The 54,827-nt window shown below is 60.9% G+C and carries 60 protein-coding genes, 1 tRNA gene and 1 pseudogene (2 of these 62 only partly in view); 40 read left to right on the top strand and 22 right to left on the bottom strand.

The window, feature by feature from the left end:
• Both HX818_RS06940 and HX818_RS06935 read left to right on the top strand, forming a co-directional pair.
• Positions 1-242 carry the 3' portion of a hypothetical protein gene (locus HX818_RS06940; protein ID WP_003212026.1) on the top strand. The gene continues 115 nt to the left of window position 1, outside the view, so 242 of the gene's 357 nt are visible here — the last part of the coding sequence; its start codon lies off the left edge, out of view; its stop codon occupies positions 240-242.
• 160 nt (positions 243-402) lie between these two features.
• Positions 403-852 carry a DUF3757 domain-containing protein gene (locus HX818_RS06935; protein WP_177019699.1) on the top strand — a complete coding sequence of 150 codons (450 nt, stop codon included), beginning with the start codon at positions 403-405 and terminating at the stop codon, positions 850-852.
• Here the strand turns inward: HX818_RS06935 and HX818_RS06930 are convergent.
• Positions 846-1,958: an enoyl-CoA hydratase/isomerase family protein gene (locus HX818_RS06930; RefSeq protein ID WP_087692610.1), complete on the bottom strand. Its 1,113-nt coding sequence runs from the start codon at positions 1,956-1,958 to the stop codon at positions 846-848. The two genes, HX818_RS06935 and HX818_RS06930, sit on opposite strands and share 7 nt — an antisense overlap.
• Before the next feature lie 135 nt (positions 1,959-2,093).
• Between HX818_RS06930 and ung the strand changes: the two genes are divergently transcribed.
• Positions 2,094-2,786, top strand: coding sequence for a uracil-DNA glycosylase (gene ung / locus HX818_RS06925; RefSeq protein WP_003212020.1), 693 nt, complete (start codon positions 2,094-2,096; stop codon positions 2,784-2,786).
• Positions 2,787-2,854: 68 nt separating this feature from the next.
• Here ung and HX818_RS06920 read toward each other — a convergent pair whose 3' ends face one another.
• The 5 genes from HX818_RS06920 to HX818_RS06900 all read right to left on the bottom strand — a co-directional run bounded on the left by HX818_RS06920 (position 2,855) and on the right by HX818_RS06900 (position 8,285).
• The gene (locus tag HX818_RS06920; RefSeq protein WP_003212018.1) at positions 2,855-3,892 is read right to left on the bottom strand and encodes an AbrB family transcriptional regulator; all 1,038 of its coding nucleotides are present in this window, start codon (positions 3,890-3,892) and stop codon (positions 2,855-2,857) included.
• Positions 3,885-5,399: a tripartite tricarboxylate transporter permease gene (locus HX818_RS06915; protein WP_087692609.1), complete on the bottom strand. Its 1,515-nt coding sequence runs from the start codon at positions 5,397-5,399 to the stop codon at positions 3,885-3,887. Before HX818_RS06915 ends, HX818_RS06920 begins: the two co-directional genes overlap by 8 nt.
• Position 5,400: 1 nt before the next feature.
• On the bottom strand, positions 5,401-5,859 hold the full coding sequence (locus HX818_RS06910) for a tripartite tricarboxylate transporter TctB family protein (protein WP_008437838.1): 459 nt from the start codon (positions 5,857-5,859) through the stop codon (positions 5,401-5,403).
• 130 nt (positions 5,860-5,989) lie between these two features.
• The gene (locus HX818_RS06905) at positions 5,990-6,976 is read right to left on the bottom strand and encodes a tripartite tricarboxylate transporter substrate binding protein (RefSeq protein WP_161635736.1); all 987 of its coding nucleotides are present in this window, start codon (positions 6,974-6,976) and stop codon (positions 5,990-5,992) included.
• A gap of 28 nt (positions 6,977-7,004) precedes the next feature.
• The gene (locus HX818_RS06900; protein WP_008437839.1) at positions 7,005-8,285 is read right to left on the bottom strand and encodes an OprD family porin; all 1,281 of its coding nucleotides are present in this window, start codon (positions 8,283-8,285) and stop codon (positions 7,005-7,007) included.
• Between the two features lie 236 nt (positions 8,286-8,521).
• On the opposite strand from HX818_RS06900, the gene HX818_RS06895 reads away from it, so the two are divergent.
• Both HX818_RS06895 and HX818_RS06890 read left to right on the top strand, forming a co-directional pair.
• Complete coding sequence (locus HX818_RS06895; protein WP_003212008.1) at positions 8,522-9,193, top strand: response regulator; 672 nt, start codon at positions 8,522-8,524, stop codon at positions 9,191-9,193.
• Positions 9,186-10,571 carry a sensor histidine kinase gene (locus HX818_RS06890; RefSeq protein WP_003212006.1) on the top strand — a complete coding sequence of 462 codons (1,386 nt, stop codon included), beginning with the start codon at positions 9,186-9,188 and terminating at the stop codon, positions 10,569-10,571. Before HX818_RS06895 ends, HX818_RS06890 begins: the two co-directional genes overlap by 8 nt.
• Here the strand turns inward: HX818_RS06890 and HX818_RS06885 are convergent, their stop codons facing one another.
• The gene (locus HX818_RS06885) at positions 10,572-11,393 is read right to left on the bottom strand and encodes an HDOD domain-containing protein (RefSeq protein WP_177019698.1); all 822 of its coding nucleotides are present in this window, start codon (positions 11,391-11,393) and stop codon (positions 10,572-10,574) included.
• Positions 11,394-11,429: 36 nt separating this feature from the next.
• On the bottom strand, positions 11,430-12,371 hold the full coding sequence (locus HX818_RS06880; RefSeq protein WP_177019697.1) for a folate-binding protein YgfZ: 942 nt from the start codon (positions 12,369-12,371) through the stop codon (positions 11,430-11,432).
• A gap of 139 nt (positions 12,372-12,510) precedes the next feature.
• On the opposite strand from HX818_RS06880, the gene HX818_RS06875 reads away from it, so the two are divergent.
• On the top strand, positions 12,511-12,765 hold the full coding sequence (locus tag HX818_RS06875; protein ID WP_003212000.1) for a succinate dehydrogenase assembly factor 2: 255 nt from the start codon (positions 12,511-12,513) through the stop codon (positions 12,763-12,765).
• Entirely contained in the window at positions 12,749-13,201 is a 453-nt protein-coding gene (locus HX818_RS06870) for a protein YgfX (RefSeq protein ID WP_177008913.1), read from the top strand. Before HX818_RS06875 ends, HX818_RS06870 begins: the two co-directional genes overlap by 17 nt.
• On the opposite strand, the gene nadB is transcribed toward HX818_RS06870, so the two are convergent.
• Entirely contained in the window at positions 13,170-14,786 is a 1,617-nt protein-coding gene (gene nadB, locus HX818_RS06865; protein ID WP_003211997.1) for an L-aspartate oxidase, read from the bottom strand. The two genes, HX818_RS06870 and nadB, sit on opposite strands and share 32 nt — an antisense overlap.
• A 467-nt stretch (positions 14,787-15,253) precedes the next feature.
• On the opposite strand from nadB, the gene rpoE reads away from it, so the two are divergent.
• The 4 genes from rpoE (at position 15,254) to HX818_RS06845 (ending at position 19,111) form a co-directional block, all read left to right on the top strand.
• Entirely contained in the window at positions 15,254-15,835 is a 582-nt protein-coding gene (gene rpoE / locus HX818_RS06860; protein WP_003172477.1) for an RNA polymerase sigma factor RpoE, read from the top strand.
• A 31-nt stretch (positions 15,836-15,866) separates the two neighbouring features.
• Complete coding sequence (locus tag HX818_RS06855) at positions 15,867-16,454, top strand: sigma-E factor negative regulatory protein (RefSeq protein ID WP_003172479.1); 588 nt, start codon at positions 15,867-15,869, stop codon at positions 16,452-16,454.
• Between the two features lie 16 nt (positions 16,455-16,470).
• The gene (locus HX818_RS06850; RefSeq protein WP_003211995.1) at positions 16,471-17,427 is read left to right on the top strand and encodes a MucB/RseB C-terminal domain-containing protein; all 957 of its coding nucleotides are present in this window, start codon (positions 16,471-16,473) and stop codon (positions 17,425-17,427) included.
• A 244-nt stretch (positions 17,428-17,671) separates the two neighbouring features.
• A complete protein-coding gene (locus HX818_RS06845) occupies positions 17,672-19,111 on the top strand; it encodes a DegQ family serine endoprotease (RefSeq protein ID WP_003211993.1) in 1,440 nt (479 codons plus the stop codon).
• 67 nt (positions 19,112-19,178) lie between these two features.
• Here HX818_RS06845 and HX818_RS06840 read toward each other — a convergent pair whose 3' ends face one another.
• Positions 19,179-20,612 (bottom strand): M48 family metalloprotease, encoded by a 1,434-nt coding sequence (locus HX818_RS06840; RefSeq protein ID WP_003211991.1) that lies wholly within the window; start codon positions 20,610-20,612, stop codon positions 19,179-19,181.
• Between the two features lie 95 nt (positions 20,613-20,707).
• Between HX818_RS06840 and HX818_RS06835 the strand changes: the two genes are divergently transcribed.
• A complete protein-coding gene (locus HX818_RS06835) occupies positions 20,708-20,947 on the top strand; it encodes a sulfurtransferase TusA family protein (RefSeq protein ID WP_003211989.1) in 240 nt (79 codons plus the stop codon).
• Between the two features lie 40 nt (positions 20,948-20,987).
• Positions 20,988-22,058 carry an AI-2E family transporter gene (locus tag HX818_RS06830; RefSeq protein ID WP_003211986.1) on the top strand — a complete coding sequence of 357 codons (1,071 nt, stop codon included), beginning with the start codon at positions 20,988-20,990 and terminating at the stop codon, positions 22,056-22,058.
• Between the two features lie 132 nt (positions 22,059-22,190).
• Here HX818_RS06830 and HX818_RS06825 read toward each other — a convergent pair whose 3' ends face one another.
• Entirely contained in the window at positions 22,191-22,664 is a 474-nt protein-coding gene (locus tag HX818_RS06825; RefSeq protein WP_003211984.1) for a peroxiredoxin, read from the bottom strand.
• A 10-nt stretch (positions 22,665-22,674) separates the two neighbouring features.
• Entirely contained in the window at positions 22,675-23,235 is a 561-nt protein-coding gene (locus HX818_RS06820) for a glycine cleavage system protein R (RefSeq protein WP_003172487.1), read from the bottom strand.
• A 261-nt stretch (positions 23,236-23,496) separates the two neighbouring features.
• Here HX818_RS06820 and dapA point away from each other — a divergent pair, with 261 nt between their 5' ends.
• From dapA to HX818_RS06765, 11 genes are all read left to right on the top strand, one after another.
• Positions 23,497-24,375 carry a 4-hydroxy-tetrahydrodipicolinate synthase gene (dapA, locus tag HX818_RS06815; protein WP_003211981.1) on the top strand — a complete coding sequence of 293 codons (879 nt, stop codon included), beginning with the start codon at positions 23,497-23,499 and terminating at the stop codon, positions 24,373-24,375.
• Positions 24,376-24,392: 17 nt separating this feature from the next.
• On the top strand, positions 24,393-25,508 hold the full coding sequence (bamC, locus tag HX818_RS06810; protein ID WP_177019696.1) for an outer membrane protein assembly factor BamC: 1,116 nt from the start codon (positions 24,393-24,395) through the stop codon (positions 25,506-25,508).
• Between the two features lie 4 nt (positions 25,509-25,512).
• Complete coding sequence (locus tag HX818_RS06805; protein ID WP_003211977.1) at positions 25,513-26,271, top strand: MBL fold metallo-hydrolase; 759 nt, start codon at positions 25,513-25,515, stop codon at positions 26,269-26,271.
• A 28-nt stretch (positions 26,272-26,299) separates the two neighbouring features.
• Positions 26,300-27,013: a phosphoribosylaminoimidazolesuccinocarboxamide synthase gene (gene purC, locus HX818_RS06800; protein ID WP_003211975.1), complete on the top strand. Its 714-nt coding sequence runs from the start codon at positions 26,300-26,302 to the stop codon at positions 27,011-27,013.
• A gap of 83 nt (positions 27,014-27,096) precedes the next feature.
• Positions 27,097-27,186: transfer RNA gene (locus tag HX818_RS06795), tRNA-Ser, on the top strand.
• Between the two features lie 121 nt (positions 27,187-27,307).
• Positions 27,308-27,703, top strand: a complete 396-nt coding sequence (locus tag HX818_RS06790; RefSeq protein WP_087692601.1) for a nucleotidyltransferase domain-containing protein — start codon at positions 27,308-27,310, stop codon at positions 27,701-27,703.
• Positions 27,693-28,127, top strand: a complete 435-nt coding sequence (locus tag HX818_RS06785) for a DUF86 domain-containing protein (protein WP_177019695.1) — start codon at positions 27,693-27,695, stop codon at positions 28,125-28,127. The genes HX818_RS06790 and HX818_RS06785 overlap by 11 nt, the downstream gene beginning before the upstream one ends.
• A 75-nt stretch (positions 28,128-28,202) precedes the next feature.
• Entirely contained in the window at positions 28,203-28,760 is a 558-nt protein-coding gene (locus HX818_RS06780) for a cytochrome b (protein ID WP_177019694.1), read from the top strand.
• A 43-nt stretch (positions 28,761-28,803) separates the two neighbouring features.
• Entirely contained in the window at positions 28,804-29,355 is a 552-nt protein-coding gene (locus tag HX818_RS06775) for a tetratricopeptide repeat protein (RefSeq protein ID WP_256346288.1), read from the top strand.
• 59 nt (positions 29,356-29,414) lie between these two features.
• The gene (locus tag HX818_RS06770) at positions 29,415-29,912 is read left to right on the top strand and encodes an RNA polymerase sigma factor (RefSeq protein WP_177019715.1); all 498 of its coding nucleotides are present in this window, start codon (positions 29,415-29,417) and stop codon (positions 29,910-29,912) included.
• On the top strand, positions 29,909-30,676 hold the full coding sequence (locus tag HX818_RS06765) for an anti-sigma factor (RefSeq protein ID WP_177019693.1): 768 nt from the start codon (positions 29,909-29,911) through the stop codon (positions 30,674-30,676). Before HX818_RS06770 ends, HX818_RS06765 begins: the two co-directional genes overlap by 4 nt.
• Before the next feature lie 43 nt (positions 30,677-30,719).
• Here HX818_RS06765 and HX818_RS06760 read toward each other — a convergent pair whose 3' ends face one another.
• A complete protein-coding gene (locus HX818_RS06760) occupies positions 30,720-31,661 on the bottom strand; it encodes a LysR family transcriptional regulator (protein WP_177019692.1) in 942 nt (313 codons plus the stop codon).
• Between the two features lie 159 nt (positions 31,662-31,820).
• Here HX818_RS06760 and HX818_RS06755 point away from each other — a divergent pair, with 159 nt between their 5' ends.
• From HX818_RS06755 to HX818_RS31440, 5 genes and pseudogenes are all read left to right on the top strand, one after another.
• A complete protein-coding gene (locus HX818_RS06755; RefSeq protein WP_177019691.1) occupies positions 31,821-33,131 on the top strand; it encodes an MFS transporter in 1,311 nt (436 codons plus the stop codon).
• Positions 33,132-33,153: 22 nt separating this feature from the next.
• Complete coding sequence (locus tag HX818_RS06750; RefSeq protein WP_177019690.1) at positions 33,154-34,383, top strand: Zn-dependent hydrolase; 1,230 nt, start codon at positions 33,154-33,156, stop codon at positions 34,381-34,383.
• Between the two features lie 168 nt (positions 34,384-34,551).
• Positions 34,552-35,577, top strand: coding sequence for a histone deacetylase family protein (locus HX818_RS06745; RefSeq protein WP_177019689.1), 1,026 nt, complete (start codon positions 34,552-34,554; stop codon positions 35,575-35,577).
• 155 nt (positions 35,578-35,732) lie between these two features.
• Positions 35,733-36,524, top strand: a pseudogene (locus tag HX818_RS31445) (MCP four helix bundle domain-containing protein); the annotation flags it as partial.
• Entirely contained in the window at positions 36,519-37,382 is an 864-nt protein-coding gene (locus tag HX818_RS31440) for a methyl-accepting chemotaxis protein (RefSeq protein WP_371315699.1), read from the top strand. The pseudogene HX818_RS31445 and the gene HX818_RS31440, both read left to right, overlap by 6 nt.
• Here the strand turns inward: HX818_RS31440 and HX818_RS06735 are convergent.
• The 3 genes from HX818_RS06735 to HX818_RS06725 all read right to left on the bottom strand — a co-directional run bounded on the left by HX818_RS06735 (position 37,351) and on the right by HX818_RS06725 (position 38,928).
• The gene (locus HX818_RS06735; RefSeq protein WP_177019687.1) at positions 37,351-38,202 is read right to left on the bottom strand and encodes a hypothetical protein; all 852 of its coding nucleotides are present in this window, start codon (positions 38,200-38,202) and stop codon (positions 37,351-37,353) included. The two genes, HX818_RS31440 and HX818_RS06735, sit on opposite strands and share 32 nt — an antisense overlap.
• Before the next feature lie 127 nt (positions 38,203-38,329).
• Positions 38,330-38,650, bottom strand: a complete 321-nt coding sequence (locus HX818_RS06730; protein WP_177019686.1) for a type II toxin-antitoxin system RelE/ParE family toxin — start codon at positions 38,648-38,650, stop codon at positions 38,330-38,332.
• Positions 38,647-38,928: a type II toxin-antitoxin system ParD family antitoxin gene (locus tag HX818_RS06725; protein WP_063032594.1), complete on the bottom strand. Its 282-nt coding sequence runs from the start codon at positions 38,926-38,928 to the stop codon at positions 38,647-38,649. Before HX818_RS06725 ends, HX818_RS06730 begins: the two co-directional genes overlap by 4 nt.
• A 382-nt stretch (positions 38,929-39,310) precedes the next feature.
• Between HX818_RS06725 and HX818_RS06720 the strand changes: the two genes are divergently transcribed.
• Positions 39,311-40,213 (top strand): LysR family transcriptional regulator, encoded by a 903-nt coding sequence (locus HX818_RS06720; protein WP_008437881.1) that lies wholly within the window; start codon positions 39,311-39,313, stop codon positions 40,211-40,213.
• Here HX818_RS06720 and HX818_RS06715 read toward each other — a convergent pair.
• Positions 40,205-40,963 (bottom strand): substrate-binding domain-containing protein, encoded by a 759-nt coding sequence (locus HX818_RS06715; RefSeq protein WP_003211919.1) that lies wholly within the window; start codon positions 40,961-40,963, stop codon positions 40,205-40,207. The genes HX818_RS06720 and HX818_RS06715 overlap by 9 nt on opposite strands.
• A gap of 12 nt (positions 40,964-40,975) precedes the next feature.
• A complete protein-coding gene (locus tag HX818_RS06710) occupies positions 40,976-42,268 on the bottom strand; it encodes an MFS transporter (protein WP_003211917.1) in 1,293 nt (430 codons plus the stop codon).
• A gap of 198 nt (positions 42,269-42,466) precedes the next feature.
• On the opposite strand from HX818_RS06710, the gene HX818_RS06705 reads away from it, so the two are divergent.
• The 7 genes from HX818_RS06705 (at position 42,467) to HX818_RS06675 (ending at position 49,273) form a co-directional block, all read left to right on the top strand.
• Positions 42,467-42,613 (top strand): hypothetical protein, encoded by a 147-nt coding sequence (locus HX818_RS06705; protein ID WP_166742144.1) that lies wholly within the window; start codon positions 42,467-42,469, stop codon positions 42,611-42,613.
• 400 nt (positions 42,614-43,013) lie between these two features.
• Positions 43,014-43,736 (top strand): GntR family transcriptional regulator, encoded by a 723-nt coding sequence (locus HX818_RS06700; RefSeq protein WP_003211913.1) that lies wholly within the window; start codon positions 43,014-43,016, stop codon positions 43,734-43,736.
• Positions 43,733-44,521 (top strand): SDR family oxidoreductase, encoded by a 789-nt coding sequence (locus HX818_RS06695; RefSeq protein ID WP_177019685.1) that lies wholly within the window; start codon positions 43,733-43,735, stop codon positions 44,519-44,521. Before HX818_RS06700 ends, HX818_RS06695 begins: the two co-directional genes overlap by 4 nt.
• 82 nt (positions 44,522-44,603) lie before the next feature.
• A complete protein-coding gene (locus HX818_RS06690) occupies positions 44,604-45,536 on the top strand; it encodes a 3-keto-5-aminohexanoate cleavage protein (RefSeq protein WP_008437904.1) in 933 nt (310 codons plus the stop codon).
• 69 nt (positions 45,537-45,605) lie between these two features.
• Positions 45,606-46,484 carry an SMP-30/gluconolactonase/LRE family protein gene (locus tag HX818_RS06685; protein ID WP_177019684.1) on the top strand — a complete coding sequence of 293 codons (879 nt, stop codon included), beginning with the start codon at positions 45,606-45,608 and terminating at the stop codon, positions 46,482-46,484.
• A 75-nt stretch (positions 46,485-46,559) separates the two neighbouring features.
• Entirely contained in the window at positions 46,560-47,882 is a 1,323-nt protein-coding gene (locus HX818_RS06680) for an MFS transporter (RefSeq protein ID WP_003211904.1), read from the top strand.
• A 59-nt stretch (positions 47,883-47,941) separates the two neighbouring features.
• Positions 47,942-49,273 (top strand): MFS transporter, encoded by a 1,332-nt coding sequence (locus HX818_RS06675; RefSeq protein ID WP_087692587.1) that lies wholly within the window; start codon positions 47,942-47,944, stop codon positions 49,271-49,273.
• Here HX818_RS06675 and HX818_RS06670 read toward each other — a convergent pair.
• Positions 49,228-49,404 carry a hypothetical protein gene (locus HX818_RS06670; protein ID WP_162835185.1) on the bottom strand — a complete coding sequence of 59 codons (177 nt, stop codon included), beginning with the start codon at positions 49,402-49,404 and terminating at the stop codon, positions 49,228-49,230. The two genes, HX818_RS06675 and HX818_RS06670, sit on opposite strands and share 46 nt — an antisense overlap.
• Before the next feature lie 130 nt (positions 49,405-49,534).
• On the opposite strand from HX818_RS06670, the gene HX818_RS06665 reads away from it, so the two are divergent.
• The 3 genes from HX818_RS06665 to HX818_RS06655 all read left to right on the top strand — a co-directional run bounded on the left by HX818_RS06665 (position 49,535) and on the right by HX818_RS06655 (position 52,117).
• Positions 49,535-50,470: a LysR substrate-binding domain-containing protein gene (locus HX818_RS06665; RefSeq protein ID WP_003211897.1), complete on the top strand. Its 936-nt coding sequence runs from the start codon at positions 49,535-49,537 to the stop codon at positions 50,468-50,470.
• A 26-nt stretch (positions 50,471-50,496) separates the two neighbouring features.
• Positions 50,497-51,684, top strand: a complete 1,188-nt coding sequence (locus HX818_RS06660) for a low temperature requirement protein A (protein WP_008437907.1) — start codon at positions 50,497-50,499, stop codon at positions 51,682-51,684.
• Between the two features lie 70 nt (positions 51,685-51,754).
• On the top strand, positions 51,755-52,117 hold the full coding sequence (locus HX818_RS06655; RefSeq protein ID WP_003211892.1) for a 5-carboxymethyl-2-hydroxymuconate Delta-isomerase: 363 nt from the start codon (positions 51,755-51,757) through the stop codon (positions 52,115-52,117).
• Positions 52,118-52,245: 128 nt separating this feature from the next.
• Here HX818_RS06655 and HX818_RS06650 read toward each other — a convergent pair whose 3' ends face one another.
• The 3 genes from HX818_RS06650 to HX818_RS06640 form a co-directional block, all read right to left on the bottom strand.
• Entirely contained in the window at positions 52,246-53,181 is a 936-nt protein-coding gene (locus HX818_RS06650) for a LysR family transcriptional regulator (RefSeq protein ID WP_177019683.1), read from the bottom strand.
• A gap of 137 nt (positions 53,182-53,318) precedes the next feature.
• On the bottom strand, positions 53,319-54,506 hold the full coding sequence (locus HX818_RS06645; RefSeq protein ID WP_087692582.1) for a cyanate transporter: 1,188 nt from the start codon (positions 54,504-54,506) through the stop codon (positions 53,319-53,321).
• Between the two features lie 231 nt (positions 54,507-54,737).
• Positions 54,738-54,827, bottom strand: partial view of an aldehyde dehydrogenase family protein gene (locus HX818_RS06640; protein WP_177019682.1) — the final stretch only. 1,353 nt of this gene lie beyond the right edge of the window; 90 of the gene's 1,443 nt are visible here — the last part of the coding sequence; its start codon lies beyond the right edge, outside the window; the stop codon is at positions 54,738-54,740.

The raw sequence follows: 54,827 nt of genomic DNA, 5'->3' as shown, positions 1-54,827 counted from the left end.
CGGCGTATTACTACGGCGGCGGCCCGTATTACCATTACCGCCAGGGATACTACCCGCCACCGCAGCGTTATTACCCGTCGCCGCGTTATTACCAGCCGGCGCCGCGCTATTATCCTGCGGGGCCGCGCGCGGGTTATCGGCCTTACCCAAACCAAGGTTGGGGCAACAGTCACTGGGGTAATGGTGGCGGACATGGCCAGGGTGGTGGTCAGGGTGGAGGCCGTGGCGGCGGTCATCGCTGATAGGAATAATTGGAAAAACGGCGCTCAGGCGCCGTTTTTGTTTACCGTTGGTCGGCACTGTCATATTTGACAGCTATCCTGTGGGTTACGCCTGTAGTTAATTGGGAGCAGTCGCCTGTTTGACGTATCGCTTCCAGCATCGACTGATGGAACCCATGACATGAACGTCAGCCCGCTCTACCTGTTATTTTTTGCTTTTCTTGGCGTCAGTACGTTGGCAGCAGCGCAATCCTGTCCTTACCCGAGTGCTGTACGGTACGTTGACGGTCACTTTCAGGGAACTGACAGCGACTCGCCATGGATAAGCCAGGCAATGAGCGGCGGGGAATTCGTGGAAACCTTTGTCGGCGCGCTTTTTACTCCAAGCGAGCAGGACGAGCGCAAGCAGGGCTATCTGGAAAAGTGCATTTATAAAACCCTGAGGGGTAAGACAGTCACCCTGAGGTACGGCACGGCTCAAGCCGGGGGCTCAATGTCGCTGGCAGATACCACGCATTGGGTACCGGGCACCGATGCTTTCGGGCAACAGATTTTCCAGTGCGACGACCACCAACCCGATAATTGTGCCTTCACGTTCGAGGGCAAAAAAGCGCCGACGGGCGCTCAATAGTCAGACAGGTCCGCCAGCGGATGCCGCCCTTCCCAGACCTTGTGGAAGTGCGCCTGCACCACGGCCTCGGGGATCAAGTTGATGTCCGGCCAGTGCCAGTGTGGCTGCTGGTCCTTGTCGATCAACCGCGCCCGCACACCTTCGCTGAATTCCGGGTGACGGCAGCAGTTCAGGCTCAAGGTGTATTCCATCTGGAACACCTGGGCCAGGGACAGGTGCCGCGCTCGCTGGATCTGTTCCCACACCAGGTGCGCGGTCAGCGGGCAGCCTTCGTTCAGGGTCTTGCCTGCGCGGCGGAGCAGCGGGTCGGTGTGATCGCGTAACTGGCTCAAGGCTCGCCACGCACAGCGCACATCCCCCACGTCCAGCCACTCGTCGATCTGCCCACGGCGCGGCAGCCATTGGGCTTCGGGCAACTGGACGGCGGCTTCCTGGGCCAGGGCCTTGAGCAGGCTGTTGAGCTGCATGTCGGTCTGTTCCTGCCAGTTCAGTTGCAGCAGGCCTTCAAGCAGTTCGTCTTGTTGTTCATCCAGCAGGAAACGGTCAGCCAAGCCCAGGTCCAGGGCGTCGCGGCCATTCATATGGGCGCCGGTCAGGCCGAGGAACAACCCCAACTTGCCGGGCAGGCGAGACAGGAACCAACTGGCGCCCACGTCCGGGTACAGGCCGATGCTGATTTCCGGCATGGCCAGGCGGCTGCTTGGCGTGACGATGCGCACGGCGGCGCTTTGCAGCAAGCCCATGCCACCGCCCAGCACATAGCCGTGGCCCCAGCAGATCAGCGGTTTGGGATAGGTGTGCAGGCGGTAGTCGAGGCGGTACTCCGCGGCGAAAAATTGCGCGGCCAGCGCCGGTACTTCGCCGGGATGTTCACGGCAGGCCTGGGCCAGGCTGCGTACTTCGCCACCGGCGCAAAAGGCCTTGGGGCCATTGCCGCGCAGCAGCACGCAGACGATTTGCGGGTCTTTGGCCCAGGCGTCCAGGCGTTCGCTCAGGGCCAGGATCATCGGCAACGACAAGGCATTGAGGGATTTTTCCGCGTCCAGGCTGGCGATGCCAACGCGGGCGCCGCCGGTGCCAATCAGCTCTTCGAAGTGCAGGTTCATCATGACCTCAATCGAGAAAGTGAAGGTTCAGTATGATCGCTTCGCAGGAAAGTGCGGTATCTGCGTCAGATCAATTGACAAGCAAGGTCGGCTTTCCTAGGGTTCGCCTCATTCTTTTGACTAGACAGCGTAACCATGACCACCGACGACCGTATCAAACTCGAACCCAGCTGGAAACACGCCCTGCGTGACGAGTTCGACCAGCCGTACATGGCCCAGTTGCGGGAATTCCTGCGCCAGGAGCACGCGGCAGGCAAGGAGATCTACCCACCCGGCCCGATGATCTTCAACGCACTCAACTCAACGCCCCTGGACAAGGTCAAGGTGGTGATCCTCGGCCAGGACCCGTATCACGGCCCGGGCCAGGCCCACGGCTTGTGCTTCTCGGTGCAACCGGGCGTGCCGGCACCGCCGTCGCTGGTCAATATCTACAAAGAACTCAAGCGTGACCTGAACATCGACATTCCCAACCACGGCTACCTGCAAAGCTGGGCCGACCAGGGCGTGCTGATGATCAACACCACCATGACCGTGGAGCGCGCGAATGCCAACGCCCATGCGGGCAAGGGCTGGCAGTTCTTTACCGATCGGATTATTGAAGTGGTGAGCGAGCATCAGCCGCACCTGGTGTTCTTGCTGTGGGGCGCCCATGCGCAGGGCAAGCAGAAGCTGATCGACGCCACCAAGCACCTGGTGCTGACGTCGGTGCATCCGTCGCCGTTGTCGGCCTATAGAGGGTTTATTGGTTGCGGGCATTTCAGCCGCACCAACAAGTTTCTTGAGCAGAATGGCGAGACGCCGATCGAGTGGCGATTGCCGCCGGTTTGACATAGCTCCAATGTAGGAGCTGTCTCGCTAAAGCTCGACAGCTCCTACAATTGAACGTCTCTTGGGCTTCAGATTTTGTCTGGCTGCCGGTTCCAGTGCCGAAACAACGGCTCCGCCAGAAACAGCACAAACAACAAACGCATCACCTGCATCGCCGTCACCAACGGCACCGACAGTTGCAGGGTTTCCGCCGTCAGGCTCATTTCCGCAATTCCGCCTGGCATCATGCCCAGTGTCAGCGAACGCAGGTCCAGATGTGTGAGTGCGCTCAAGCCCACAGCCGCCAGCGTCGCAATCAACATGGTCAACGCCGTACCGATCAACGTACGTCCCATGAACAACGGCGCGCGCCGGAAGAACTGCCGGTTGAAGTGGCAGCCCAGGCCGCTGCCGATCAGCCACTGGCCGATCTGGCTGCCGCCGTCGGGCAGCCCGATGTGCAAGTCCCAGGTAATGCTGGCGGCGGCACTGACCAGCAGCGGCCCGAACAGCCAGGGGTTTGGCTGACGCAAGCGTTGCCAGCCCCAGGCCACCAGTGCGCCGACGGGAAACAGCAGCGCCAGCCAGGTCCAATCCACCGTCGCCGGATGAAACTGCGGGGCACCTTCCCCCAGCAAATACTTGAACGCCGCCGGCACACAGAGCACCACCACCAATACCCGCAAACTCTGGCCCGCCGCGACGCGGCTGAGCACTGCGCCGTTGCGTGCGCCGAGGTTGACCATCTCCCCCGACCCACCCGGCATGCTCGAGAAAAACGCTGTGGCACGGTCTTCACCGCTGCGGCGCATCAACCACACACCCACGATGCTGGAGAGGCTGGTGACCAGCGCGCCGAAGAAGATCAGGCCGAAGTGGCTCATCACCTGCTCGATCACCACCGGGGTGAAGTGCAGGCCGATGCCGATGCCCACCACCCATTGGCCGCATTTGCGGCCGCCGGGAATTTCCGCGAGCTGCCAGGGTGTCAGGCAGCGCACCAGGATGATCGCCAGCAACGAGCCGACCATGTACGGCAGTGGCCAGCCGATCTGGCTGGCGAGATACCCGCCCAGCAGACCGACCAGCGGTGTTGCCCACCAGTTTCTGAACGTGGCCTCAGACATCGGCCACGGCACGACGCTGCAGGGAACGCTTGCGCCAGATGCGCAGGAGCGGGAACAACAGCATCAAGGCCGTCAGTACCCACACGCCGAAGGTGATCGGGCTCGACCAGAGGATCTGCAATTCGCCGTTGGAAATCGACAGCGCACGACGCAGGTTCTGCTCCATCAACCCGCCGAGGATAAAGCCCAGCAGCACCGGCGAGAGCGGGAAATCCAGCTTGCGCAGGATGTAGCCGAAGATGCCGATGCCGACCATCAGGAACAGGTCGAAGGTGGTGGCGTGAACCGCGTACACACCGATCGCAGTGATGATGGCGATCACCGGCACCAGTGCCCAGTTCGGCACGGCAAGGATGCGGGTGAAGATGCGGATCATCGGGATGTTGAGGATCACCAGCATGATGTTGGCGATAAACAACGAGGCGATCAGGCCCCAGACGATGTCCGGTTGCTGTTGGAACAGCAGCGGGCCGGGGGTGATGTTGTACAGCGACAGGGCGCCGATCATCACCGCCGTGGTGCCCGAGCCGGGTACGCCGAGGGTCAGCATCGGCACCAGGGCGCCGCAGGCGGAAGCGCCGATCGCGGTTTCCGGAGCCGCGAGGCCGCGCATGTCGCCCTGGCCGAATTTACCGCTGGCACCGGCCAGGCGTTTTTCGGTCATGTAGGCCACGGCCGAGGCCAGTGTGGCACCCGCGCCCGGCAATACACCCATGATGAAACCCAGCAGGCCGCAGCGAATATTCACGACGAATACCGCGCAAGCTTCCTTCAGGTTGAACATCATGCGTCCGGTGGCTTTCACGGCTTCCTGGCCACGGTGGGTTTTTTCCAGCAGCAACAGGATCTCGCTGATGGAGAACAGGCCCAATACAAGCACCACGAACTGGATGCCGTCGGTCAGGTGGATGTTATCGCCGGTGAAGCGGTATACGCCGCTGTTGGCATCGATACCCACTGCTGACAGAAACAGGCCGATCAATGCCGCGACAAAGGTCTTCAGCGGCTTGTCACCGGCCATGCCGCCCAGGCAGACGATGGCAAACACCATCAGTACGAAATATTCCGCCGGGCCGAAGGCAATCGCCCATTTGGCCAGCAGCGGGGCGAACAGCACCATGCCGCAGGTGGCGATAAACGCACCGATGAACGAACTCCACGCCGACAGCGACAACGCCACGCCCGCCAGGCCTTTGCGAGCCATCGGGTAGCCGTCGAGGGTGGTCATCACGGTGGAAGCTTCACCCGGGATGTTCAACAGGATCGAGCTGATGCGCCCGCCGTATTCGCAGCCCAGGTACACGGCCGCCAACAGGATCAATGCCGACTCAGGCGGCAGCCCCAGGGCAAATGCGATGGGGATCAACAGCGCTACGCCGTTGATCGGCCCAAGGCCCGGCAACAGGCCGACCACGGTGCCGATCAAGGTGCCGCACAGTGCGGTGATCAGGTTGTAAGGGGTCAGTGCAACGCCGAAGCCCTGGCCCAAATAGCTGAACGTATCCATATCAGTTCTCCAGAACTTCAAGCAGGCCGAGCGGCAGCGGTACATCCATGGCCTTGTCGAACAGCAGGTAAAGACCGATGCTCATCAAGGTCACGATCACCACGCTGGGCATCCAGCGGCCGCCATACAGGCGCGCCATCGGAATGCCGATCAGCATGCTGCTGAGGATGAAACCCAAGGGTTCGAAGGTGCCGGCAAACACCAGCAGCAACCCGACGCAGATGCCGATCTTGATCAGGGTCTGGCGGTCCAGCGCGGGCTCTTCTTCTGTGTGCTTGGTGGGCTGTGGACGAAACAGCATGTAGATCAGGCCCAGGCCCATCAGCCCGAGCATCAGCAGCGGGTAGGCCCGAGGCCCTACCGGCTCGTAGGAAAACGACGCCTGATATGGCCAGGCCATCAGTGCGAGGCCGGCACAGACCAGCAACATCACTGAGGCGAAAATGCGTTGTAAGAGCATGGGAAACTCCTTGGAGACTCTTGTAGGCGCGAGCTTGCTCACGAAGAACGCCAGGACGTCGCGTTTATACAGGCAGCACGCGTCATCGTTGAAGTTTTTCGCGAGCAAGCCCGCTCCCACAGAGGGGCGATTACTGGATCAGGCCGAACTCTTTGGCCAGCACTTTGTAGTCAGCCACCTGTTTCTTCACGTAGGTGTCCAGCTCCGGGCCGGTCATGGCGAACGGGAACAGCTCGCGCTGGTCACGCAGCTTGGCGAACTCTTCGGAAGCCAGCAGTTTGTCGAAGGCGTCTTTCCACCAGGCATAGTCTTCGTCGCTGACTTTTGGCCCGAGGTAGAAGCCACGCACCACCGGCCAGACGATGTCGTAGCCTTGTTCCTTGGCGGTCGGGATGTTCTTCATTTCCGGCTCGTCCAGGCGTTCGTCGGAGAACACCGCCAGCAGGCGCATGTCACCACTGAGGATGTGCGGCATGGAGTCGGAGATGTCGGTACTGCCTACCTGGATATGGCCGCCGAGCAGGGCGGTGGCGATCTCGCCGCCGCCTTCCAGTGCCACGTAGCGCAGGTCACGCGGGTTGATGCCGGCGGCCTTGGCGATCAGGGCGGTTTGCATCCAGTCCTGGCTGCCGACGGTGCCGCCGGAACCGATGACCACGCTGCCCGGATCTTTCTTCAGGGCCTTGACCAGATCGTCGAGGTTTTTGTAGGGCGAATCGCTTTTCACCGCGATGGCACCGTAGCTGGTGCCGACGGCCGCGAGCCAGCGCACGGCGCTTTCATCGAAGCGGCCAAATTTGCCCTGGGCCAGGTTCAACAGCGAGCCGCTGGACCACGCCACCAGCGTGCCGGCGTCGGCCGGACGCTGCGCCACGACGGCGTTGTAGGCCACCGCGCCCACGCCGCCGGGCATGTAGGTCACGCGCATCGGCTTGCTCAGCAGTTTCTCGTTGACCAGCGCGCTCTGCGCCAGTTTGCAGGTCAGGTCGAAACCACCGCCGGGGGACGCCGGGGCGATGCATTCCGGGCGCTTGGGCTCGGCGGCCAGCAGTTGGCTGGCGAACAGCATGCAGCTGGCCGTCAGGGCAAATTTACGCAGTGAAAGGGTCATGTTCATCTCCATCATTGTTGTTATGAGGTTGCTGTTACCAGAGTGCGACGCTGTAGCTCACCAGCAGGCGCACTTCATCCGCATCACGGGCCGAATAGTTGGAACGGTAGGTGGCATTGCGCAGACGCACGGCCACGTCCTTGAACGTGCCGCTTTGCACCACATAGCGGATCTCGCTGTTGCGTTCCCACTCCTTGCCGGTCTCGCCGTTCTTGAGCTTGATGTTGTCACCCGACAGGTAACGGCTCATGAAACTCAGGCCGGGAATCCCCAGCTTGGCGAAGTCGTAGTCGTAGCGGGCCTGCCAGGAGCGTTCTTCGGCGCCGGCAAAGTCGTTGATCTGCACGAAGTTGACAAGGTAAGGATCGCTACCGTCCACGTAGGGAAAGGCGCTGTCGCCGGACATGTGCTGGTAACCGGCGCTGAGCTTATGGCCATTGAGGGCATAGCTGAAGAGGCCGTTGAGGGAGGTGTTGTCGATCTTGCCGCCGCGCGCCGCGCCGGTGTCGTCACTGACGGCCAGGCGCAGGTCGGCGCCGAAGGTGCCGGGGCCCATCGGGCGCGAGGCCACGAGGCCGAGGAAATGCTGGCGGTACACGTCGTCGAGTTGGGCGAAGTGGTAGCTGCCGGTGATCTTGTCGGCGAATTTATAGTCCACGCCGCCGAAGTCGAAATGCTTGCCGGTGGCGCCGCTGAGGAAGCGGCTGTTCTTGTTGTTGAGGCCGATGTCTTCGTAGTTGGTGTCGTCGCGGTCCTTGGCCTTGTTCAGGCGGCCGCCGGTGAACACCAGGTTCTTGAATTCCCTGGAACTGAGCAGGCCGCCTTCAAACGTCTGCGGCAGGATGCGCCCGTCGTTGGGCTTGAGGATCGGCAATTCGGGGATCAGCGCGCCGATCTTCAGCTCGGTGGCGGAGATCTTCACTTTGCCGGTCAGGCCGAGTTTGGAATATTCGTTGGCGGCGCGGCCGTCGTCGTGGGTCGGCAACAGCCCGGTGCCGGTGCGGTCGGGGCTGGAGTCGAGCTTGACCCCGAGCATGCCCAGCGCATCCACGCCGAAGCCGACGGTACCGTCGGTATAGCCCGACTGCAGGTTGAGCATGAAGCCCTGGGCCCACTCGTCGCGCTTGGATTGTTGTGCGCTGGTGCCGTCGCGAAAGTCGCGGTTGAAGTACATGTTGCGGGTTTCGAGGGTGGCGGTGCTGTCCTCGAAAAAGGCGGCCTGGCCTGCGGGCGAAAAGCCGGCGAGGGCGGCGGCACTGGCAAGGGCGGTCTGGGTGATACGAGAAGAACGAGCAGGCGGCTGTGTGCGCAGCATCGTGGGTGTACTCCGTTATTGTTCTTATTTTGGCGAAAACGCTTCGAGGCGTTTTTCGGGCGCTATGGGTGAAATAGCTCGGCAGGCGAAACCCACCGTGGCTGGATGCTAAAGGGCGAAGCTTTCACTAACCTTTCAGTCGCCTTTCAATGTTTTCGGGCTTCACAGCGCAGGCCGCGCCTGTAAACTCCCCGGCAAAGCGTGGCGCCGACCACCCCCGAACGAGGTAAAAACCCATGCGTGTCCTTCTGGTCGAAGACCATCTGCAGCTAGCCGAAAGTGTCGCCCAGGCGCTCAAGAGCACGGGTTTGACCGTCGACGTGTTGCACGATGGAGTGGCGGCGGACCTGGCCTTGAGCAGCGAGGAATACGCGGTGGCGATTCTCGATGTGGGCCTGCCGCGCATGGACGGTTTCGAAGTATTGGCGCGCCTGCGGGCCCGTGGGAAAAATCTGCCGGTGTTGATGTTGACCGCACGCAGTGATGTGAAGGACCGCGTGCATGGCCTCAACCTGGGCGCGGATGACTACCTGGCCAAGCCGTTCGAACTGACGGAGCTGGAAGCCCGGGTCAAGGCGCTGCTGCGCCGTAGCGTGCTGGGCGGTGAGCGGCAACAGGCGTGTGGTGTGCTGATTTACGACCTGGACACGCGGCGCTTCACCCTGGGCGGCGAATTGCTGACGTTGACCTCCCGCGAGCAGGCGGTGCTTGAGGCGCTGATCGCGCGTCCTGGCCGGGTGATGAGCAAGGAGCAACTGGCCTCCCAGGTGTTTGGCCTGGATGAAGAGGCCAGCCCCGATGCCATCGAAATCTACGTGCACCGCCTGCGCAAGAAACTCGATGGCCAGCCTGTGGCCATCGTCACCTTCCGTGGCCTGGGGTACCTGCTGGAAGCCCGCGATGCATAAGCCCAGCAGCCTGCGCTGGCGCCTGCTGTGGAACCTGGCGCTGTTGCTGGTGGTGTTGATGATTGCCAGCGGCTTGAGCGCTTACTGGAATGGGCGCGAGGCGGCGGACACGGCTTACGACCGCACGCTGTTGGCCTCGGCGCGGACCATTGCGGCCGGCCTGTCCCACCGCGACGGCACCTTGAGTGCCGATGTGCCCTACGTCGCCCTGGATACGTTCGCCTACGACAGCGCCGGGCGGATCTACTACCAGGTCAACGATATTCACCAGAAGCTGATTTCCGGCTACGAAAACCTGCCGGGCCCGCCGCCGGGAACTCCACGCACCGATGACTATCCGGCGCTGGCGCGCTTTTATAACGCCAGGTATCAGGGCCAGAACGTGAGAGTGGTCAGCCTGCTCAAGGCAGTCTCCGAACCGAACATGAACGGCATGGCGGAAATCCGCGTGGCCGAAACCGACGAGGCGCGGGTGGCGATGGCGCGCAGCCTGATGGCCGATACCTTGCTACGCCTGGGGATGCTGGCCATCGGTGCTTTGTTGTTGGTGTTCTTTGCCGTGAGTGCGGCGCTGCGGCCGTTGGAGCGCTTGCGCACGGCCGTGGAAGAGCGTCAGCCCGATGACCTGCGGCCATTGCCGCTGGTGGAGGTGCAGCATGAATTGGGCCCGCTGGTACATGCGCTCAACCATTTCACCGAACGCCTGCGCGGGCAGTTCGAGCGCCAGGCACAGTTTATTGCCGATGCCGCCCATGAGCTGCGCACTCCGTTGGCAGCGCTCAAGGCACGCTTGGAGCTTGGCCTGCGTGCCGAAGATCCGGCTACCTGGCGCACCACCCTGGAAACCGCAGCCCAGGGCACTGATCGCCTGACTCACCTGGCCAATCAATTGCTCTCGCTGGCGCGCATCGAAAACGGCGCCCGGGCGATTGCCGAAGGCGGGGCCCAGTTGCTGGACCTGAGCCAGTTGGCTCGCGAGCTGGGCATGGCCATGGCGCCGCTGGCCCATGCGCGTGGCGTGGCCCTGGCGCTGGAGGCGGATGAACCGGTGTGGCTGCGGGGCGAGCCCACCTTGTTGAACGAGTTGTTGAGCAACCTGGTGGACAACGCCCTGGCCCACACGCCCCCGGGCGGCAACGTGATCCTGCGGGTCACGGCGCCGGCGGTACTTGAGGTGGAAGATGACGGCCCGGGCATCCCGCTGGATGAGCGGGACCGAGTGTTCGAGCGCTTCTATCGGCGCAGCCAGCAGGGCTTGGGGGCGGGCTTGGGGTTGGCGATTGTTGGCGAGATCTGCCGGGCACATCTGGCGCAGATCAGCTTGCATGACGGAGAGTTGGCGGGTTTGAAAGTGCGGGTCAGTTTTATCGCGGGGTAATCAGTAGAACATCGACCGTGCTTCATCCAGCTCGGCGCGCAAGGTGTCGCTGTAGGGGGCGAGTCGCAGCTTCTTGATCGCAGGTACCGTCAATATCGGCACGCTGGCCAGCGGGTGGTCAGTGTCGCGGTGGCAATACAACACGGCGACCTGCACCAGGTCGATATAGTCCAGGCGCTCGGAGTCGCGCTCAAGGTTCATGTACTGCGCCGGCAGGTTCACCAGCATTTCCGGGAAGTCCCAGCGCCGCAGCAGCTTGTCCCCCAGCAACGGGTGGATGCTTTCAATCACGTGATCGAGGCTGACCGGATCGGACAGCAGTTCATAGTGATCTTCGGCGAAGGTCAGGATCGGCAGCACGCCAATCTGGTGCACCAGCCCACCCAGCGCCGCCTGGTCAGGCTTCAACTGGCTGTGGTTGCGGCACAACGCATAGCTCACGCCGGCCACTTCCAGGCTGCGCCGCCAGACATCGCGCATCTTCTGTTCGACCACTTCGGAACGGGCGTGGAAGATCTGTTCCATCACCAGGCCGATCGCCAGGTTGCTGCTGTAGTTGGTGCCCAGGCGGGTGATGGCGGTGTGCAGGTCGGTGACTTCCTGGGTCGCGCGCAACAGGGGGCTGTTGACCACTTTGATCAGCCGCGCCGACAAGGCGGTGTCGCGGCCGATCACTTTGCTCAGGTGGCTGATGCTGATGTCCGGGTCTTCGGCGGCCTGGCGAATGTTCAGGGCCACTTCCGGCAGCGTTGGCAGAACCAAGTCATCGTTATCGATGGCCACAACCAACGCCTGTTGGACTTTTTCCGCCAGCTTGTTCATTCAAGATCTCTAGGGTGTAGCAAAAAGGTACGACGATCAGCGCTGGATCTCGCGATCCCGGTCCAGTTGGTAGGGCAGGTCGAGCAACTGAAGGCCCGGGCCTTCCAGCGTGCCTACATGCACATCGCCACTCTCTGCTGCTTCGGCTTGCAGCACCGCTAGAAGTTCAATCGCCTGATCGGCACGGGCGGCTATCACCACCTCGCCGATGGCACTATTGTGATTCGGGGAAAACAGTGGGGTGCCGGGCTCAGGCAGCTCGCCGGCATTCAGGCTCAGGCGATACAGGCGACGCTTGAGTTTGCCCAAATACTGCATGCGCGCGACGATTTCCTGGCCGGTGTAGCAGCCTTTCTTGAAGCTGACGCCGCCGACGGCTTGCAGGTTGAGCATCTGCGGGATGAACAGTTCGCGGGTCTGGGGCATGACCTGGCCGATACCGGCACGGATCTGGCCCAGCAGCCATTGGTTCAGTTCACCTTCGTTCAATTGTGCGGCGAGTTGGCTGTGCAGGGTTTGAGCTTGGGCGGCGGGAGCCCAGAGTTCGGCACGGCCCGGCGATACGCGGATGGCGATCAGGTCGTCGCTGCGCACCACGCTGTCGGTCTCGGCGGGTAGTTGGAGGCCGAGGCCGGCCAGTACCTGATCGGCATCCGACACACCGAAACGCGCCCAGGCAGCGCTTTCGTCGGTGAGTTTGGATTTGGAGAACACGGCGTACTTTTTCAGGTCCGCCAGTTGTGGCTCCAGCAGTTCGGTGGCAATGGCCAGCAACACGCCATCGCCTTGCAGCAGGATGCGGAAGCTCGACTGCATGCGCCCTTTCTGGGTGCAGCGCGCGCCCAGGCTGGCCTGGGTGTCACTCAGGTAGTTAAGGTTGCAGGTCAGTTGTCCCTGGAGGAACTTGGCAGCGTCGGCACCGCGGACGGCGAGAACGCCTTCGTGGGACAGGGGGCAGAAAAAAGCAGAGTCAGCCATGGGTCATCGCAGGTTAAAAAGTCATGAGTGCATCATAGAGGGGCGCCCGGCAAATGGATAGTTTCCGTATGGCCGACCAAAGCCGACTGTTCCAGGCAGCTTCGGCCTGTATACTTGCGCTCTATTTGAGGAGCGCTCCATGGTCGAAGATGTAGAACTCAATCGCCTCTACTGGCACAGCCGCCGCGGCATGCTTGAACTGGACGTGTTGCTGGTACCGTTCGTCAGGGAGGTCTATCCGCACCTCAACGACGTCGACCGCGACTGCTACCGCAAGCTGCTGGAATGCGAGGATCAGGACATGTTCGGCTGGTTCATGGAACGCGCCGAATCGGAAGACCCGGAGCTGCAGCGCATGGTTCGAATGATTCTGGATCGTGTCCAGCCCAAGTAATACGTTCGAATGCCGCTGGCACGCCTCCGGGCAGTTGCTGGCGGCTTATCTTTTCGCCCAGGCGTTCGCACTGGGTGCGCTGTGGTTTCTCGATGTGTCCCGGTGGTTCGGAGCCTTTGGCGCCTTGTTGTGCCTGGCCCATGCCGGTTGGGTATTGCCGCGTCATATCCTGCTGACTCACCGTTCGTCGATCCGTGGCCTGCGTCGCGACGAGGATGGCTGGCAGTTGTGGAGCGCCGCGCGTGGCTGGCACAGCGTGCAACTGCGCCCCGACAGCCTGGCGTTGCCGTTGATCGTGGTGCTGCGCTTTCGGGTGCAGGGTGACTGGCGGGTGCGTTCGATCTGCGTGCCACGGGATTCGCAGGCGACCGATGTGCATCGGCGCCTGCGGGTGCGCTTGAAGTTCAGCCGCCGTAGGTGGTTGGCACCAGAATAGTGTCGCGCGCTTCGGGCAGCATTTGCGGGTAGTCGAGGGTGTAATGCAATCCCCGACTTTCCTTGCGCTCCATGGCCGAGCGGATCATCAGTTCCGCCACCTGGGCCAGGTTGCGCAGCTCGATCAGGTCGCGGCTGACTTTATAGTTGCTGTAGAACTCGTCGATCTCATCCAGCAACAGTCGAACCCGGTGCTGCGCCCGCGCCAGGCGCTTGTTGGTGCGCACGATGCCCACGTAGTCCCACATGAAGCGCCGCAGCTCGTCCCAGTTGTGGGCGATGATCACGTCTTCGTCCGAATCGGTCACCTGGCTGGCGTCCCAGCGGGGCAGGGCGGCCGGCACCGGGATGCGCGGCAGCTGTTCAAGGATGTCGGCGGCGGCGGAGCGGGCGTACACGAAACACTCCAGCAACGAATTGCTGGCCATGCGGTTGGCGCCGTGCAGGCCGGTGAAGCTGGTTTCGCCAATGGCGTACAGGCCGGGCACGTCGGTGCGGCCGTTCTGGTCGACCATCACGCCGCCGCAGGTGTAGTGCGCCGCCGGGACGACCGGGATCGGGCCCTTGGTGATGTCGATATTGAACGCCAGGCAGCGCTCGTAGACCGTCGGGAAATGGGTCTTGATGAAGGCTTCGGGCTTGTGGCTGATGTCCAGGTAGACGCAGTCGATGCCCAGGCGCTTCATTTCATGGTCGATGGCCCGGGCGACGATATCCCGCGGGGCCAGTTCTGCTCGTGGGTCGAAGCGCTGCATGAAACGTTCGCCGTTGGGCAGCTTCAGGTGTGCGCCTTCGCCGCGCAGGGCTTCGGTGATCAGGAAGCTCTTGGCCTGCGGGTGATACAGGCAAGTGGGGTGGAACTGGTTGAATTCCAGGTTCGCCACTCGGCAGCCCGAACGCCAGGCCATGGCAATGCCGTCACCGCAGGCGCCGTCGGGGTTGCTGGTATAGAGGTAGACCTTCGCTGCGCCGCCCGAGGCGAGAATGGTGAAGCGCGCGCCGTAGGTGTCGACTTCGCCGCTGGCCCGGTTGAGCACGTAGGCGCCGAGGCAGCGTTCGCCCGGCAGGCCAAGGCGCTTTTCGGTGATCAGGTCGACGGCGACCCGCTGTTCCAGCAGTTCGATGTTGGGGCGTTGCCGGGCCTGGGCGAGCAGGGTCTTGAAGATCGCGGCGCCGGTGGCGTCGGCGGCATGGATGATCCGCCGATGGCTGTGGCCGCCTTCGCGGGTCAGGTGGAACTCGAAGCCGCCGTCGTCGGTGCCGGAATGTTCGTCGCGGGTGAAGGGCACGCCCTGGTCGATCAGCCACTGGATGGCTTCGCGGCTATGCTCGACGGTGAAGCGCACCGCCTCTTCATTGCACAGGCCGCCGCCGGCATTCAGGGTGTCTTCGACGTGGGATTGCACCGTGTCGGTGTCATCGAGCACCGCGGCGACACCGCCCTGGGCCCAGAACGTCGAGCCATTGGCGAGGTCGCCCTTGCTCAGTACGGCTATGCGCAGGTGGCCCGGCAGGGTCAGTGCAAGGCTCAAACCCGCAGCGCCGCTGCCAATCACCAGGACATCGTGTTGAAACTGTTGGCTCATTTGAAGGATTCCGCAAAAAGCGATCCGTAGGGGGCGCAAACAGGACGCCTGGATCGGCGAATCAAAGGGTGACACGGCCCACTAGTATATAGAGGGGGGGAGCGGCACAATAGCCGGGCATTCGTGGCATTGTGAGACTACGGGCAACGAACTGCACGGCTTTCATGAAACGGACAGCGATTGGGATGGGAACTTTTTGCATAGGCCCCGACTCAATAGCAGGATGCCCGAAAGCTGGGAACACGCTGGATTTGCTGAGCCGCGTCTGTGTCAGGCGCGTCAGGAAACTGGCGACAGATTATTCGCGCAGCCGGCATTGCCCGCGCTGCGTTTTTCGTGTGTGCCAAATCAGTGCGCGCCGGAAACTTGCTTGGAGGGGGAGAACTTTTGCGAAAAGTCCGAGTCTATGTTTGCAAGCCTGATCGATTAGTTATGCAAGCCTCCTTCAAGTACAACGAGGAGTGTTCATGCTAACCCAGGAAGAGGATCAGCAGCTGGTCGAGCGCGTTCAACGCGGCGACAAGCGGGCATTTGATCTGCTAGTGCTGAAATACCAGCACAAAATTCTCGGGTTGATCGTGCGGTTTGTGCACGACACCCATGAAGCGCAGGACGTTGCACAGGAAGCCTTTATCAAGGCATACCGTGCACTCGGTAATTTCCGCGGTGACAGTGCGTTTTACACGTGGCTGTATCGCATCGCCATTAACACGGCGAAGAACTATCTGGTTTCTCGCGGTCGCCGCCCGCCGGATAGTGATGTTAGTTCGGAAGATGCTGAATTTTATGATGGTGATCACGGCCTCAAGGATCTCGAGTCGCCGGAGCGTGCATTGCTGCGCGACGAGATCGAAGGAACCGTCCATCGCACTATTCAACAACTGCCAGAAGATTTGCGTACGGCGTTAACTTTACGTGAATTCGATGGTCTGAGTTACGAAGACATTGCGAGCGTCATGCAATGTCCGGTGGGTACCGTACGCTCCCGGATCTTCCGGGCTCGGGAAGCCATCGATAAAGCCCTGCAGCCGTTGTTGCAGGAAAACTGAGACAGCGGCGACAGCCAAGAGAGGAACCGCCATGAGTCGTGATGCCCTGCAGGAATCGCTGTCCGCAGTGATGGATAACGAAGCGGATGAACTGGAACTTCGTCGAGTGCTTAATGCATTTGATGATGCCGAAACCCGTGATACCTGGTCTCGTTACCAAGTCGCTCGGGCGGTGATGCACAAGGATCTTCTAATCCCTCGTCTGGATATTGCTGCGGCCGTTTCTGCTGCACTGGCTGATGAAGCCGTTCCGGCAAAAGCTGCTCGCGGTCCTTGGCGTAGCCTGGGCCGTCTGGCAGTCGCTGCTTCGGTGACCGTCGCTGTATTGGCAGGTGTTCGCCTGTACAACCAGGACGAAATCGCCGGTGCCGAACTGGCCCAGCAGACCCAGCAACCGGTCATGGCCGGCCCGCAGGTCAAGGGTCCAGCCGTACTGGCCGGCTACAAGGAAAGCTCCGATACCACCGGGCCTATGGCCAACGGTGTACTTCAAGGGCAATCCGGCTGGCAGGATCAGCGTCTTCCAGGCTACCTGCGCCAACACGCACAGGAATCGGCCTTGAAAGGCACTGAAAGCGCTCTGCCTTACGCTCGCGCTGCAAGCCTGGAAAACCGCTAGTCCGCCAAGGAGCTTTATGCGCGCCATACCGCTCCTTGCGCTTTTGCTCAGTGGCTGGTTTGCAGTCCCCGCCCATGCCGATGAAGCCCAAGACTGGCTGACGCGTCTTGGGCGGGCGGAGCAGCAGCAAAGCTTTCAGGGCACCTTCATCTACGAGCGTAACGGTAGTTTTTCTACCCATGACATCTGGCATCGTGTCCAGAATGGTCAGGTCCGTGAGCGGCTTTTGCAGCTCGATGGTTCTGCCCAGGAAGTTCTGCGCGTCGATGGCCGTACCCAATGCGTGAGCGGCACGCTGGTTGCCGGGCTTGGGGGCTCCCCCAATACCTCTGCGCGTACCCTTGATCCGCAAAAACTCAAAGCGTTCTACGATCTTGCCGTCATCGGCAAATCGCGCGTGGCCGGTCGGAACGCGGTGATCGTCTCCGTGACCCCCCGCGATCAATACCGTTATGGTTTTGAGCTGCATCTGGATCGTGAAACTGCGCTGCCATTGAAGTCATTGTTGCTTAACGACCAGGGCCAGTTGCTGGAGCGTTTCCAGTTCACCCAGCTCAATACATCGGTGCCTGACGATCGTGATTTGCAGCCCAGTGGCGAATGCACGCCGGTGGCGGTGACCAACGCCAAGGCCCCGGAGGTCGAGATCCCTCAGGATTGGCGCCTCGACTGGTTGCCACCAGGCTTTCAGCTGGTCAACAGCAGTGCCCATAAAGACTCCCACACCAAGGTAACCGTCAGCAGTCTGATGTATGACGATGGTCTGGCGCGTTTTTCGGTATTCCTGGAGCCGCTTAACGGTGCGACCGTAAACGAGACCCGCACCCAGTTGGGCCCGACAGTCGCCGTTTCACGGCGGTTGAATACCCTGGAAGGCGAGGTGATGGTGACCGTCGTCGGCGAGATCCCGATTGGCACCGCCGAGCGAATTGCGCTGTCACTACGCAGTGGCACCGTGCCCGCCAAGCCTTGAGTTGTTAATCCTATGTTCATCCTGATATTTCAATGTTGCGCAGGAGATAGTCGATGCCTGCCTCTGCCGAGAGCATGAAATGTCTGGATCATTTTTTTCACTTGCTAATATCCCCTATGTTTTTTATAGGTCAGGGCTTAACGGCCCTGGCCTTGTTTTGTTCGCGGAACAAAAATGTCGGTCGCAGTTTTTCGGCGTTTATTGAACCCTGTCGCTCAACCCTGCTCGTCGTAACGGGAGCTGTATGTCGATACCACGTTTGAAGTCTTACCTATCCATAGTCGCCACGGTGCTGGTGCTGGGTCAGGCCGTTACCGCGCAAGCGGCCGAGCTGCCTGACTTCACCCAGCTGGTGGAGCAGGCGTCGCCTGCCGTGGTGAACATCAGTACTACGCAGAAGCTGCCGGATCGTAAGGTCTCCAACCAGCAGATGCCCGACCTGGAAGGCCTGCCGCCGATGCTGCGGGAGTTCTTCGAACGCGGCATGCCCCAGCCGCGCACGCCGCGTGGCGGTGGTGGCGGCCAGCGTGAGGCCCAGTCCCTGGGCTCGGGCTTCATCATCTCGCCTGACGGCTACATCCTCACCAACAACCACGTGATTGCCGACGCCGACGAGATCCTGGTGCGCCTGGCGGACCGCAGTGAGCTGAAAGCCAAGCTGGTGGGCACCGACCCACGTTCCGACGTGGCCCTGCTGAAAATCGAAGGCAAGGACCTGCCGGTGCTGAAACTGGGCAAATCCCAGGACCTGAAAGCCGGCCAATGGGTCGTCGCCATCGGTTCGCCGTTTGGTTTTGACCATACTGTGACCCAGGGTATCGTCAGCGCCATCGGTCGCAGCCTGCCGAACGAAAACTACGTGCCGTTCATCCAGACCGACGTGCCGATCAACCCGGGCAACTCCGGCGGTCCGTTGTTCAACCTGGCGGGTGAAGTCGTTGGCATCAACTCGCAGATCTACACCCGCTCCGGTGGTTTCATGGGCGTTTCGTTCGCGATTCCGATCGATGTGGCCATGGACGTATCCAACCAGCTGAAAACCGGTGGCAAAGTCAGCCGCGGCTGGCTGGGCGTGGTGATCCAGGAAGTGAACAAGGACCTGGCTGAATCCTTCGGTCTCGACAAGCCGGCCGGTGCCCTGGTCGCGCAGATCCAGGACGATGGCCCTGCTGCCAAAGGTGGCCTGCAAGTCGGTGACGTGATCCTGAGCATGAACGGCCAGCCGATCGTCATGTCTGCGGACTTGCCACACCTGGTGGGCGCGCTCAAGGCCGGTAGCAAGGCCAAGCTGGAAGTGATTCGTGACGGCAAGCGCCAGAACGTCGAACTGACCGTCGGTGCGATCCCGGAAGAAGGCGCGGCGCTGGATGCGCTGGGCAACAGCAAGCCAGGTGCCGAGCGCAGCAGCAATCGCTTGGGCATTGCTGTAGTCGAGTTGACCGACGAACAGAAAAAGAGCTTCGACCTCAAGAGCGGTGTAGTGATCAAGGAAGTCCAGGACGGTCCTGCCTCCCTGATCGGCCTGCAACCAGGTGATGTCATCACCCACCTGAACAACCAGGCTATCAACTCCACCAAAGAGTTCACCGACATCGCCAAGGCGCTGCCGAAGAACCGTTCGGTGTCGATGCGCGTCCTGCGTCAGGGGCGTGCCAGCTTCATTACCTTCAAACTGGCCGAGTAATCCGCTAGTCCAATAAAAAGCCCCGCTCTCGATGTTCGAGAGCGGGGCTTTTTTGTGGCTGAAAGGTTTAGCCCATCATGTCTTTGACCATGCGTTCCTGGTCGATCAGTTCACGCTGGCGTGCGTCGATACGTGACGAAAGCGGGAAGTTGCTGCCGGCGCGACGCTTGGCGAAATCCAATTGCTGGATGGCCTGCTTGAAATCTCCCACCAGCGCGAAGTACTCGGCCCGGGCCTGATGCAGGCCGATGATATTGCCCGACAAGCCACGGGTTTCCGCAACCTGGTACCAGACGTCCGGATCGTCCGGGCGAGACTTCAACAATCCTTCCAGGGCTTTTTCCGCGTCAGCGTTGCGGTTCTGCTTGAGCAGCAGATCCACACGAACCTGGTTCAGCGGATAGTTGCCTGGATATTGCGTCAACATTCGGTCCGTACGCTGCTGGGCATCCGGCAGGCGATTGTTGGTCATGTCCAGCTCGATCTGCGCCAGGTTGTAGGTGATGTCGTTGGGCGCCTTGGCCAGCAGCGGCTTGAGGTTTTCCCGGGCCAGGTTGAACTGGGCACCCTTGATCTGAGCGATGGCGAGGCCATAACGCGCGATATCGTTCTTCGGATTTTCATCCAGCTGGGCCTGGAAACGTTTGGCGGCCAGCCCCGGGGTGTCTTCGTAATACAGTTGCACCCGAGCACGGATCAGTTGATAGCGCAGGCTGTCCTCAATGCCACCCAGCTTGGCTTGCTCCGCACGGTTGCGGGTGTCGGCGATCCGCGATTCGGTTACCGGGTGAGTCAGCAGGAATTCAGGCGGCTTGGCATCGAAACGGTACTGGCGCATCAAGCGCTCGAACATGGTGGGCATGGACCGTGGGTCGTAGCCGGCTTTCTCCAGGTTGAGAATGCCGATGCGGTCAGCCTCTTGCTCGTTTTGCCGGGAAAAGCGCCGTTGCTCCTGGATCGCGGCGGCCTGGCTGCCGGCGATCGCGGCAATGCCCGCATCGCCTGCGCCAGCGGCGGCAGCGATGATGCCGCCGAGCAGCGCAGCCATCATCGGGATCTGCATGCGCTGCTGTGCTTCCACGCCTCGTGCGAAGTGACGTTGGGACAAGTGAGCCAGTTCGTGGGCCAGTACCGAGGCATATTCGCCTTCGGTCTGGGCGTTGAGGAACAGGCCGCCGTTGACCCCGACGATGCCACCCGGTGCGGCAAAGGCGTTCAACTGCGGGCTGTTGATCAGAATGAATTCCAGGCGCCGGTCATTGACCTGGCTGGTTTCCACCAGCTTATAAACGCTGGATTCGACGTAATCCTTGAGCTGCGGGTCGTTGAGTTGCGAGACCTGGCCACGCAGGTAGGCCAGCCATGCCCGACCCAGATCGTATTCCTGTTTTGGCGAGACAATGGCAGAACTGGCGTCGCCAAGTGACGGCAGGTCGTCGGCGAAGCCTGGAGAGGCAAGCAGGCAAGCCAGCGTCAGCAGGGTAGGGCGCAAAAAAGTCATGCACAAAGCCTTTCGACAAAGAGCTTACTGTAGCCGGACACTGAGCTTCGGACCAGATATTCTAAGCGCCCTCGACGCCCACCCGGAGTTAGACCATGACCGACGCTGTAGCCTTCGATGCCGAACTGGATGCCAGTGGCCTTAACTGCCCGCTGCCCTTGCTCAAGGCCAAGCTGGAGCTCAATCGGCTGGCCAGCGGCGCGGTGCTCAAGGTGATCGCCACGGACGCTGGCTCCCAGCGGGACTTTCGTACGTTTGCCAAGCTGGCCGGCCACACCCTGCTGCATGAAGAAGACGAAGCGGGCGTCTATCGTTACTGGTTGCGCAAGGCCTGAATCGCTTGAATATGCTGTCCTTATCGCCTGAGGTTTATTGATGTTCAAAGTGTTACGTGACTGGATTCAGCGCTACTTCTCCGACGAAGAAGCCGTGGTGCTGGCCGTCCTGCTGTTTCTTGCCTTTACGGCCGTGCTCACTTTGGGCGGCATGCTGGCGCCGGTACTGGCGGGGATGGTGCTGGCGTACCTGATGCAAGGCCTGGTCTCCATCCTGGAGCGTCTGCGCTTGCCGGGTGGGGCAGCGGTGGGTCTGGTGTTTGCCTTGTTCATGGGGCTGTTGCTGGTATTTATCGTGATCGTGGTGCCTTTGCTGTGGCACCAGTTGATCACCTTGTTCAATGAGCTACCGGGCATGCTCGCCAAGTGGCAGTCATTGCTGCTGCTGTTGCCTGAGCGCTATCCGCACCTGGTGTCGGACGAGCAGGTCCTGCAGGCCATTGAGGTGGCTCGCGGCGAAATCGGAAAGTTCGGACAGTGGGCGCTGACCTTTTCCCTTTCGAGCTTGCCGCTGCTGGTCAACATCATGATCTACCTGGTACTGGTGCCGATCCTGGTGTTTTTCTTCCTCAAGGACCGCGAGATGATCGGTCGCTGGGTGCGTGGCTATCTGCCCCGTGAGCGTGCGCTGATTACCCGGGTCGCCGAGGAAATGAACCGGCAGATTGCCAACTACATCCGCGGCAAGGTTATCGAGATTTTTATCTGCGGTGGCGTCACTTACATCGGTTTTGTCGCGCTGGGGCTTAACTACGCTGCCCTGTTGGCGCTGCTGGTGGGTGTTTCAGTGGTGGTGCCATACGTTGGCGCGGTGGTGGTGACGGTGCCGGTGATGTTGATCGCGCTGTTCCAGTGGGGCTGGAGTGATCAGTTCATCTACCTGATGGCAGTGTACGGTATCATCCAGGTGCTGGACGGCAACGTGCTGGTGCCGCTGCTGTTCTCCGAGGCGGTGAACCTGCATCCGGTGGCGATCATCTGTGCGGTGTTGTTGTTTGGCGGGTTGTGGGGCTTCTGGGGGGTGTTCTTTGCGATTCCCCTGGCGACGCTGTTCAAGGCGGTGCTGGATGCCTGGCCTCGGCAGGAGCCGGTGGTGGCGCCGTTACTCTGATATTTGTGGTGCCGGTGCAGGCCTCATCGCGGGCAAGCCCGGCTCCCACATTGACTGAGTTGTCCTGTCGAACAATGATCACAGGTGGGAGCTGGCTTGGCTGCGATAGCTATTTCAAAGCCAGCAGGTGAATCAAGCCTGGTTCAGCGCCTGTGCCGCTTCGAGCACTGCATCCACATGGCCCGGCACTTTCACACCGCGCCATTCCTGGCGCAGTACGCCATTCTTGTCGATCAGGAAGGTGCTGCGATCAACACCCAGGTATTCCTTGCCATACAGCTTCTTCAGCTTGATCACATCAAACAGCTGGCAAACCGCTTCGTCCTTGTCGCTGATCAGCTCAAAGGGGAATTCCTGCTTGGCCTTGAAGTTCTCGTGGGACTTCACGCTGTCCCGGGACACGCCAAACACCTCGGTGTTGGCCGCCTTGAACGCAGCATGCTGGTCACGGAAGCCCTGGCCTTCAGTGGTGCAGCCCGGGGTGCTGTCTTTCGGGTAGAAGTAGATCACCACTTGCTTGCCCTTGAGCCCGGCGAGGCTGAAGGTTTGCCCGCTGGTGGCCTGGGCTTCGAAGTCGGCTACCGGTTGGTCGATCACTACAGACATGAAGACTTCCTTACATAGGGTTCTGTGGGCGCCAAGGCTCGATCAGTGCGTCGAGGTTCAGGGCATCGGCGAAATCCAGGAACTGGTCGCGCAGCCAACTGATCTGCACGCCGGCCGGCAAGGTCACGGTAAAGGTGGCGTTGAGCATGGTGCCGCCGGTCTGCGGAGCCTGATAGGTGTCGCAGGTCAGGTTTTCCAGCTCGACGTTGTGGTCGATAAAGAACTGGCACAGCTCGTTGACGATGTCCGAGCGGTAGGCCGAACTGACATAGGCCACGTAGGGCAGGGCCTGCGGACGGTTCTCCAGGGCGGCGCTGCGCACCACGTTGACCGTGAAGTCATGCTTCTTCGCCAAACCCGGTAAACCGGTTTCAAGGCGGGCCAGGGCATCCCAGGTCCCGGAAATCTGCAGGACCAGCGCACTGCACTCGCCATGGCGGGTCAGGCGGGAGGTCACGACGGCGCAGCGGTTTTCATGGCTGGCGCGGCACAGGACGTTAGTCAGCTCCATGGGGTTGGCGCCGAGGGCACTGATGACAAGGAATTGTTCGCGGACTGTGGGGGTGGACATGCAGCCTTCCTAAAGCGATGAGCGGTCGATACGATGCAAGCGGTATCAATCAAAGGATGAAGGGTAGCGAAAACCATCGCCAAGGGCTAGGAGGTGGCGTTTTCATTACGTAATCAGCTTCATCAAACCCCGCTTTGGCAGAATGATGGCGCTGCCGCGAACTAAGTTGATCCAGAACGCATCCTCAGGCGGTACTTCGCTTGTACAAGCATCTTGGCGCCAGTACCATTACCGCTCTCTTTTTCCGGCAGGAGCGGTTGCATGATTGCGGGCAGTATGGTGGCACTGGTCACACCCATGGATGCACAAGGTAATCTCGACTGGGACAGCCTGGGCAAACTGGTGGACTTCCACCTGCAAGAGGGCACCAACGCCATCGTGGCGGTCGGCACCACAGGTGAATCGGCCACACTGGATGTGGAAGAACACATCGAAGTGATCGAGTTCGTGGTCAAGCGCGTTGCAGGGCGCATTGCTGTCATCGCCGGCACGGGCGCCAATTCGACCCGCGAAGCGATCGAATTGACCAGCAACGCCAAGAAAGCCGGCGCCGATGCCTGCCTGCTGGTGACGCCGTACTACAACAAGCCGACCCAGGAAGGCCTGTACCTGCACTTCCGCGCCGTTGCCGAAGCGGTCGATATCCCGCAGATCCTCTACAACGTACCCGGTCGCACCGCCTGCGACATGAAGGCCGAGACCGTGATCCGCCTGTCCACCGTACCGAACATCATCGGTATCAAGGAAGCCACCGGTGACCTGCAGCGCGCCAAGGACATCCTGGCCGGCGTCAGCAGCGACTTCCTGGTGTATTCCGGTGACGACGCCACGGCGGTCGAGCTGATCCTGCTGGGCGGCAAAGGCAACATCTCGGTGACTGCCAACGTTGCACCGCGCGCCATGAGCGAGCTGTGTGCCGCGGCCATCGCCGGTGATGCGGTCAAGGCCCGGGCGATCCACGAACAATTGGCACCGCTCAACAAAACCCTGTTTATCGAATCCAACCCTATCCCCGTGAAATGGGCGCTGCATGAGATGGGCCTGATGCCGGACGGTATCCGTCTGCCGCTCACCTGGCTCAGCGAAGCCTGTCACGAACCGCTGCGACAGGCCCTGCGCCAGTCCGGCGTCCTGGTTTAATTGAGGAAGCACTACGCATGAAGCGATTGGCCGGACTTTCCGCACTTGCCTTGATTATCTCCAGCACCAGTGGCTGCGGTTGGATCTGGGGCCCGGAAGGCTACTTCCGCGACCGCGGTAGCGATTACCTGGAAGCCCAACAAACCGCCCCGATGAAATTGCCGCCGGACGTCAATGTCGCCAAGCGCCTTGACCCGTTGCTGCCGATTCCGCGCAACGTGGCCGACGACACCGTCAAGGGTGAATACGAAGTGCCGCGTCCACAGCCGTTGTCGGCCGTGGCCGATGCCAGTGACTACAGCCTGCAGAAGAGCGGCGACACCCGTTGGGTCATGGCCCAGCGCCCACCTGCCGAAGTCTGGCCGGTGGCGGTCCAGTTCTTCCAGGACAACGGTTTCCGCATTGACGAACAACGCCCGCAGACCGGTGAATTCACCACCGCGTGGCAGCACACCAGCGAACTGTCGGCATCCATGGCCAAGCGCCTGCAGGCCGGTGGTGTAGCCAATGACAGCGAAGCCCGCATCCGCGTGCGTATCGAGCCAGGCGTGCAACGCAACACCAGTGAAGTCTACGTAGTCAGCGCCGAGCGTCCTGCCGGCAGCACCGCCAACGTCGACTTCACCCCACGTTCGGTCAACACCGGCGTGGACGCTGCCCTGGTCGACGAAATGCTCGCCAGCATGAGCCGTATTTCCGAGAAGGGCGGTTCCGTCTCCCTGCTCGCCGCCGGTAGCTTTGACACACCTAGCCGCGTCAGCCTCAGCGAAGACGGCAGCGGCAACGTGGTGCTCAACCTGGGTGAAGACCTGGACCGCGCCTGGTCGAGTGTCGGCCGCGCGCTGGAGCACGGCGAATGGCGCGTTGAAGACATCAACCGCAGCCTGGGCCTGTACTACATCAACCTGGCCGAAAAAGCCGAGAAGAAAGACGACGAGCCAGGTTTCTTCAGCAAGTTGTTCGGCAGCAAGCCGACCAAGGAAGAGATCGAGACCCGCGCCGAGCGTTACCAGGTTCGTTTGAGCAAGGTAGGCGAAAGCGTGCAAGTCACCGTCGAGAAAAACATCAACACCGTGGCGCCGGCAGAAGTGGCACGCAAAGTGTTGGGCGTGATTCAGGACAACCTGGGCTGATCCGATGCGTTTTGCCGTTCTCGGCAGCGGTAGCCAAGGGAACGGCACGCTTGTAGCCCATGACGACACGTACGTCCTGGTTGATTGTGGTTTCTCCCTGCGGGAAACCGAGCGGCGCCTGCTGCGCCTGGGGGTTCACCCCGCGCAGCTGAGCGCGATTCTGGTGACCCACGAACATGCCGACCACGTGCATGGCGTGGGTTTGCTGTCTCGGCGCTACAATCTTCCGGTGTACCTGAGTCGCGGCACCTTGCGCGGGATGCGCAAACCGATTGAACCCGCAGGTTTGCTGGCCGGTGGCGAACAATTGCAGATCGGTGCCTTGAGCATCGATGTGATTGAAGTGGCCCACGATGCCCAGGAACCGACGCAATACGTATTCAGTGACGGTGAACGGCGTTTTGGCCTGCTCACTGACCTGGGTTCGTACTGCGCCAAGGTGCTGGACGGTTACCGGGACCTCGACGCATTGATGATCGAGTCCAACCACTGCCGTGACCTGCTTGCGCGTGGCCACTACCCGGCCTTTCTCAAGCAGCGGGTCGGCGGGCAGTTTGGACATTTGAACAACCACCAGGCGGCGTACCTGGTGTATGAGTTGGGCTGGCAAGACCTGCAACACCTGGTCCTGGCCCACCTGAGCAGCAAGAACAACCTGCCGCAGCTGGCCCGGCAATGTTTTGTCGACACCCTTGGGTGCGACCCGGACTGGCTGCAACTGGCCGATCAAGATTCAGGGCTCGACTGGCGACACATCGCCTAGCCCACCTACTTAGCAAGCGGAGCCCATCATGGAAAAACGTGAAGAACTCTACCGCGGCAAAGCCAAATCGGTTTACAAGACCGACGACGCCAACCGCTTGATCCTGCTGTTTCGTAACGACACCTCGGCGTTCGACGGCAAGCGCATCGAACAGCTCGACCGCAAAGGCATGGTGAACAACAAGTTCAACGCCTTCATCATGCAGAAACTCGAAGCGGCCGGCATTCCGACCCAATTCGACAAACTGCTGGGCGACAACGAATGCCTGGTGAAAAAACTCGACATGATCCCGGTCGAGTGCGTCGTGCGTAACTATGCGGCCGGCAGCCTGGTGAAGCGTTTGGGCGTGGAGGAGGGCCTCAAGCTCAACCCCTACACCTTCGAACTGTTCCTGAAAGACGACGCCAAGGGTGACCCGTTCATCAACGAATCCCACGTGGTGGCATTTGGTTGGGGCACGGCTGAACAACTGGCGCGCATGAAAGAACTGTCGCTGAAGGTCAACGACGTCCTGAGCAAACTGTTCGACGACGCCGGCCTGCTGCTGGTGGACTTCAAACTGGAATTCGGTGTGTTCCACGACGGCTCCATCGTCCTGGGCGACGAATTCAGCCCGGACGGCTGCCGCCTGTGGGACAAAGACACCCGCAAGAAGATGGACAAAGACCGCTTCCGCCAGGGCCTCGGTGATGTCATCGAAGCCTACGAAGAAGTCGCCAACCGTCTAGGCGTACCGCTGTAATCGACGCAAGCATCTGATAGCACGGAAAAAAATCGCTTTGGCGCTTTGCTTCCAGGAAACAGGCTGTTATGATGCGCGCCGTTGGAGAGATGCCAGAGTGGCCGAATGGGACGGATTCGAAATCCGTTGTACCTTCACCGGTACCTAGGGTTCGAATCCCTATCTCTCCGCCATTATTGAAAAATGAAAAACCCCCGATAACTTCAATGTTGTCGGGGGTTTTTTGCTTTCAGTCAGAAACTGCATAATGAATTCTGCTACGGTCTTCGTTAATTGGCGCTTCGGACATCGGTCATGAATTTTAAAAAAGTACTGGCGCATTTGCAGGCTGAAGTTCCCGAGCTATTGGCTGTGTATGTGTTCGGTAGCCAAGTGACGGGTGAGGCAGGTAGTGAGAGTGATCTGGATGTTGCGGTCCTTTCTGCGGGAGTGGTCGAGCCTTTATTGCTATGGCAGCTTTCCGGGGAGTTGGCCGATATCGTTGGAGTTCCCGTCGACTTGCTTGATTTGCGCGCAGCCTCAACGGTAATGCAATACCAAGTATTGACCACTGGGCGTCGGCTCTGGTCCGGGAACGTCCAGGCGGGTCTATTCGAGAGCTACGTCCTGAGCGAAAAAACCGCGCTGGACACGGCAAGGGCTGAGTTGTTGGCGGATATCCAGAAGGAAGGGAAAGTTTATGGTCGATGATGTTCTCATCAATAAAGCAGCCAGCATTGAGCGGTGCGTTGCTCGCGCCCGTCAGGAATACGATAAAGATCCCACCAGCTTCGCCACAGATTTCACGCGCCAGGATGCGGCGATTTTGAATATTCAGCGGGCCTGTGAGGCAGCGCTGGACATGGGCCAGCACTTGATTCGTCGTGAGCGCCTGGGTGTTCCACAAGGAGCTCGTGACGTGTTTGAGTTGTTATGTCAGGGCGGTTGGGTCAATCCTGCGTTGCTGACCAACCTGAAGAACATGGTCGGGTTCCGTAACATTGCTGTTCACGAGTACCAGACGCTTCAATTGCCGATTACTGTAGCGATCATTACAAAACACCTGGATGAGTTTCTAGCATTTAGTTCGCATATTTTGACCAAGGATGCGGGGTTGGAAAATAAACAAGTCTAATCTGTAAATTTTCCATCCCTCTGAATAAGTTTTCCTGCTGCGGTGTTCACCACACAGACCACTCAGGAAACGCCCATGAACAATCCCGCCGACCGCTACGACCGCCTGACCCGCACCTTCCACTGGCTGACCGCCGCCCTGGTGATCTTCATGTTCGCCAGCGCCCACGTCTGGGAAAACCTGGAAAAAGGCACGCCACTGCGCAAGGGCCTGCAATCGGTCCATATCTCCCTGGGCATCGCCATGGCGGTGCTGATCGCTGCACGTATCCTCTGGCGTGTGTTCGGCGGCAATCACCCAAAGGCCGACAATCACCCTGCGCTTAACGTGGCCGCCAAAATCGCCCACGGCTGTCTATACCTGTTGTTACTGACGCAGGTGACCCTGGGCTTCCTGTTCCGCTGGGCCCAGGGCGAGCCCTTCAACTTTTTCGGACTGTTCCCGGTGCCAGCGCCTTTTGTGATTGATCACGAATTGCGTGGCACCCTGGGCGGCCTGCACAACAATGTCGCCTGGGCGATCATCGTACTCGCCGGGCTGCATGCCTGCGCCGCGCTGTGGCATCACTACATCCAGCGCGACAGCACGTTGCGCCGCATGCTGCCTGGCCCTCGGGGTGATCTTCAACACTGAGTTTGCTGCTGTACTTTCCCTATCGTTACGTAGCATGAACGCCATGAAGAATCGTCCCGAACACGCCGTTGGTTACCGTACCGCTTTGTTCTTCGGTGCCTGTATGGCCGCCGCACTAATGGCCGGCCAGGCCCATGCTTCCGGTGACGAGTCGGCGCCGCCCAAGCCCAACTGCCCCAAAGGCCAGGTCTGGGACACCAAGACCGGCAAGTGCGTGTTGCAAACCAGCAAAGCCACGTCGGACGCTGACCGCACTGACTACGCCTATCGCCTGGCCAAGGACGGGCGTTATGAAGAAGCCTTGTCACTGCTCGACACCCTGCAAAACCCGAACACCGCCAAGGCCCTGAACTACCGCGGCTACGCCACGCGCAAACTGGGGCGCACCGATGAAGGCATCAGCTGCTACCTGCAATCCGTGGCCCTGGACCCCAACTACGCACAAGTCCGTGAGTACCTGGGTGAGGCCTACGTCATCAAGGGCCGCGTGGACCTGGCCCAGGAGCAACTGGTGAAAATCAAAGCCTTGTGCGGCACCACCTGCGAAGAATACGAAGACCTGGCCGAAGCCATCGCCGCCGCGCCTCAGGCTTGAACCCGTGAGCGAACAGTCGGGAGATTGCCATAAGCAAAGACGCTGAGTTGCGTCGTGAGTTGAGCCAGTTGTTGCCACGTTTATGGCGATACGGGTTGGTGCTGTCGCGACAAAAGCATGTGGCGGATGACCTGGTGCAAGCCACTTGTGTGCGGGCACTGGAGCGTGCAGGCCAGTTCATGGCCGGCACGCGACTGGACCGTTGGTTGCTGACGATCATGCATTCGATCTGGCTCAACGAATTGCGCTCGCAACGGGTGCGGCAAGGCCAGGGGTTCGTCGATGCTGAGCAGGAGTTGTCGTTCGACGGCGAAACACTGGCTCAGGATCACGTGCTGGCTGCGCAGGTGATCAAGCGCGTCAATGCGTTGCCTGAAGCCCAGCGGGAGACGGTGTTTCTGGCCTACGTCGAAGGGCTTGCATACAAGGAAATTGCCGAGGTCCTGCATATCCCGGTGGGAACGGTGATGAGTCGGCTGGCCGCTGCGCGCTTGAAACTGGCTGAAACGGCGCAGTCAAACGGCCTGTTGGATAAATCGAGTGGAGAACGACGATGACTCAACATACACCACCGTCGGATGAACTGCTGGTGGCTTATCTGGACGGCGAGTTAGACCCTCAGCAGCGTCAGGTTATCGATAACCTGCTGGGGATTGATCCTACCGTGACTGCCCGTGTAGAGCAGCTCAAGCGCGGGCACCTGTCGTTCAAATCAGCTTTCGATTCGGTACTCGATCAAGCCCCCACCGAACGTTTGCAAGCGATGCTCGATGCCTTGCCGCCAGCACAAACACCCACCCTGAGCCGGCGCAGGTTTCTCGTGGTTGCGGCGAGCTTTGCGGTGGCCGGCGTGGTCGCTGATCGACTGTTCATGACCTGGCCCCGACCAGAGCCCGGTTCGGGCTGGCGTGCCTCGGTCGCCGAATACATGGCGCTGTATACGCCCCAGACCTTGGAAAACCTCAGCGCTGATCCCGACTCGTTTATTGCCCAACTGAGTTCGGTAGGGCGCCAGCTCGGTCTGCCGCTGAGCCCAGAGGCGATAAGCCTGCCGGGCGCCGAGTTCAGGCGCGCACAAATCCTCGATTACGATGGCGTATTAATCGGCCAATTAACGTATCTCGACCCACGTCACGGCCCGCTGGCGCTCTGTATTACGTCTGCGAAAAAAGGCCTGATGCCCATGGCCACCGAACAGCGTCGTGGACTGAACGTGGTGTTTTGGTCCAATCCAACCCATGCCTTCATGTTGATTGGCAGAAACCCGTTTGAAGATTTGCAGATCATGGCGCGTAGTGCCGAGAAGGCTCTGGCCGTGTAGTCATTGGCATGGAATAAACCCTTCGACTGTTCACCAATGCCATTCATTCGGCAGCCAATCGCGCCGACAGGCTTTCAATAAACACCGCCTCCGCCCGGCTCATTTTCTGCTCACGATTCCACAGCAGGTGGATATCCACGTCGGTAATCCCTTCGTCCGGCGGCAAGCGCCAGAGCAATCCATGCTTCACATCTTCGGCCACCACATGAATCGGCAGGCAGCCCAGGCCAAACCCGGCAATCACCAACCGCCGCACTTCCTCCAGGCTGGAGGAGGACGCCACGATGCGTCCGCTGAAGCCCTGCTGGTCACGAAAGATCGTCAACGGCGAGAGCATCCCGCCGATCTGGTCGCTGGTAAAACTCACGAAGTTCTCCGACTGCAAATCGCCTTCCGCCAGACCGGTACGCCCGAACAGCGGATGATGTCGGCCGCAAAAAAATGCATAACGCTGACGCAGAAACAGATGCTGCTCCAACCGTGGCTGCGGCCGTCGATTAAGGCTTAGGCCCAACGTCGCGGTTTTCTCCAGCAGGGCAGCAACGATGTCAGAGCTACGCATCACCTCAACGTCCAGGTCGACCCTGGGATGCTGGCGATGGAAGTCCGCCAGGAACTCATCAAAAGTGTCCGAGTTGATCCGGCTGATCATCAGCAACCGCACCTTGCCGATCACCTCGTCACCGGGCTTTTGCAGGGCGTTGCTCATCTGCGAGACCTGGCCATACATCTCGCCGGCGATCGCGAAGATTTGCTCGCCAGCTTCGGTCAGCACGAAACGTGGCCCGCGACGAGCGATCAGTTGGCAGTCGAGTTGCTCTTCCAGACGCTTGAGCGCCTGGCTGATGGCCGGCTGGGTCAGGTGCAAGCGCGCGGCGGCGCGGCTGATGCTCAGTTCCTGGCCGATCACCCGGAAGGTACGCAGCAGGTTCCAGTCCAGACGGTCGTTGAGCAGCGGGTGAACATCGCGGCGGTTTTCAGACATGGCGATAGCTCGATAATAAGCAGGATTTATAATCGGAATGATAAATAGAAAATTGACTAATCATAGCGTCGAGACGAAAAATCACCCTCAACCAGCGCCATCAGAGCGCGAGCGCCAGACCTTTCTCCTGCCAAAAAAATAACCAAAGGAGCCAGCCCCATGAAGCCTTCAGCTTCGCCGCAGCCTCGCCGTGCCGCGGCCGCCGCTTTCATCGGCACCATGATCGAGTGGTACGACTTTTACATATACGCCACCGCCGCGGCGCTGGTGTTCGGTCAGCTGTTTTTCCCTTCCGACGACAAACTGTTCAGCACCATGGCCGCGTTCGGCACCTTTGCCGTGGGCTTCTTTGCCCGGCCGTTGGGCGGCATCGTGTTTGGGCATATTGGTGACCGTATCGGTCGCAAGAAATCCCTGGTGATCACGCTGGTGATGATGGGCGTGGTCACCGTATGTATCGGCCTGTTGCCGACCTACGCGCAGATCGGCGTCGCGGCGCCGGTGTTGCTGGTGCTGCTGCGCATCGTGCAGGGCATCGCCGTTGGCGGCGAGTGGGGCGGGGCGGTGCTGATGGCCGGCGAACATGCACCCAAAGGCCGTCGCAATTTCTTTGCCTCCTTTGCACAGTTGGGCAGCCCGGCGGGTTTGATCCTGTCGTTGCTGGCCTTCAGTGCGGTAACCCGTTTGCCGGAGGCCGACCTGCTCAGTTGGGGCTGGCGCGTGCCGTTCCTGGCCAGTGCCTTGTTGTTGATCGTCGGTCTGGCAATCCGCCTGGGCGTCAACGAATCGCCTGAGTTCCTGGAAGACAAAGCCAAGGCAGAAAAGGCCCGGGCCATCACCGAGGATCAGGCCCCGGTCATCGAAGTGCTGAAAACGGCCTGGCGCCCGCTGCTGCTGTGCATCGGTGCCAACACCCTGGGGATTGCCGGGGTGTATTTCACCAACACCTTCATGATTGCCTACACCACCCAGCAACTTAACCTGCCGCGCTCGTTGATTCTGGAATGCCTGTTTGTCGTGGCCATCATCCAGTTCTGTGCCCAGCCGCTGGCGGCCTGGGTGGCGGAGAAGGTCGGTGCCACTCGTTTTCTGTGTGCGATGAGCGTGCTTGCGATGGCCTCGCCTTATCCGATGTTCGTGCTTGTCAGCAGCGGCCAGGCGCCATTGATCATCCTCGGCATCGCCCTGGCCGTGGTGTGCATGGCCTCGTTTTATGCGGTGATTGCCGGCTTCGTCAGCGGCTTGTTCGAAACCCGCGTGCGCTACACCGCCATCTCCCTGGCCTACCAAGTGTGCGGCGCGCTGGCCGGTGGCCTCACGCCGTTGATCGGCACCTGGCTGGCCCATGAATACCAGGGCCAGTGGTGGCCGATGGCAGTGTTCTACAGCGCGATCGCGGCGGTTTCGCTGCTGTGCGTACTCGCGTTGTCCCGTCGTCACGCCACCGCCCACCGTCTTGAAATGGCTTGAAGCGTTTGATTGGAGAATGTGTATGTTGAAGATTAATGGCGAGCGTCTGTGGGCCAGCCTGATGGCCATGGCCGAGATCGGCGCCACGGCTCGCGGAGGCAGCTGCCGCCTGGCGTTGAGCGCCGAAGACCAGGCCGGCCGCGCACTGTTCAGCCGCTGGTGTGAAGAGGCCGGGCTGACCCTGAGCGTCGACGCCATCGGCAACCTGTTCGCCCGCCGCGCCGGCACGGACAATGAAGCGGCCCCGGTAATGATGGGCAGCCACCTCGACACCCAGCCGGAAGGCGGGCGCTTTGATGGCGTCTATGGTGTGCTGGCCGGACTGGAAGTGATCCGCAGCCTCGACGACCACGGCATCAAGACCCGCAAACCACTGGAAATCGCGGTATGGACCAACGAGGAGGGCGCCCGGTTTACCCCGGCCATGCTCGGCTCGGCGGTGTTCACTGGCACCTTGGCGTTGGATAACGCGCTGGCCACCCGGGATGTCGCCGGTGTCAGCGTGGCGGATGCGTTGCGCAGCACCGGCTACAACGGCCAGCGCCCATTGGGCGGCGCGGTGGATGCGTATTTTGAAGCGCACATCGAGCAAGGTCCTATTCTGGAAGACAACGCCAAGAGCATTGGCGTGGTTACCGGTGGGCAGGCGATTCGCTGGCTCGATGTGCGCGTGGAAGGCATGGCCGCCCATGCCGGGACTACGCCGATGCTGCTGCGCAAGGACGCCTTGTACGGCGCCGCGCAGATGATCCAGTCGCTGGAAAACCTGGCGGCTGATTTTGCGCCTGAGGGCCTCACGACCGTGGGTGAATTGAGCATCGCCAAGTCGTCGCGCAACACCATTCCCGGCCTGCTGAATTTTACCGTCGACCTGCGCCATCACCGCGACGCCGACATAGAAGCCATGGAGCAACAGGTGCGTGCCCGCTTGCAGGACATCGCCGCCCAACGTGGTCTGAGCGTCACCGTCAGCCCGCACTGGATCAGCCCGGCGACACCGTTTGATGCCGAGTGTGTCGTCTGTGTGCAGTCCGCCGTGGATGCGTTGGGTTATGCCCAGCAATCGATTGTCAGCGGTGCTGGCCATGACGCCATCCACCTGGCGCGGTTCTGCCCCACGGCGATGGTGTTCATTCCGTGCGTGGGAGGCTTGAGTCATAACGAAGCCGAAGATGTGCTGCCCGAGGACGTTCGCCAGGGTACCGATGTATTGCTCAATGCCGTGTTGAAACGTGCCGGCCAGGCTAATTAACGAAACATTTCTGCAAGGTTGAACACGATCAAAATGTAGGAGCTGGCTTGCCTGCGATAGCGTTGGTTCAGGCAACAAATTTGTATCTGAGCCACCGCAATCGCAGGCAAGCCAGCTCCTACAGGTCCGGTATTCAACCGCAGACGTGTGCCCATCAGGAGAAATCCCATGCGTACTTATTTCCACCCCGAACAACTCCTGCACCATCCTCGCAGCTACTACTCCCGTGGCCAGATGCGTACCCCGCAGGAAGTCCCGGAGCGCGCCCGCAATCTGCTGCTGGCCGCACAAAACCTGGGCTTCGACATCCAGCAACCCCACGACCACGGCCTTGATCCACTGCTGGCCGTGCACGGTGCGGCCTACCTGGCCTTCCTCCAGGAAGCCCACCAGCGCTGGAAAGAAATCCCCGAAGACTGGGGCGACGAAGTCATGTCCAACATCTTCGTGCGCGAGCCCAACGCCCTGCGCGGCATCCTTGCCCAGGCGGCGCGCTACCTCGCCGACGGCAGTTGCCCGATTGGCGAACTCACCTGGCGCTCGGCCTATTGGTCCGCCCAAAGCGCCGTCGCTGCCGCCCGGGACATCCTCGACGGCGCACCCGCGGCCTACGCGCTGTGCCGCCCGCCAGGCCACCACGCGCGTTTTGATGCAGCCGGTGGGTTCTGCTATATCAACAACGCGGCGGTTGCGGCGCAGGCGTTGCGCGCGGGCTTCGAGCGCGTCGCCGTACTCGACACCGACATGCACCACGGGCAAGGCATCCAGGAGATTTTCTACGAGCGTGATGACGTGCTGTACGTGTCGATTCACGGCGACCCGACCAACTTCTATCCGGGTGTTGCAGGCTTTGCCGAAGAGCGCGGCGCTGCTGCGGGTGAAGGCTTCAACCTCAACCTGCCGATGGCGCATGGCGCGAGTGAGGCGGTGTTTTTCCAAAAGCTGGAACTGGCATTGAAGGCAGTGAAGGACTTCTCGGCGGACGTGCTGGTGTTGTCGCTGGGGTTCGATATCTACGAGCTGGACCCACAGAGCAAAGTGGCAGTGACGCGGGAAGGATTTGCGCGGCTGGGGGAGTGCATTCGTGGATTGGGGTTGCCGTGTGTGATCGTGCAGGAGGGCGGGTATCACCTGGAAACGCTGGACAGTAATGCTCAGGCGTTTTTTGCAAGTGCGCAGGCGTGGTCGATGTAACCCGCTGAATAAAGCGCCCCGGACTGCCTTGGAAATACATTCAAGGCGCGTCTGCCCCGTGGGCCTTTCACGTCGATAATTTATATCTCTTAACTTCTGGTCGACACCCCTAAAGTCCCGCCCTGACTGGCCGAAACTCTGTCATACGATGTCGTATGCCCATAATGAGAACAATCGCCATGTCGCTCCGCAGCCTGTCCATCGCCCGCCGTGCGGGTCTCGGTTTTGCCTTGATTGCCTTGCTCGTGGCGCTGCTGGGGTTCTTTGCACTCTCGAACATGGCGAGCATCCGCGAAAGCGCCGTGCAGGTAGAAAGTGGCCTGGTGCCGAAAATGCGCCTGGTCTCGGATATCCGCGAAATCATGCTGCGCATCCGCACTATTTCCCTGCGCATGGCCCTTGATCCCAATCCGGCGAGCCTCTCGCAATACCGTAGCCAGATGGACACCCGCAGCCAGGATCTGGCAAAGAAACTGGCCGACCTGAGTGCGGTGCTTGATACACCTGAGGTACGCAATCTCTACGACCAGTTTCAGGTCTCCCTGCGGCAATACCAGCAAGGCCTCACCCAGTCATTCATCCTCGCCGACAAGCAGCAGACCGCCGAGCTGAACAAGTTGCTGCTGGTGGACATGAAGACCGTGGTCGACGGTTCCGGCAATCAGCTCAATGCCCTGGCCGACTATTACAACGCCCAGATAAACCTGCAGGGCCAGACGGCGCAGGCGCAGTACAGCCGCTCACGCACGATGGTCTTCGGCTTCGTGCTGCTGGCGGCGTTGAGCACGGTGGCCTTGGCGTGGTTGCTGACGCGTAGCATTGTGGGGCCCCTGAGCCACGCGGTGTGTGCCGCGGAAAACGTCGCTCGGGGCGACCTGACCCAGACCGTTGAAGTCACCGGCGACGACGAAGTGACGCGCCTGCTTGTGGCACTGCAGAGTATGCAAGGTAACCTGCGCGGTACCTTGCAGTTGATTCGCCAGTCGGCCGGGCAGATGGCGGCCTCGGCCACCGACCTCAACGGTATCACCGACCAGAGCAGCCGCAGCCTGCAAAAGCAGACCGCTGAAATTGAGCAAGCCGCCACCGCCGTCAATGAGATGACTTCGGCCGCCGATGAGGTGGCGCGTAATGCCGTTTCCACCTCCGAATCCACCCGGCTCTCCAATGAAACGGCCCGCGACGGCCAGCAGCGCGTCGGTGAAACGGTCAGCGCGATTCAGGCGCTGAGCACCAACATCGGCGAAACCTCGAGCCTGGTGCAAAACCTCGCCGATCAATCGCGGGACATCGGCAAGGTGCTGGACGTGATTCGCTCTATTGCCGAGCAGACCAATTTGCTGGCGCTGAACGCAGCCATCGAGGCGGCGCGTGCCGGTGAGTCCGGGCGTGGTTTTGCCGTGGTGGCGGATGAAGTGCGTGCACTGGCCCATCGCACCCAGCAATCGACCCTGGAAATCGACCAGATGGTGACCGCGATGCGCAGCGGCTCCAGCGAGGCACTGACCTCAATGCAATCGAGCACCCAGCGGGCCAGTGAAACCTTGATCCTGGCCGAAGGCGCCGGTGGCGCACTGAGCCAGATCACCGACTCCATCGATCAGATTCACCAGCGCAACCTGGTCATCGCCAGCGCCGCCGAGGAGCAGGCGCAAGTGGCCAAGGAAGTGGATCGCAACATCGTCAATATTCGTGACCTGTCCGCGCAGTCGTCCTCGGGGGCGGGGCAGATCAACGGGTCGAGCCATGAGCTGGCGCGGTTGGCGGTGTCGCTTAATGAGGCGGTGGCGCGGTTTCAGCTGTAACGGGGTCTACTCGTGCCACGGATGGCACCAGTTCCAGGATACGGTCACGGCCACCTTCGGCCACCAGATACGTTCCCTTCGTCGTACGCACAATCGACTGTGGCGCTTTCAGGAAAGACAGGATCGTCTGCTGGCGCCCGTGCTTGTCGATCAGCAACAAACGCGCACGGTGGGTTGAATCCTCGTTGATCCATAACCCGCGTTCATCGCACATCAGGAAGGTGGGTTTGTTCAAATGGCTCAGTACCACCGGGTCGCTACCGTCGATGGTCAGCTCTCGCACCACGCCCTTCTTCTTTTCGGTGTAGAGCATGCGCCCATCCGTGCAGCGAACAATCGACTCGCCTTCGCTGAGTTGGTCACGCACGACGCTCAAGGTCCTGTCGCTCCAGTGATAGCGCAGAATCCGCGCCCCGACCTTGCGGTCTTCGATGGCATACAGGTACTCGCCGTCGTCCCATAGCCCTTGCACGCTTTCTCCCCTGAACAGCTCGGTGACGACGCCGTCCTTGAGGAGGCTGACCGGCGCGCCGTCCACTTCCTGGCTGAACACCCAACCGCCCTGAGTGGCGACCATGCCATCGGGCTTGGATAGTTTTCCTACAACCAGCTCGCGTTTTCCGTCGGGCAAGATGCGTACGATACTGCCAAGCCCATCGCTCAATTCCTGGCTCACCATCAGTGAACCGTCGGGCATCGGCATCAGTGATGCGGCCTTTGCTACGTCTCGGTGGACGACATGAACACTCCAGTCTTCGGCTGCACTGACCGGGTAGAAGCTTTGCCAGGCGAAGAAGCCCAAAGCCGCAAGGCAGAGCAAACCCAGGAGCCACAACCCCGCTCGAAGCGCTCGATAGAGAGGCGCAGGGCTGGAAGTCCTTTTTATTGTTTCATCCATTGATTGCGTTACCGGTAGCTATTCGTGAATAGAACGATTGGAGCCGAAGTTAACCGTTGTCCTCGTCCTGCAAGAGGGCTGCGTAATCTTGCCCTCCGTAGAACACCCCTAGAATCGATACCGTTTCAGTGTCGGCATCTACTGTAAAAGCGATGATGGTGGTGTGCCGATAGTGAGTGGTACGTAGAGTGGGTAACAAGTCTTCACGGCTGATGCCGCGCAGAGGAAACAGATACAGGTTTTCGCAGTAACTGATGATGGCATCTACATAGCGCGCAGCGATGACGGGTGAGCCGGCCTGGGTGATGTAGTCTTCAAGTTCTTCGAGTTGCGTTACTGCCTTGGGTGAAAAAGCTACCGTGTAGGTCACGACTTACGGTTGCCTTTCTGTTGGCGTTTGGCTGCCATGTGTTCGCGGACCTGGGCGGCAGACAGCGCGCTGTCTGGATCGGCCTTGAGGGCGACGGCTGCTGGAATCACTTGATCCTGAAGCCAGTTTTCCATTGCTCGGTCACGTGCCAGCAAGATTCGCAGCCCGTCGCGTATGACTTCACTTTCACTGGCATATTCGCCAGTGCTCACTTTGGCTTTGACGAGTGCGGCCATCTCAATCGGCAAGGTGATGCTCATTTGCTGGGTTGAGCGCATGGTAGCGTCCGCTTTTGCTGGGTAGGATTTAATCCTACTCAACGCTGGGCGTGTTGCAAGCGGTAACTGACCAGTGTGAGTCGCTGGAGTCTCCTGAACTGACCAGCGTGCTGTCTGTTTCGTGCAGATACTGATGGGGTAATCCATCGTCAAAAACTTTTCCATAGTGGGCCTAAAAGTGAGAGCTGGATTTGAGGCTGTCAGTATTGACGCTTTTCAGAAGTCTCGTTTCCAACCCACGCAAATTCCCTGCTGATATGTATGACCGCATATTTTCCGTAGGGTTATTGGCTGATCCCGAGTCTGTGGCCCGCGCCAATAGCATCCCGCCAGCCCCCATACGATAATGCCCGCCACATCTGTTCAACCAATGGCTGCCCCCGTGATCATCAACTTCGACCTGAACGACCTCCAAGCCTTCCGTGCCGTCGTAGACAAGGGCAGTTTCCGTGCGGCGGCCGAAGCCATCCGTATCTCCCAGCCGGCCCTCAGCCGGCGCATCGAAAAGCTCGAGTCTGCCCTCGACGTCAAACTCTTCGAACGCACCACGCGCCGGGTCAGCCTGACCATGGTCGGCCGCGCGTTCCTGCCGCAAGTCGAGCGCATGCTCGATGACCTGGACATCGCCCTGATGGGCATCAGCAACGTCGCCTCGACCCGCATGGGCAATGTCACCATCGCCTGTGTGCCGTCCACCGCGTACTACTTCATGCCCCACGTGATCTCCGAATTCCACAAGCTCTATCCGAAGATTCGTCTGCGGGTATTGGACGCGAGTGCGGGCGAGGTGTGTGCGGCGGTGGAAAGTGGCGAGGCGGATTTCGGCGTGAGTTTCAGCGGCAGCCTGGCAGACGGGGTGGAGTTCGAGCTGCTGTTGCAGGAGCGTTATGTACTGGCCTGTCGCCGGGAGCATCCGCTGGCGGACCGCGCCAGTGTGACGTGGGCCGAGGCGTACGAGCACGACTACATCACCGTGGACAAGACCTCAGGCAATCGCTTTTTGCTGGACCAGGCCCTGCGCGGGGTGCGGGTGAAGAAGCCAAGCATCTGCGAAACCCATCACGTCACTACGATGATCGGGTTGGTGGAGGCGGGGTTGGGGGTGGCGATGGTGCCGTCGATTGCGATGCCGGGCGGCGAACATCCGATTCTGACGAGCGTGCCGTTGGTGGAGCCGGAGGTGGTGCGCAACGTGGGGTTGATCAAGCGCCGCGGGCGTACGTTGACGCCGGCGGCACTGGAACTGGAGCGGTTGACGCGGGAGATGCCGTTCCGGTCAGTGTGAGACCGAATCCAGGCCGGTGGATTGCACCACCGGTTGCGCCTGGGGCGAGGCGAGGAATTGCAGGAGCTTTTTCGCCTGCGCCGGGTGCTGCGCATTTACCGGAATGCCGGCGGCAAAACGGGTGACGGACTGCACGTCTTCAGGGATCTTTCCGACGTAGGTCACGCCTGGAATTGGCAGCAGTTCGGACACCTGTTGCAAGCCCACTTCGTAATCACCCTTGGCCACCTGTGAGGCCACCGGGATGCGTTCGATCATGGTGCCCTTGGACGGCATGCCGAGCTTCTTGAACAGTTCCTTTTCGACGTAGACGCCGCTGGCGCTGTCCGAGTACGCGACGGATTTGGCGTTGGTCAGTACCGTCTTCAGTTCGGCATCGGTGGCAATCGAGGGCTTGGCCGCGCCTTCCCTGACCACCAGGCCGATGCGCGAGTCCGCCAGTTCAACGCGGGACGCCTTGTCGACCTTGCCTTGCTTGATCAGCTCATCCAGGGCGTAGCCGACCATGATCACCACGTCGGCGTGTTCGCCACGGGCCAGGCGGTTGGGAATCGCTTCCGGCGCCTTGCCCATCGACGGGCCGAGGATGGTGTCGAGGGTGTCGCCGCTCTGGGTGGCGTATTGCGCACCCAGCACCTTGTAGGCAGCGGTGAAGCCGCCGGAGGTCATGACTTTCAGCTCTTCGGCGTGGGCGACCATCGCCAGGGAACCGATCGCCAGTGCCGCCAGTGTTTTCAGCATGGGGTTCATCAGTGCGGCTCCTCAGGCAACTTGCAGACGGGCGCTGGCGCGGCGATACAGCGCGAACGTCGCGCACAGGGCGCACAGCGCGGCGAACATCAGCCAGTAGGCGGGCGATGCCTTGTCGCCCGTCTCGTGGATAAACCAGGTGGAAATCGCCGGGGTAAAACCGCCGAAGATCGCGGTCGCCAGGCTATAGGCCAGGGAGAAGCCCGCCACACGCACTTCCACCGGCATGATCTCGGTCAGGGCCGGGATCATGGCACCGTTGTACATGCCGTAGAGGAAGGAGAACCACAGCAGGGTTTCCAGCATGTGCGCGAAGCTTGGCGCATTGACCACGTAGGAAAGTGCCGGGTAAGCGGTCAGCACGGTCAAAGCAGTCATGGCGATCAGCACTGGCTTGCGGCCAAAACGGTCACTGAGGGTGCCACCGATGGGCAGCCAGATGAAGTTCGACACGGCCACCAGCAGGGTCACCAGCAGGGCGTCGGCGGTGGTCAGGTTGAGTACGGTTTTGCCGAAGGTGGGTGCGTACACGGTGATCAGGTAGAAGGCCGTGGTGGTCATCGCCACCATCATCATGCCGCCGATCACGATGGTCCAGTTCTTCACCAGGGTGGCCAGCACTTCGCGCATGGTCGGGCGATGCTTGCGGTTGGCGAACTCTTCGGTTTCCTGCAGGTTGCGGCGCAGGACGAAGATGAACGGGATGATCACGCAGCCGATGGCGAACGGAATGCGCCAGCCCCAATCGGCAACCACGGCTGGTTCCATCCACTGGTTCAGGCCATAACCCAGGGCGGCCGCGACCACGATGGAGATCTGCTGGCTACCCGATTGCCAACTGGTATAGAAACCCTTGCGGCCCGGGGTGGCCATTTCGGCCAGGTACACCGACACGCCGCCCAGTTCGGCACCGGCCGAGAAACCTTGCAACAGCCGGCCCATCAGCACCAGCAGCGGTGCCCACAAACCAATGGTGTGATAGCCGGGCACCAGCACGATCAGCAGGGTGCCACTGGCCATGATCGCCAGGGTCACGATCAAGCCTTTGCGACGGCCCACATCATCGATGTACGCGCCGAGGATGATAGCCCCCAGCGGACGCATCAAAAAGCCCGCGCCGAACACGGCGAAGGTCATCATTAATGACGCAAATTCATTAGCGGCAGGGAAGAAGGCGGCGGCGATATAGGTGGCATAGAAACCGAACAGAAAGAAGTCGAACTGTTCGAGAAAGTTGCCGGAGGTGACGCGAAAGACCGCGCCGACTTTGGAGCGGGCAGAGTCAGGCCGTGAAGGGTTTTGCATTTTCTTGTGTCTCCAGCGTTCTTTTTAAAGTGCTTGTTTCGCTTAAGACCGCGGATAGTGGCTGACACATTTGGAAATGATAAGTGAGTTGTTTACATGTATTGATGCGTCGTGGTTATCAATTGCCGGATGCACACAAAACCGCTCCCTCATCTATGCTTGCCCAGTGTGTCCAATTCTTACGGATGGGAGGTGGGTATGAGCAACGAACAGAAGCAGCGCGAAGAGTTGGAGCAGGAGCGGGCGAGGAAGCTTCGCGAGGAAGAAAAGCCGCAGACCTGGAAGCATCCGGACGATGGCACCGAGCTGTCCGAGCGTGACCAGGAGCGACCGCTCAAGCCCTGATGCAGGCATTTCATTGTGGCGAGGGAGCTTGCTGTGCCGAGGGAGCTTGCTCCCGCTGGGCTGCGAAGCGGCCCCAAGATTTTTGGGAGCGCTTCGCACTCCAGCGGGAGCAAGCTCCCTCGCCACATTACGATTTACTGAATCGGCATTCCCAACTCCACCAGCGTGCCATCTGGGCACCGCACACTAGAAACAACCTTTGCGCCTCCCCACGCCGCCCTTGAAGTTCATCCCGCCCTGCGAAGCAGAGGGTGGTGTCGCCGGTATCCCGCTCGCCATAGATCCCTGATTAATACAGTCGACGGCGACTGAAGCCATACCGTCAACGGGAAACTATTTGACATATTTGATTTGTGATCACATATTGGAGCCATAAGAACGACAACACAGGTTTTGACTCATGACAGATGGCCCGCTTCTCCTTCCGACCTTGCGCCAGGTGTCCCGCGATACCTTGCAAGACCAGGTCTATCGCCAGATCCGCGAAGCCTTGATGAGTGGTCGTTTCCAGCCCGGCCAGAAACTCACCATCCGCGGCCTCGCCGAAGCCCTCGGCTCCAGCCCCATGCCAGTGCGCGAAGCCCTCCAGCGCCTCAGCGCCGAAAACGCCTTTGAAGTCACCGAAACCTCTCGTCTGCGGGTCCGCATGATGACGGTCGAACGCCTGCGGGAAATCCGCGATGCGCGGGTCGCCCTGGAAGGTTTGCTGGCAGAAAAGGCCGTATTGCTCCTGGAAAAAGCCGACCTCGACGAAATCTCCGACCTCTGCCAACAGATGCAACAGGCCGCCGACGAAGTCGACGTTTCCCGCTACCTGTGGACCAACTTCGCCTTTCACCGTCGGATCTATGCCGTCGCCCAGGCCGAATTGACCATGGCCGCCGTGGAAAACTTCTGGCTGCACATGGGCCCGTGTTTTGCCCTGGTCGCCCCCGATAAAGCTCACTTGCAACGCTCGATGGAGGCGCATACGCGCATCGTCGAAGCCCTGGCCGCCCGCGATGGCGCCGGTGCCCGCGCGGCCGTGACCGATGACATCATGCAGGCCGCCGATTCCCTGGCGCGCCTGCTCGTCAAGAACGACCGTTCGCGGTCGTCTGTTTCAGGAGGTAAACGTGCATGAGTATCCTACAGCGGCTGCAGCCTTATCCTGGGTTACGTGTGTTGATTTCCGGCGGGGCTGCCGGCATCGGTGAAGTGTTGGCGGCGGCCTATCTGGAGGCGGGTGCCAAGGTGCATGTGTGTGATGTCAGCGAAGCGGCCCTGGCGGCGTTTCGCGACAAGTACCCGGGCACTGTCGCCACCCGTGCCGACGTGAGCGATGCCGCGCAGATCGAGGCGGTGTTCCAGGTGCAGCGCGAGCAATTCGGCGGGCTGGACGTGCTGGTCAACAACGCCGGGATTGCCGGGCCCACCGGCGGCATCGACGCCATCAGCGATGCCGAGTGGCAAGCCACGATCAATATCAACCTGACGGCGCAATACCGCTTTGCCCACCACGCGGTGCCGATGCTCAAGGAATCGTCCCACGGCCATCTGCTGCATATCGCCTCGGTCGCCGGGCGCCTCGGCTACGCCTGGCGCACGCCATATGCGGCGACCAAATGGGCCATCGTCGGCCTGATGAAATCCCTGGCCTCGGAGCTGGGCGAAAGCGACATCCGCGTCAACGCCTTGCTGCCCGGCATCGTTGAAGGCCCGCGCATGGACGGCGTGATCCGCGCCCGTGCCGAACAGGTCGGTGTGCCGGAAGCCGAGATGCGCCAGGAATACCTGAACAAGATCTCCCTCAAGCGCATGGTCACCGCCGAAGACGTCGCGGCCATGGCCTTGTTTCTCTGCTCGCCCGCCGCCCGCAATGTCACCGGCCAGGCGATCAGTGTCGACGGTAACGTCGAGTACCTGTAGGCCGCGTCAGCGTTTAGCCAGGGAAGAACACACAAGTTACACCCGGGATTTTTTTCATAAGAATAAAAGTCGGAGAATCGTCATGTCCAAAAATCGTCCTGTGATCATCACCTGCGCCGTCACCGGTGCCATCCATACGCCGTCGATGTCGCCGCATTTGCCGATCACCGCGCAGGAAATTGCCGACGCCGCCATCGGTGCCGCCGAAGCCGGCGCCGCCATTGTCCACCTGCATGCCCGTGATCCCATCGATGGCCGTCCCAGCCAGGACCCCGCGCTGTTCGCCGAATTCCTGCCGCACATCAAGGCCGCCAGCGACGTGGTGATCAATATCACCACCGGCGGCGCACCGACCATGGGCGTCGAAGAACGCCTGCAACCGGTGATGCAGTTCAAGCCGGAACTGGCCTCGCTGAACATGGGCTCGATGAACTTCGGCCTGTACGAAATGCTCAACCGCTTCACCGAGTTCAAGCATGACTGGGAGCGTCCGTACCTGGAAGAAAGCGACGACCGGATCTTTCGCAATACCTTCCGCGACATTACCCACATCCTCAATTCCTGTGCCGAGAACCGCACCCGTTTTGAAATCGAGTGCTACGACATCGGCCACCTGTACACCGCCGCTCATTTCCTGGAGCGCGGCCTGCTGAAACCACCGTTGTTTATCCAGTCGGTATTCGGTTTGCGCGGCGGCATCGGCGGGCACCCGGAAGACCTGGCCCATATGCGCCGCACCGCCGACCGCCTGTTTGGCGACGACTACGTGTGGTCGATCCTCGGCGCCGGCCGTGGGCAGATTCCGCTGGCCACCATGGGCCTGTCCATGGGCAGCAACGCCCGGGTCGGCCTGGAGGATTCGCTGTGGGATGGCCCGGGCAAACTGGCCGCGTCCAACGCCGACCAGGTACGGCGCATTCGCACAGTGATCGAAGCCCTCGGCCATCAGGTCGCCACGCCGGATGAAGCGCGGGAAATCCTCGGGCTCAAGGGGCGCGACCAGGTCAATTTCTAAGTGACAAACCGGCCGCGTCACGGCGCGGCCATGCCCATCCCGCACAACAACAAAAAAGGGGATAACACCATGCGTATCGAAGTGCTTGTGGACGTGAAGACCACCCTGGGCGAAGGCCCGGTGTGGGACGTCGAACAACAACGGTTGTACTGGATCGACAGCGCCGACGGCCGAATCCTGCGCTGCACCGAGGATGGCCGCGAACTGCGGGCCTGGGATGTGGGCCAGAAAATCGGCTCCATGGCCCTGCGCCATAGCGGCGAGCAAGCCATTGTCGCCCTGCAAAACGGCGTGCACCTCCTGGACCTCAACAGCGGCGAACTGGCCCTGGTGATCGACCCGGAACCCGCACTGCCCAACAACCGCCTCAACGACGGCAAGGTCGACCGCCAGGGGCGCTTTGTCTTCGGCTCCATGGACACCCTCGAAGACAGCGCCAGCGCCAAACTCTACCGCCTCGACGCGGACCTGAGCCTGCACACCCTGGACGAAGGCATCATCGTGTCCAACGGCCCGTGCTGGAGCCCGGCGGGCGATACGTTCTACTTTTGCGACACTTGGTCCGGCGAGATCTGGGCCTATGACTACGACCCTGCCAGCGGCGCGGTGAGCAATCGACGCACCTTCGCCAAGGTCGATACCAGCGGCGATGGCGCTGCCGACGGCTGCACCGTGGATGCCGAAGGCTGCCTGTGGCAGGCGCTGGTCTACGCCGGAAAACTGGTGCGCTACACACCCGACGGCGAGGTCGACCGGATCATCCAGATGCCGGTGAAAAAGGTCACCAGCCTGACCTTTGGCGGGCCGAACCTGGACACCCTGTTTGTCACCTCCATGGCCAAGCCACCGTTGCCGCGTTTCCCGGCCGACGGTCAGCAGCGCGGGGCGCTTTTTGCGATCACCGGGCTGGGCGTGCAAGGAATAGCCGAGCGACGGTTCGCCAGCTAGCGCGTTTTTTTCAACAAGGCACTTTCCTTTCGCAACCTTGTGTCAGTGCGCGCCCTCGCGCGCCTGGAGAAACCCATGGCAACCTTGAAAAAAGCCTCGCTGCGCAGTATTCACCGGCACTCCTGGGTGTCGCTGCTGGTGTGCTGGATGATCTGGATCCTCAACGCCTACGACCGTGAGATCGTGCTGCGCCTGGGGCCGACCATCTCCAAGCATTTCGATTTGTCGGCCGACCAGTGGGGCACCATGGCCACGGTGATCATGCTGGCCCTGGCCCTGCTGGATATTCCCGGCTCGATGTGGAGTGACCGCTACGGCGGTGGCTGGAAACGTGCGCGGTTCCAGGTGCCGCTGGTGCTGGGCTACACGGCTATTTCGTTCCTCTCCGGGTTCAAGGCCCTGAGCGGCAACCTCGCGACCTTTATCGCGCTGCGGGTTGGCGTCAACCTCGGCGCAGGCTGGGGCGAGCCGGTGGGCGTGAGCAACACCGCCGAATGGTGGCCGGTGGAACGTCGTGGTTTTGCCCTCGGTGCGCACCACACCGGTTACCCGATCGGCGCCATGCTCAGTGGCATCGTCGCCAGCTTTGTCATCAGCACCTTCGGTGAAGACAACTGGCGCTACGTGTTCTTCTTCGCGTTTGTGGTGGCGTTGCCGCTGATGATTTTCTGGGCGCGGTATTCCACCGCCGAACGCATCACCGCGCTGTACGTCGACATCGCCGCCAAGGGCATGACCCCGCCGGACAACGCACCGGCCAGCCAAGTGAAGGGCCACGCCTGGCGCACGTTTATCGCCACGTTGCGCAACCGCAATATCGCCCTGACGGCGGGTAATACGATGCTGACCCAAGTGGTGTACATGGGCGTCAACATCGTGCTGCCGGCCTACCTGTACAACATCGCCGGGCTGTCCCTGGCCGAGTCGGCGGGGATGAGCGTGGTGTTCACCTTGACCGGGATTCTCGGGCAACTGGTGTGGCCGTCGCTGTCGGACATCATTGGCCGGCGCGTCACCCTGATCATCTGCGGGGTGTGGATGGCCGCCAGTGTCGGTGCGTTCTACTTCGCCAACACCCTGACCCTGATCATCGTCGTGCAACTGCTGTTCGGCCTGGTGGCCAACGCAGTGTGGCCGATCTACTACGCGGTGGCCTGCGACTCGGCCGAGCCGTCGGCGACCTCCACCGCCAACGGCATCATCACCACCGCGATGTTTATCGGTGGCGGCCTGGCGCCGGTGCTGATGGGCAGCCTGATTGCCATGGGCGGCGGCTGGACCACCTTGCACGGCTACACGGTGTGCTTCTTCGTGATGGCCGGCTGTGCCCTGGGCGGGGCGCTGCTGCAACTGTTTTCCCATCGCCCGCCGGCGCTGGTTGCGCAACTCGAACCCTAGAACAACACCGATGCGTCCCCCAGCCGTTGCGCTGGCGGGGCGCCAAGAGGAATTGCCCGATGAAGACTGCCAACACCGCCCGTGAACCACGGGAGTTGAACAAACTGATGTTCGTCAAGCTGATGCCCTTGCTGATCATCGCCTACGTGCTGAGCTTCCTGGACCGCACCAACATCGCCTTGGCCAAGCACCATCTTGACGTTGACCTGGGGATTTCAGCAGCGGCCTATGGCCTGGGCGCCGGGCTGTTTTTCCTGACCTATGCGCTGTCGGAAATCCCCAGCAACCTGATCATGCACAAGGTCGGCGCGCGGTTCTGGATAGCCCGGATCATGGTGACCTGGGGCCTGATTTCGGCGGCCATGGCGTTCGTCCAGGGTGAGACCTCGTTCTATATCCTGCGCCTGCTGCTGGGCATTGCCGAAGCCGGCCTGTTTCCCGGGGTGATGCTGTACCTCACCTACTGGTTCAACCGCGAGCAACGGGCGCGGGCCACCGGGTATTTCCTGCTCGGCGTGTGTTTTGCCAACATCATCGGTGGCCCGGTGGGCGCGGCGTTGATGCGCATGGACGGGCTGCTCGGCTGGCACGGCTGGCAGTGGATGTTCCTGCTCGAAGGGCTGCCGGCAGTCGCGTTTGCCTGGGTGGTGTGGTGCAAGTTGCCGGACCGTCCGAGCAAGGCGCCATGGCTCTCGGCCGCAGAGGCGCGCGGGATTGAACAGCGCATCGCGATGGAGACCGAAGAGGGCGCAGGCGAGGGCGGGCATTCCCTGAAGAACTGGCTGACACCGCAGATCCTGCTGGCGATCTTTGTGTATTTTTGCCATCAGATCACCATCTACACCGTGATCTTTTTCCTGCCGAGCATCATCAGCAAATACGGTGAATTGAGCACCATGAGCGTCGGCTTGCTGACCTCATTGCCGTGGATTGCCGCAGCGGCCGGCGCTGTGTTGCTGCCGCGCTTTGCGACCACGCCCACCCGTGCCCGGCGGCTGTTGATTACCGGTTTGCTGACCATGGCATTGGGGCTGGGGATTGCCTCGGTGTCGGGGCCGGTGTTCAGCCTGCTGGGCTTTTGTGTGTCGGCGGTGATGTTTTTTGTGGTGCAGTCGATCATCTTTCTCTACCCGGCCTCGCGCCTCAAGGGCGTGGCGCTGGCGGGCGGGCTGGGCTTCGTCAATGCCTGCGGATTGCTCGGCGGGTTTGTCGGGCCGTCGGTGATGGGCGCGATCGAGATGAGCACCGGCAATGCCACGAATGGCTTGAAAGTGATTGCCGTGGTGCTGGTGGTGGCCGCGTTGGCCGCCTTGCGTTTGCGTCAGGGGCAGGAGCAGGAGCCCGGTCACACCAGCAACGAGGTAGGAAACCCCGAAGCCAGCACCAGGTAAGCCACGACTGCCGCCAGGCACAAACCGACAAATACCCGTAACAGTGTCCTGGCGGTGGGATGAGCGATGAATTTGATGGCCCAGAGCAAAATCCCGGCAACCAGGACGCTCAAGGCAGAAATGACCAGCACGATGGTGTTCTCGCAAGCCTTGGAAGCTGCTTTATAGTCCCAAAGGCCCGTGTTGAACAGTGTGCGCATAGACGCAGGGCCCCGGGTGTTTCTAAACTGCGACTTATCCAGGGCAGTGGGGCGGTCGCCGATGAATCGCAATGAATTACGCAAGGCCGACATCAATTTGATGGTGGTCTTTGAAACCTTGATGCTCGAACGCAACGTGACCCGGGTGGCGGAGAAGCTGTTTCTCGGGCAACCCACCATCAGTTCGGCCCTCAACCGCCTGCGTACGTTGTTCAATGACCCGCTGTTCATTCGTGTCGGCCATCGGATGGAACCTACCGCGCGGGCCGAGGAAATCATCAAGCACCTGTCGCCGGCCCTCGACTCCTTGTCGTCGGCCCTGAGCCTGACCCACGATTTCGACCCGTCCATCAGCACCATGACCTTTCGCATCGGCCTGTCCGATGACGTCGAGTTCGGCCTGCTGCCGCCGCTGCTGCGCGCCTTGCGCCAAGAAGCGCCGCAGGTGGTGTTCGTGGTGCAGCATGTGGATTACTGGCGCATCCCTGACCTGCTGGGTTCCGGGGATATCACCGTCGGCATCACCCAGACCCGCGGCCTGCCGGCCAATGCCAAGCGCAAATTATTGCGGCATATCCGCCCGTGCCTGCTGCGGGCGGACGCCTCGGACAAACCCCTGACCCTCGACGAATATTGCGCACGGCCCCATGTGCTGGTGTCCCACACCGCCAACGTGTCCGGGTTTGCCGATGAGTGGCTGGCGGAAATCGGTCGCAAGCGCCACGTGGTGCTCTCGGTGCCGCAATACAGCGCATTGCCGGCGCTGCTCGCCGGCACCGACATGATCGCCAGCCTGCCGGACTACACCGCCCAGGCCATGGCCGCCGGGGGCAATCTGTTCTGTGAACCGTTCCCGTTCGAAACCCCGACCCTGGATTTGTCGATGGTCTGGCTCAGCCACGTTGACACCGATCCGGCGGAGCGCTGGATGCGTTCGCGGCTGGAGGCGTTCATGAGCGAGCGGGACATGCTGCCGGTGGTCGCACCCAAATCTTGAGATAAAACCTTCAGGGAGATCCAGGCATGGCCCCATCCCGTTCCTTGCTGCGTGGGCGCGGCAGTCATGACAGTGGCAAGGTTGGCATGGTCGAGCTGTTTTTCGACCTGGTGTTCGTGTTTGCCGTGACCCAGTTGTCCCATTCGCTGCTCGCCCACTTGTCCATCGGCGGTGCCGTGCAGGTGGCGTTGATGATGGTCGCGGTGTGGTGGGTGTGGATCTTCACTTCGTGGGTCACCAACTGGCTGGACCCGGAAAAAATCCCGATCCGCATCGGCCTGTTCGGTTTGATGGTGGCGGGCCTGTTGCTGTCCTCGTCGATCCCCAAGGCGTTTACCGATCGCGGGCTGTTGTTCGCCGGCGCCTATGTGTTCATGCAGGTAGGACGCACGCTGTTTGCGTTGTGGGCGGTGCGCGGCGAGTCGCTGAACATGACCCGCAATTTCCAGCGGATCCTGGCGTGGATGCTGTTTTCCGGGGTGTTCTGGATCACCGGTGCGCTGCTCGAAGGCGAGCAGCGCCTGGCCTTCTGGGCCCTGGCGCTGTTGATCGAGTTGATTTCCCCGTCGGTGTATTTCTGGGTGCCCGGGCTTGGGCCCTCGACGCTTGCGGACTGGAATGTGGAAGGCAACCACATGGCCGAACGCTGCGGCCTGTTTGTGATCATCGCCTTGGGTGAGTCGTTGCTGGTGACCGGCGCGACCTTCGCCGAACTGCCCTGGAGCGTGGACGGGCTGGCGGCATTCCTGGTGGCAGTGGTGGGCAGCATCGCCCTGTGGTGGATCTATTTCGACAGCGGCGCCGAGCGCGCCCACCATCGCATTGCCAGCTCTGCCGACCCGGGCCGTCAGGCGCGGATCGCCTACACCTACCTGCATGTATTGATCGTCGCCGGGATTATCGTCAGCGCCGTGGCCGACGAACTGGTGCTGGTGCATCCGGGGCATGCCAGCCAGGCGGGCGTGGTGGCGATCATCGCCGGCCCGTGGTTGTTCCTGCTGGGCAGTGCGCTGTTCAAGTGGGTGATGAGCGACCGGCCGTTGCCACCGTTTTCGCACCTGGGCGGCTTGCTGATGCTGCTGGTGTTGCTGCCGCTGGGATTGCAGCAGGTGTTTTCGGCGTTGGTACTGGGGGCGTTGACGTCGGCGGTGTTGGTGATCGTGGCGATCTGGGAAAATCGCTCGCTGCACAGCCTGACCGAAGTTTCACACTGAAAGCGGTCTGATTCCGCCCGGCCCCGTGCTATATGTATGACTCTTTTCCTACAACAAGCTCGGAGCCTTCATGCCGCATCTGCATCTGGAATACACCGCCAACCTCACAGGGCTGGCCGTTGAGAAAACCTTGTTGCGGCTCAACAACGTGCTGATGGCGTCCGGGCAGTTCGGTTCCGAGTTCGATATCAAAAGCCGCGCGCTGAAGGTGGAGACATTCCAGGTTGGCACATCCATCAGCCCGCGCGCTTTTATCGCGGTGAAGCTGTCGCTGCTCAGCGGGCGTTCACCGCAGGTCAAGAAGCAATTGTCGGAAAGCCTGTTGGCGGCGCTGCAGGACCTGGGCGATTGGCCTGCAGACCTGCAGGTGCAGCTCAGTGTCTTGCTGGTCGATATGGATCGCGAGTCCTATAGCAAAGTCACCATCGGCTGACGGGTAATACTCTGAGGCGAGGGAGCTTGCTCCCGCTGGACCGGGCTGGCGCTCCAGTGCGAAGCGCTCCCAAAGTTCTTGGGGCCGCTACGCAGCCCAGCGGGAGCAAGCTCCCTCGCCACAGGGGGTCATAATAACCCCTGATCCGCACACACCTTCACCACCTGCTCCCTGAACCACGTGTTGGCGCTGTCCTGCGCGCTGTGTTCATTCCACTGCATATCCAGGGTAAACCCCGGCAAACCGTTCGGCGCTTCGCAATGGCCGAACACGGTCGTGTCTGCCAGCAGCTTCAGCACTCGACGGGGCAAGGTGACGATAAAGTCAGTGCCGGTGATCATCTTCAGCGCCGCGCTGTAGCTGTTGGCGCGGGCGATCACCTGGCGTTTGTGGGACTGGCGCGCCAGCCAGCCGTCGATCATGTTGGTGTCGGAACTCCAGGGCGTGGGGAACACATGGCGCCGGGCGACGAAGGATTGCAGGCTGAACGCCGGTTCCCGGGGCGCCGACTGTTTGTCGAACACGCACACCAGGTCGTCCTCCAGCAGCATCTGGGTCTTGATGTCCTTGTGCTCGCGATGAAAGTGCGGCCCGAAGCAAATCACCAGGTCCAGACGCCCGTCGCGCAAGGCGTCGGCCGGGACCTCGGTTTCGAGCTTCTGCACGTTGACGATCACCGGCAGGTCGGCGCGGTCGAAGTTTTTCAGCAGGCGCGGCAGGATCAACTGTTCGAAGTATTCGGGGGCGCAGACGTTGAAGGTCACAGCCTTCTGGGTGGGGTCGAACGTTTGGCTGCCGGCATGGCACAGGTTGATGCTTTCGAGGATTTTCTGCACATGCCCGTACATGGTGGCGGCTTTGTACGTAGGACGCATGCCCGCCCGGGTGTTGATAAACAACTCGTCTTCGAAGCTGGTGCGCAGCTTCTTCAGGCTGTAGCTCACGGTGGACTGGCTGACGAACAGGGTTTCGGAAACCTCGGTGACGCTGCTTTGGTCGTAAACAGCGACAAACACCATCAGGTCCTGCATATCGAGCTTTCTAAGCAAGTTGCTGTTTAGCATCCGTTCCGTCCGCAAGCGCTTTGTACCGAACTCGGTACAAGACAATACAAAATGTTAACGGAACGCTCGTACCAATAGAAAGCTCTGTCGGACCTTTCTCTGTTTGAGGTGGGACAAATAATGTTTACAACACGACCTCAGCGAATATGCCGCGCGTAATGCCGGGGATCGAAGCGCAGTACGATCAGCAGCATCACCACCACCACGGCCGTCAATGACCACCAGGCCCACTCGAAGCTGCCCAGCTGGTCGCGGATCATCCCGGCAATCAGCGGCGACAAACCGGCGATCAGGTAGCCGATGCCCTGCACAAAGGCCGTCAGGCCACCGGCGCGGCGCGGGTTGTCGAGGTGGTCGAGGGACAGGATCAGGCTCATCGGAAACAAGCCGCCAATGCCAAGGCCCAGTAAACACGGCCACAGCAGGCTCAGGTATTGCGGGCTCAGGATCAGCCCGCAGAAGCCGGCGATGATCAGCACCAGCAGCACCGCGACCACACCCCGCTTGTCCCTCCGGCGGTTGGCGATGGCCGGGGTAATCAGGCCGGAGACCACTTCCATGGCCGTCAAAAAGCCCAGCAACAGGCCGGCGTTCTGTTCGCTCCAGCCTTGTTCCACGTAGTACGGCGCCAGCCAGGCCAGTACGCAGGTGTAGGACGCGGTACCGAGGCCGAAGAAAATCGCCAGCAACCAGGCCCGGCGATTGCCGAAGAATGACGCCTGCGGGCCTGCGCCGGCTTGCGGCAGCGGCGGCAACACTGAGCGTTGGGCGTACCAGAACACCAGCGCCAATACCGCGAGAACCGCCCAGATGGCCAGGCCGATGCGCCAGCTGCCGGTTTGCACCTGGATAAACGGCGAGAACGAAGCGGCGAGGGCCGCGCCGCCCATGATCGCGGTGACGTACAGGCCCATGAACAGGGAAACGTTGTCGCTGAAGCGCGACTTGATCAAGGCGGGCATCAACGCCTGGATCATCGCGATGCCTACGCCGGCGGCAATGGCGCTGAGGATCAGCTCAACCGCCGAGTCCAGGAACAACCGGGAGACGGTGGCCAGGCCGATCACCACCAGCGACAGCACAATGCTGCGATGCTCGCCGAAGCGTTTGGCCACGCCCATGCCAAAAAACATCGCCAGGCCCATGGCCATGACCGGCAGCATGGTCAGCAGGGAGGCCGTGCTGAAACTCAGGGCCACATCGGCGCGAATCGACGACAACAACGGGCCGACGGCGGCCATCGACGGGCGCAGGTTGAGGGCAACCAGCACAACGCTGATCATCAGCCAAACGGCGGTGGCGGGTTTTGCGCGGACGTTTTCCATGGGCAGGCCTTAAACTGACAAGGGCAGTATTAGGCCGGGCGTGGGGGAGGGCGGCAAATGAGAAAGTCGTTGGCGCTATTGAAAAAATGCATCTGCTGACACGGCACAAATCAACAGGTAGGAGCTGGCTTGCCTGCGATAGCGGTGGGTCAGGCAACACATCTGTGTCTGATAGACCGCAATCGCAGGCAAGCCAGCTCCCACAGGGAACAGTGGTGCTCTTGAGTGTTTCTACACCGCCCGGATCACATGCTTGATCTCCTGAAACGCCTGCAACCCCCACGGCCCCAGTTCCCGGCCAATACTGCTCTGCTTGTAACC

Origin of the sequence: Pseudomonas sp. F9001, from assembly GCF_013385435.1 — a bacterium.
GTDB lineage: Bacteria > Pseudomonadota > Gammaproteobacteria > Pseudomonadales > Pseudomonadaceae > Aquipseudomonas.
Note: the sequence above shows the minus strand (reverse complement) of the source record. Positions and strands in the feature narration are given on the sequence as shown.

Coding starts and splice junctions, on each gene's coding strand:
- ung (WP_003212020.1), top strand. CDS start 2,094: ATGACCACCGACGACCGTATCAAACTCGAACCCAGCTGGAAACACGCC.
- rpoE (WP_003172477.1), top strand. CDS start 15,254: ATGCTAACCCAGGAAGAGGATCAGCAGCTGGTCGAGCGCGTTCAACGC.
- HX818_RS06805 (WP_003211977.1), top strand. CDS start 25,513: ATGCGTTTTGCCGTTCTCGGCAGCGGTAGCCAAGGGAACGGCACGCTT.
- HX818_RS06895 (WP_003212008.1), top strand. CDS start 8,522: ATGCGTGTCCTTCTGGTCGAAGACCATCTGCAGCTAGCCGAAAGTGTC.
- HX818_RS06745 (WP_177019689.1), top strand. CDS start 34,552: ATGCGTACTTATTTCCACCCCGAACAACTCCTGCACCATCCTCGCAGC.
- HX818_RS06790 (WP_087692601.1), top strand. CDS start 27,308: ATGAATTTTAAAAAAGTACTGGCGCATTTGCAGGCTGAAGTTCCCGAG.
- HX818_RS06905 (WP_161635736.1), bottom strand. CDS start 6,976: ATGAACATGACCCTTTCACTGCGTAAATTTGCCCTGACGGCCAGCTGC.
- HX818_RS06750 (WP_177019690.1), top strand. CDS start 33,154: ATGTTGAAGATTAATGGCGAGCGTCTGTGGGCCAGCCTGATGGCCATG.
- HX818_RS06690 (WP_008437904.1), top strand. CDS start 44,604: ATGTCCAAAAATCGTCCTGTGATCATCACCTGCGCCGTCACCGGTGCC.
- HX818_RS06705 (WP_166742144.1), top strand. CDS start 42,467: ATGAGCAACGAACAGAAGCAGCGCGAAGAGTTGGAGCAGGAGCGGGCG.
- HX818_RS06785 (WP_177019695.1), top strand. CDS start 27,693: ATGGTCGATGATGTTCTCATCAATAAAGCAGCCAGCATTGAGCGGTGC.
- bamC (WP_177019696.1), top strand. CDS start 24,393: ATGAAGCGATTGGCCGGACTTTCCGCACTTGCCTTGATTATCTCCAGC.
- HX818_RS06685 (WP_177019684.1), top strand. CDS start 45,606: ATGCGTATCGAAGTGCTTGTGGACGTGAAGACCACCCTGGGCGAAGGC.
- HX818_RS06890 (WP_003212006.1), top strand. CDS start 9,186: ATGCATAAGCCCAGCAGCCTGCGCTGGCGCCTGCTGTGGAACCTGGCG.
- nadB (WP_003211997.1), bottom strand. CDS start 14,786: ATGAGCCAACAGTTTCAACACGATGTCCTGGTGATTGGCAGCGGCGCT.
- HX818_RS06915 (WP_087692609.1), bottom strand. CDS start 5,399: ATGGATACGTTCAGCTATTTGGGCCAGGGCTTCGGCGTTGCACTGACC.
- HX818_RS06930 (WP_087692610.1), bottom strand. CDS start 1,958: ATGAACCTGCACTTCGAAGAGCTGATTGGCACCGGCGGCGCCCGCGTT.
- HX818_RS06680 (WP_003211904.1), top strand. CDS start 46,560: ATGGCAACCTTGAAAAAAGCCTCGCTGCGCAGTATTCACCGGCACTCC.
- HX818_RS06875 (WP_003212000.1), top strand. CDS start 12,511: ATGGTCGAAGATGTAGAACTCAATCGCCTCTACTGGCACAGCCGCCGC.
- HX818_RS31440 (WP_371315699.1), top strand. CDS start 36,519: ATGCAAGGTAACCTGCGCGGTACCTTGCAGTTGATTCGCCAGTCGGCC.
- HX818_RS06910 (WP_008437838.1), bottom strand. CDS start 5,859: ATGCTCTTACAACGCATTTTCGCCTCAGTGATGTTGCTGGTCTGTGCC.
- purC (WP_003211975.1), top strand. CDS start 26,300: ATGGAAAAACGTGAAGAACTCTACCGCGGCAAAGCCAAATCGGTTTAC.
- HX818_RS06855 (WP_003172479.1), top strand. CDS start 15,867: ATGAGTCGTGATGCCCTGCAGGAATCGCTGTCCGCAGTGATGGATAAC.
- HX818_RS06840 (WP_003211991.1), bottom strand. CDS start 20,612: ATGACTTTTTTGCGCCCTACCCTGCTGACGCTGGCTTGCCTGCTTGCC.
- HX818_RS06710 (WP_003211917.1), bottom strand. CDS start 42,268: ATGCAAAACCCTTCACGGCCTGACTCTGCCCGCTCCAAAGTCGGCGCG.
- HX818_RS06755 (WP_177019691.1), top strand. CDS start 31,821: ATGAAGCCTTCAGCTTCGCCGCAGCCTCGCCGTGCCGCGGCCGCCGCT.
- HX818_RS06935 (WP_177019699.1), top strand. CDS start 403: ATGAACGTCAGCCCGCTCTACCTGTTATTTTTTGCTTTTCTTGGCGTC.
- HX818_RS06725 (WP_063032594.1), bottom strand. CDS start 38,928: ATGCGCTCAACCCAGCAAATGAGCATCACCTTGCCGATTGAGATGGCC.
- HX818_RS06885 (WP_177019698.1), bottom strand. CDS start 11,393: ATGAACAAGCTGGCGGAAAAAGTCCAACAGGCGTTGGTTGTGGCCATC.
- HX818_RS06660 (WP_008437907.1), top strand. CDS start 50,497: ATGGCCCCATCCCGTTCCTTGCTGCGTGGGCGCGGCAGTCATGACAGT.
- HX818_RS06650 (WP_177019683.1), bottom strand. CDS start 53,181: ATGCTAAACAGCAACTTGCTTAGAAAGCTCGATATGCAGGACCTGATG.
- HX818_RS06700 (WP_003211913.1), top strand. CDS start 43,014: ATGACAGATGGCCCGCTTCTCCTTCCGACCTTGCGCCAGGTGTCCCGC.
- HX818_RS06835 (WP_003211989.1), top strand. CDS start 20,708: ATGACCGACGCTGTAGCCTTCGATGCCGAACTGGATGCCAGTGGCCTT.
- HX818_RS06880 (WP_177019697.1), bottom strand. CDS start 12,371: ATGGCTGACTCTGCTTTTTTCTGCCCCCTGTCCCACGAAGGCGTTCTC.
- HX818_RS06645 (WP_087692582.1), bottom strand. CDS start 54,506: ATGGAAAACGTCCGCGCAAAACCCGCCACCGCCGTTTGGCTGATGATC.
- HX818_RS06765 (WP_177019693.1), top strand. CDS start 29,909: ATGACTCAACATACACCACCGTCGGATGAACTGCTGGTGGCTTATCTG.
- HX818_RS06830 (WP_003211986.1), top strand. CDS start 20,988: ATGTTCAAAGTGTTACGTGACTGGATTCAGCGCTACTTCTCCGACGAA.
- HX818_RS06825 (WP_003211984.1), bottom strand. CDS start 22,664: ATGTCTGTAGTGATCGACCAACCGGTAGCCGACTTCGAAGCCCAGGCC.
- HX818_RS06760 (WP_177019692.1), bottom strand. CDS start 31,661: ATGTCTGAAAACCGCCGCGATGTTCACCCGCTGCTCAACGACCGTCTG.
- HX818_RS06780 (WP_177019694.1), top strand. CDS start 28,203: ATGAACAATCCCGCCGACCGCTACGACCGCCTGACCCGCACCTTCCAC.
- HX818_RS06695 (WP_177019685.1), top strand. CDS start 43,733: ATGAGTATCCTACAGCGGCTGCAGCCTTATCCTGGGTTACGTGTGTTG.
- dapA (WP_003211981.1), top strand. CDS start 23,497: ATGATTGCGGGCAGTATGGTGGCACTGGTCACACCCATGGATGCACAA.
- HX818_RS06845 (WP_003211993.1), top strand. CDS start 17,672: ATGTCGATACCACGTTTGAAGTCTTACCTATCCATAGTCGCCACGGTG.
- HX818_RS06715 (WP_003211919.1), bottom strand. CDS start 40,963: ATGAACCCCATGCTGAAAACACTGGCGGCACTGGCGATCGGTTCCCTG.
- HX818_RS06850 (WP_003211995.1), top strand. CDS start 16,471: ATGCGCGCCATACCGCTCCTTGCGCTTTTGCTCAGTGGCTGGTTTGCA.
- HX818_RS06655 (WP_003211892.1), top strand. CDS start 51,755: ATGCCGCATCTGCATCTGGAATACACCGCCAACCTCACAGGGCTGGCC.
- HX818_RS06920 (WP_003212018.1), bottom strand. CDS start 3,892: ATGTCTGAGGCCACGTTCAGAAACTGGTGGGCAACACCGCTGGTCGGT.
- HX818_RS06675 (WP_087692587.1), top strand. CDS start 47,942: ATGAAGACTGCCAACACCGCCCGTGAACCACGGGAGTTGAACAAACTG.
- HX818_RS06665 (WP_003211897.1), top strand. CDS start 49,535: ATGAATCGCAATGAATTACGCAAGGCCGACATCAATTTGATGGTGGTC.
- HX818_RS06820 (WP_003172487.1), bottom strand. CDS start 23,235: ATGTCCACCCCCACAGTCCGCGAACAATTCCTTGTCATCAGTGCCCTC.
- HX818_RS06775 (WP_256346288.1), top strand. CDS start 28,804: ATGAAGAATCGTCCCGAACACGCCGTTGGTTACCGTACCGCTTTGTTC.
- HX818_RS06900 (WP_008437839.1), bottom strand. CDS start 8,285: ATGCTGCGCACACAGCCGCCTGCTCGTTCTTCTCGTATCACCCAGACC.